The sequence below is a fragment of the Lelliottia sp. genome (assembly GCF_045627565.1).
In the GTDB taxonomy this organism is placed as follows: domain Bacteria; phylum Pseudomonadota; class Gammaproteobacteria; order Enterobacterales; family Enterobacteriaceae; genus Enterobacter.
This window is the reverse complement of sequence record NZ_JAZQNX010000026.1, coordinates 228,401-276,353: the sequence shown is the minus strand read 5'-3', so window position 1 is coordinate 276,353 and position 47,953 is coordinate 228,401. Positions and strand designations below refer to the sequence as shown.

Here is a 47,953-nt window from a genome sequence, read left to right as displayed (position 1 = left end):
GCCCAGCGTCAGTTCGGCCCGGAACTGGGCGCCGACGCACTTGAAGGCAATATGCTGCTGAAAGGCAGGACCAGCACGCTCTATTCCGAAAACGCGCTGATGCAGCTGGCGCTGGCAAAACAGCTGGGTAATGACGGTAACGATCTCAAAAAATGGACGCTGGATGGCCTGAAAGCCTTCGCCACCTACGCCTATGATGAGCCGACCAATAGCTTCCGTCCCATGTTAGCCAATGGAACCGATCTCTCCGGCTACGTCTTAAAACGGGACGGCTACTACGGCAAAAAAAGCACAACACTGAAAGCCTATCCTGCGGGTAATGAGTTCCTGCTTTCCTACGCCCGTGCGTGGACGCTGGAGCCGGATCATGCCATCTGGAAAGTCGCGCGCGGCATCGCCAAAGGCCAGAATCTTGGTGATATCGGCGAACCTGGCGGTGAGAAGCTCAAGCTGAATATGCAGACGGATAACCACGAGCCCTACGCCATTTTTGCGCTGATCGACCTGTGGCAGGCGACGGGGCAAAAGGCGTATCTGACGTTGGCGGATCGCGTGGGGCAAAACATCCTCAGCACTCAGCGCGTGAACGGCTTCTTCGTTGACGATCCGCAGGCTGAGTTTACCAACATCGACCATATTGCGCCGTACGCACTGCTTGCGCTGGAAGCGGCGTTCAACAATAAACCTGACGCGGTGGCACCATTCCTGAACGGCGCGGGATTCACCGAGGGCGCTTATCTGATGTCGGACGGGACGGTTCGTTACTCCACCCGTGACGACGAGCTGTTCAAGCTTAAGCCGGGCGAACTGCTCAAGCCTAACGGCAAGAAGTAAACACTGAATCGCCACAGGTTTAACAGACACCCCAGAGTCATTTAAGATGACTTAAAGAGAGGTGCCCATGAGCGGTAAACGTTATCCCGAAGAGTTTAAAATTGAAGCGGTAAAACAGGTTGTTGAGCGTGGCCATTCTGTTTCCAGCGTCGCAACACGTCTCGATATTACTACCTACAGTCTTTACGCCTGGATAAAGAAGTTCGGGCCGGACTCCTCGACTAACAAAGAGCAGTCAGATACTCAGGCCGAGATCCGCCGACTTCAGAAGGAGTTAAAGCGGGTTACTGACGAACGGGACATATTAAAAAAAGCCGCGGCGTACTTCGCAAAGCTGTCCGACTGAGGTACGCCTTTATCCGTGACAACAATCGTTGCTGGCCTGTCCGCCTGCTCTGCCAGGTGCTGGATGTGCATCCGAGTGGGTTTTACGCCTGGCTTAAGCAGCCACATTCACGACGGTATCATGCTGATCTGAAGCTGACGGGGCATATCAAGCAGTTCTGGCTGGAATCGGGCTGTGTTTATGGATATCGCAAGATCTATCTCGATCTGCGGGATACCGGGCACCAATGCGGTGTAAACAAAGTCTGGCGGTTGATGCAACGAGTGTGGATAAAGGCTCAGGTCGGATACAAGAGGATTACGATATCCTGTTCTGCGAATGCTGCAGACTGAAAATCAGCGTTGTTATTGATGAACTTACAGGAGTAAAAAGCTTTGTTCATACGCCACTGCGTCTGGAGACTGCAAAATTACTTACAACTTGCCTCTACAGCAAATCTGCAAATAATTTAGCCATTGGGAGTAAACCTCCAAAACAGACTCTACGCGTAACGTTCGCTCATCTACGACCTGGAAACTCCCGTCACCTTCCCTGCAAAACGACTAAGCAAAATTGGCGTTGTTGCTGGTGCCATATCTGTTGGAATGGTGAAAAGGTATGCCCGCAATGTGAAGATTGGATCTATGCCGTTAGTGCCTAGTTCTTACCATCTGAGTTTTGGCGCTGCGACTTGCAGATCTATAACCCATTATTTAAATGTGGGATATTTGAACAATCATGGCGAATGCGATAAAACATCAACTGGAAGACAATCACAAAGGTGAAGTCAATGGAAAGGAAGCAACAGCCAAAGGTCTGCGTACATCTTCTTGATAAAGAAAAACCGTATTACTTTTCGCCTGAGCAACAAAAATCCACGCCACCCAACTTTTTCCAGCACTCACTTAAACTCGCCAGGGATAACCGCAATTACATTGCGACCTGCTGCTGTGATCCAGCTCAGGAACTTAAGCTTTATGTCAGAAGCAACAAAGGCTCCGGTCCATTTACTCTCTGTCGTAACCCAAACACCGGTCCTCGGCACAAACCATCCTGCTCATACTTCTCTCGTATAAATACTGATGGTGGTGCAAAAGCATATTCATCAGCGGCTGTCAGGGAAGAGGAGGACGGAACCCTTCGTATCGGATTAGATTTTTCGTTACGCGTATCGACGGCGGACCCTGAACGCGCAGCTCCGCCTGCAATACATCCTCCAAGGGAAAGAAAGCAAGTCGAACGTCTTAGGAAAATGAAGATGTTAGGTCTTCTTCATTTGCTTTGGGAAAACACAGGGCTAAACGAATGGGCTCCATCTCTGGAAGGAAAGAGAAGACTGACAACAGTAATGAGCCGTTTGTTTAAGGAAGCCAGTAGCATTAAACAAAGCCACACAGTTCTGGCCGATGTTCTATTGCGCCAAGGAAACGAGCATGCCAATAAGAAAGCTGTGAATTACGCATGTGCGAAAAGTCGCCGTCTGATCGTTATCTCAGAACTTAAAGCATGGTCTCCAACTCTGAATGTTGGCAATAATCTGCCTTTGGCAGGAACCACAAAGAGCAGTCCCCCTGCAGGGATGCCTTATCTAACAATCGATAAATCCCGTTGGGAAAGTTCCTTAGCCAGATTTCCACGGGATGTAGCATGGTGGCAGCGTGGTGGTAAAATTATTGCTATTGCTGTCACCGACGTGCCAGTCAAAAAAACATCTAAAAAGTCTGGCCAGGAATATTTTTCCGCCTGTGTTCGTCAGGTGGTTTTAATGATGGTGAGTGAACGATGGATCCCACTTGATTCATCTTTCGAAGGGATCATTGAAGAAAAGCTAGCTAAGGAACGACGCCAGTTTATCAAGCCATTGATTTATGATTCTGCGGAAGATCAGTACCATCCCGACTTCATACTTACGGATGTCAATGGTACAGACTTCGTTCCTCTCGAAGTATGGGGACGTGATACTGAGGATTATTTACAGCACAGGGCTGTGAAAGAAAAATGGTATCAGCAAGAGTTTGGTGACACTTGGTGGTCATGGGACGCTGTAAGGGATCCGAGAGGCGATGAAATACCGACCTTCCCACCGCGAAAGGAATATTACCAATTCAGATACCCTATCGAGTAAGAGTCTTTTGGAAGTATGCAAGCCGCTGATGTTGTTCTACCAGCCTCATGGATTTACTTAACGCAATTAGAACGCATCATCTTCGTTAAAAAATAAGCAATGTCGCCGCAGAGGAAAGGTCACGATGACTCTTGTAGATAGTGTCGAGGCAGGCAAGCTGACGCTCAGTGAATTGATTGATACCCTGGCAGAAAATGAAAATTATGAACCTTCCAGGTGGAATCAGCGATACCGTGAATTTACGGGGCTGCTACAGCAAGTCCCAACATTCACGGCACCTGGATCTGAAGATTTGCTCAAACGGCTTTGGTATGAACGTGATAACGGCATTGCTAGCATTCGTCAGGGTGTCCCTTCATTGGCGGAATATCAGCAAAGTCTGCCACTGCTTAGAGAACTAACCGAACGCGTTCGTCAGCAACCAGATGAATCTACCTATCAATACGTAGGCAGTGCTCTGCAGAAGGCCAAAGAAACCGGGCTACTTAAGCGTATGTATTGGAGTTTGAGAAACCGCGTTTTTGCCGCTTTTTTGCCAGAAATCTGCACCAGTGCCGTGGATGAGAATGCGTTTACAAAAGTGGCAGATTTCTTAAATAAGATGTTCAGCCTAGGTTTGGAACTGAATGGAAGTTGGCTGCAGAAAAACCATGAATTGAAGCAAGCCATCCACTCTAAATCCCCGAATGCAGATCCATATTACGTAAATATGGCTATCTGGGATCTCTATGAATTGCTCCGTCAACGCGATAACGAACAAAAGCAGGAGAAAGTGTCCGATACAACATCAACAGCCAGTAGGGAACTCACCGAAATTAATACCCTACAACATTCACCAACTAATGTGATCTTCTTTGGCCCCCCAGGCACTGGCAAGACCTTCACGTTACAGCAAAAAATGAAAGAGTACACCTCTCATGCTGTACCAGCCGATCGAGATGCCTGGCTGGATTCTCGCCTTGAATCGTTGAACTGGATGCAGGTCATAACTCTGGTGTTGCTCGATCTTGGTAAACGAGCAAAAGTTCGCCAAATTATTGAACATAAGTGGTTTCAACGGAAAGCACTATTAAATGGCCGTAGTAGCAACTTTTCACAAACTGCTTGGGCAACGTTGCAATCCTTCACCATACCGGGATCAACTACAGTCGCTTACAAAGGCCGCCGTGAACCAGCGATCTTCGACAAAACTGCCGATAGTGAATGGTTCCTGGTTGAATCCCAGTTAGAGCAAGTTGATGAGCTGCTTTCTCTATATGCTGAGTTAAAACAGGGCCCTAAATCTGCCGAAGCCATCCAGCGTTTTGCAGTGGTTACGTTCCACCAATCTTACGGCTATGAAGAATTTATTGAGGGTATCCGCGCTCGCTCTGACGAAAGTGGCAATATCTCTTATCCCATTGAGCCGGGTATCTTTATGCGGCTGTGTCAGCGTGCTAATGCCGATCCAGCACATCGCTACGCCATTTTCATTGATGAGATCAATCGCGGAAACATATCCAAGATCTTTGGTGAACTAATCTCACTCATTGAAGTAGACAAGCGTGCGGGTATGTCCAATGCAATGAGCTTGCAACTGTCTTATAGCGGTGATCACTTCAGCGTACCCGCCAATGTCGACATTATTGGAGCTATGAATACAGCGGACCGTTCTTTAGCTCTGATGGACACGGCTTTGCGCCGTCGCTTTGACTTTGTCGAAATGATGCCAGATCTCTCTTTACTGAGTGGGGCTAAGGTGAAAGGCATAGAGCTCGAGTCGTTGTTAGAGGAACTCAACAGCCGCATTGAAGCACTTTACGATCGAGAACATACGCTGGGGCATGCGTTCTTTATGCCGGTAAAAAATGCACTCGATGCCGGTGATGAAGAAGTTGCGTTTAAACAATTGAAGATCGCATTCCAGAAAAAGATCATCCCGCTGTTGCAGGAATACTTTTTCGACGACTGGAACAAGATCAGGCTGGTGCTGGCAGACAACCAGAAACAAGACGACAGTATACAATTCGTGACTGAGAAAACCGACGATCTGGATTCTCTTTTTGGTAACAACCATGGTTTAAGACGTCATGATCATCAATCGACAGCCTACGAGCTCGCTGCATTTGATCAAGAGATCTGGAATATGCCACAGGCTTATCGTTCAATTTATCAGCCCCAGCAGACCACTCCTGATGAGCAGGCTTTAAACCATGGGTGAAGTTATCTCAGTTTTTGAATATGACCTGCTGGGGAGTGGAAAAGCGGCATCAGTGGGCGCAAAGCTGGTCCCTCAACAGGTCTTTGATTATTTAGAAGCTCTTAGCCTAACAAGCATTCAAGGAAGCCAGTTTCTCAAACTCACTTCTCGCTCAGGCTTCAAATTGCTTCAGGTGCAAAACTACGCGGGGATGCTTTCAACACCTCACGGTTTCCAGCTTGAGATACTGCCCAAGGTTGGTAAAAACCTCACAACTGCAAGTGCGCGAGAAACATTGTTTACGATGTTAAGCCATCTGCCTGGGTTTCGGCATATTCAAACCCAGCAGGCAACTCTACAGGCTCAGCGCATGCCTTTGCTTGAGATTTTTATCAGTCAGTTTTTGCTTAGCGTCAGCCAATTGCTTAAACAAGGTTTACGCTCCGACTATGTGAGCGAGCAAGGTAATCTGGCTTTTATGAAGGGCAAGCTAATGCTTTCTGCACAGCTGCGACATAACGCGGTGAATCGCCATAAGTTTTGTGTCGATTATGATGACTATATGCCTGATTGTGCAGCCAACCGGCTCTTACACTCCGCACTGAATAAGTTACTTAGTCTGCAGCTGTCATCTGAGAATCAACGCTGGCTTTACGAATTGCGCTTTGCTTTTGACGGTATTCCACTTAGTCGGGATATTGAAAGTGATATAAACAACTTACGCCTCGAGCGTGGTATGGCTCATTACAACGAGCCAATGGCGTGGGCACAATTGATCCTGAGCGGAATGAGCCCGACTGCCTTGCAGGGAAATACCAAAGCGATATCCCTCTTGTTCCCTATGGAAGCAGTGTTTGAATCATTTGTTGCACAAACCCTCCCCTACGAGCTTCCTCCTCACCTTGAAGTTCAGCCACAGATTTCCACTTATTCCCTTGTTAAGCACGGACTTCAAGATTGCTTTAAGCTTCGCCCAGACTTGTTGATTCAGTCACGTCAACCGGTTCAAACCAAAATGGTGATGGATACAAAATGGAAGCTGGTGAACAGCAACGATCAAAAAAAATCACTGTACGGGCTGGCGCAATCTGACTTCTATCAAATGTTTGCCTATGGCCAAAAATACCTTGGTGGAACAGGCGAGATGTATCTGATTTACCCTGCGCATGATGATTTTAGCCAACCGATACAGCAGCATTTTTCTTTCTCGGACAGTTTGAAACTATGGGTTGTGCCATACCAGATAACAGCAAAGCGCGGGGAGAGGATGATGTGGGCGAGTGATGTGGGCGAGTGATGTGTCCAGCTTATAGAACGGTTTAATACATATACTGAAGTAAAAGCTGGCAGAGACCTTTTCTTGGTTGCGTGTAGGTTAAGGCAATCGATGACCATGCTCGCTGATGTGTTTACTGCACACATTTTAATCCTTCAATGAATGTTTTGACACTTTTCAACCTTCATAAATTGACCATTTCAGGTCAAAAAATCAGCTTCTCAGCCTGAATTTAGTAACAATTCTTTGCGTAGCATCGTTTGCCAATCCTCTCGTTACAGGTATCATTTTGCACAGTTCATCACAAATACAATTTCATAGCAGTGCAAGATGTAGGGCAACTGTTATCTAACTTAAGGATTTACATGAATAACGCCGAGCAGCTATTTCTTAATGAGCTGGATAACAAATTCTGGAAGGCCGCCGACAAGCTTCGTGCCAATATGGACGCAGCCAACTACAAGCATGTGGTTTTAGGGTTAATCTTTCTTAAGTATGTCTCCGATGCCTTCGAAGCCCGCCAGCAGGAGCTGATCACTTTATTTCGCAGTGTCGGAAATCCCGACAATATCTATGCAATCTCACGCGAAGATTACGACACAGAAGAAGAGTACTCGCTAGCAATCCAAGACGAGCTCGAAGTGGAAGATTATTACACTGAGAAAAACGTATTTTGGGTACCTAAAGCCGCTCGCTGGGAAACGCTGAAAAATAAAGCTATGCTACCGACCGGCACTGTGCTGTGGGTAGATGAAACGACCGGCCAAGACGTGAAACTGCGTTCGGTTTCTTGGCTGGTGGACAATGCGTTCGATGAAATCGAAAAAACCAACTCAAAGCTGAAAGGTATTCTGAACCGCATCAGTCAGTACCAGCTGAGCAATGACGTATTGACCGGCCTAATTAACACCTTTTCCGACGCCAACTTCAGCAATCCGGAATATAACGGCGAGAAACTGAGTTTAAAAAGCAAAGATATTCTCGGTCACGTTTATGAATATTTCCTTGGGCAATTCGCGCTGGCTGAAGGGAAACAGGGTGGCCAGTACTACACGCCGAAAAGTATCGTTACCCTGATTGTCGAAATGCTGCAACCCTACAACGGCCGAGTGTATGATCCAGCAATGGGTTCAGGCGGATTTTTTGTCTCCAGTGACCGTTTTATAGAAGAGCATGCAGGAGAGAAGCATTACAACGCCGCTGAGCAGAAGCGTAATATCTCAGTGTATGGTCAGGAATCGAACCCGACAACATGGAAGCTTGCGGCGATGAACATGGCGATCCGAGGGATCGACTTTAATTTCGGCAATAAAAACGCCGATACTCTACTGGACGATCAGCATCCTGACCTCCGCGCCGACTTTGTGATGGCAAACCCCCCATTCAATATGAAAGAATGGTGGAGTGCAAAACTGGAAAACGATGTGCGCTGGAAATACGGCACACCTCCTCAGGGAAACGCTAACTTTGCATGGATGCAGCATATGATTCACCATTTGGCTTCAAAAGGCTCGATGGCGCTCCTTCTGGCGAATGGCTCGATGAGCTCAAATACTAACAACGAAGGTGAAATCCGCCGCAATCTGCTTGAAGCCGATTTAGTTGAGTGTATGGTAGCCCTTCCTGGGCAACTATTTACCAACACCCAAATTCCGGCCTGTATATGGTTCCTCACCAAAGATAAATCCGGGGGTAACGGTAAAGCACACCGTAAAGGCGAGGTTTTGTTTATTGATGCCCGTCAGATTGGCTTCATGAAAGATCGGGTACTGCGTGATTTTACCCGGGAAGATATAGCCAAAATTGCAGATACCTTCCACGCTTGGCAAGCTGATAAAGATTACGAAGATATTGCCGGGTTCTGTTTCTCTGCCTCCTTTGAAGATATTCAGAAAAACGACTTCGTACTGACTCCGGGCCGCTATGTGGGTGCTGCCGAACAAGATGAAGATGATGAGCCGTTTGCGGAGAAAATGGCTAGAATGACTGCACAGCTTAAAGAACAACTGGAAGAAAGTGCTCGTCTTGAAGTAGAGATTAAAACAAAGCTGGGAGGGCTTGGCTATGAGTTTTGAGATGATTCAAGCCAATCTTAGTGATTTTATTAATTTCAGAAATGGTAAATCATCGCCAGATAGGGATCCTAAAGGCGAGTTTGATGTATACGGTTCAAATGGAGTAATAGGCCAGTGTGCTGAAAAAAATGCTCCTGAATTTAGCTTGATCATTGGGCGAGTTGGCTCATATTGTGGAAGCGTTTATCAATCAAAGAAAGCTTGCTGGGTTACAGATAATGCGATCATTGGTGCTCTAAAAAATAAAAATGAATCGGATTTTTGGTATTTTCTATTAACAAAGCTAAATATTAATTCAATGAGCTCAGGCTCTGGTCAGCCTTTAATTAACCAGAAAATTCTCAATAGCATCCAAGTTACAGTTCCTAAATCATCTAAAGTTAGAGAGGATATTGGGGCCTTTCTCAGCCTGTTTAATGAAAAAATAAAGATTAATGAGGATGTTAACCAAACTCTCGAACTCATGGCTCAAGCCTTGTTCAAAAGCTGGTTTATCGATTTTGAACCAGTTAAAGCCAAAATTAGGGTACTTGAAGCAGGTGGTTCTCATGAGGATGCAACACTTGCTGCCATAGCTGCGATCTCAGGAAAAGATGCTGATGAACTGGTAGTTTTTGAGCATGAACATCCTATGCAGAATTCGGAACTTCATGCCACAGCAAATCTATTTCCATCAGCATTGCAAGAAAGTAAGTTTGGAAAGATTCCTGAAAAATGGACTATCTCTGAAATTGGGAAAGAAATAGATATTGTTGGTGGAGGAACACCTTCTACTAAAATATCTGAATTTTGGGATAATGGTGACATACACTGGACTACCCCGAAAGACTTATCAGGTCTGCAAGATAAAATTTTGATCCACACAGAGAGAAGAATAACTCAATCTGGATTAAGTAAAATATCTTCCGGATTGCTTCCAGTTGATACTGTTTTAATGTCATCCCGTGCCCCAGTTGGCTATCTAGCTATTTCAAAAATACCTATTGCAATTAACCAAGGATATATTGCAATGAAATGTAGCTATGAGCTCTCCCCTGAGTTCGTGTTACAATGGTGTGCGGCAAACATGCCAGAAATATTGGCTAGAGCGAGCGGCACAACGTTTGCTGAAATAAGTAAGAAAAATTTCAACCCGATACCATTGGTAAAGCCTCCGGCTCATCTTGTTAACGTTTATACTCAAAAAGTAAAGTTGTTATATTTATTCATTGAAAACAACTGTAAGCAGACAAGGGAATTAATAAATATTCGGGAGGCAATAACACCTAAACTCCTTTCAGGAGAAATTTCTATTGAGGAGATTTCCAATGGAGTATTATGATAAATTATTTCGCGATTATCTTAACGAAGAAGGAGGTGTTAGTATCGCAGGAAGTAATTTTTTAAGGGATATTATACTGCAAACTCTTGATGAATCTCTTTATAATGAGGCATATTTAGAATGGTTAGACCAAAGAAAAGTAACTTTTATTGAAAAGGCTGATGAAATATTAGAGCAATTTGATCAAGAGGACAGATTTAATAACATTAAAGGTATTTATACCAGAGGTATGCTTATTCCTTTTATCGGAGCTGGTTTATCTATCCCCAGCAACTATCCAGGGTGGACAGACTTTCTTTATAAATTACATAAACAATCAGAAATAGAAGAAGAAAAATTCGATCATGTTATCAAATCAGGTGATTACGAAGAAGCAGCTCAATTATTATTAGAAAACTTAACTCCCGGAAGTTTTTTTGAACAGATAGAAAATATTTTTTCTGCCACCAGGATAATTAATGGTGTCATCCAAAGAATTCCTTCAGTTTTTAAAAAAAGTGTTATAACTACAAATTTTGACAATGTAATAGACCGATGCTACTCGGCTGAGAATATCAATTTTGATGAAATTCTAATAGGCAAAGACGCCCTTCTTCTCCCAAAAATTTTGGCAGAAGGAAAAACTGTCCTATTGAAATTACACGGTGTAGCAACTAACACCCGAGGACGAATTTTAACAAAAGAAGAATACATTAGTCACTATCAAGAATCACGTGGTCTTATCGATGTTATTGAAGTGCTTTCACATAATTCATTATTATTCTTAGGGTGCAGTTTGACAGTAGATAGAACTATTCTTTGCCTTAGAGAACTAATGCATCAAAAAGGTCATTCAAATATGCCGAGACATTATGCCTTTCTGAAATTAGAGAATGAAGCTGAGCGCATTAGCAGACAAAAGGAACTTGCTAAAGCTAATATTTTCCCCATTTGGTATACAGATGATCACAATGAGTGCCTAGAAGCATTGCTTGAAAAATTAATTGAGGGGAACACTGATGAATGAAACCACATTAGAAGTTTCCTGTTTACAATGGTTTGCACAAGAAGGATGGGAAATTTTACACGGGCCAGTTATTGCTCATGATGGCAAAGATCCACTCAGGACTTCGTTCCATGATGTTTTTTTGCGTCCTGTATTATTAACTCAATTACAAAAGATCAACCCGCATCTTCCTACTTTTGTGTTGGAGGAGGTGATAATTCGTATCACTCATGCAGATAGCCCAGACCTAGTTGCTAATAACAAAGCCTTCCATCATTTGCTACTCGAAGGCGTGCCAGTGCAGTACAAGCAAGACGATAAAGTCATTCATGATAAAGCGCTACTAATAGATTTTAATAAGCCACATCATAACCGCTTTACAGTAGTCAATCAGTTATTCATCCAAGGAACGAAGCAGATGCGTCGTCCTGATGTGATCGGCTATATCAACGGCCTGCCCATGATAGTCATCGAATTGAAAAGCCCAATCGATGCTCAAGCTGATATCTGGTCAGCGTTTAATCAATTACAGACTTATAAAAGCGAACTCAGTGATTTGTTTATTTGCAATGAGGTGCTTGTAGTTAGTGATGGCTATAATGCTCGAATTGGTTCTCTTACAGCTAACAAAGAACGCTTTCTCCCTTGGAAAACATTAACCAATGAAGAGGATAAACCACAATTTGATTGGCAACTGGAAACAGTAGTTAAAGGATTTTTTAACCGGAAACTACTGCTTGACTACATTCGCTACTTCGTACTGTTTGAAAGTGATGGCAAAAGAATTATTAAAAAAATTGCCGCCTACCATCAGTTCCATGCAGTGCGTGAAGCGGTTGCGGCAACGATCGTTGCATCCACCGGTAAGCGTTTACCTTTACGCAGCAACATTATTCCTGGTAGTAAAAAAGCTGGGGTGGTATGGCACACTCAAGGCTCAGGAAAAAGTATTTCCATGTGTTGTTATGCAGGGAAACTACTACAACAGGTGGAGATGAATAATCCAACGATCGTGGTGGTAACTGACCGTAACGATCTTGACGGGCAACTGTATGCCACGTTTTGTCAGGCGCAGGATTTACTTAAGCAAGAGCCATTACAAGCAACTGACCGTGATCAGCTTCGCGAGTTAATCAATATGCGCGAATCAGGAGGTATTATTTTTACCACTGTGCAGAAATTTGCACCACTGGACAATGAACAAACACATCCGGTGCTAAATCAGCGCAGCAATATCGTAGTGATCTCTGATGAAGCTCACCGTAGTCAATATGGCCTGAGTGCCACTCTGGACCATGGCACTGGAAGTTACAAGTATGGTTACGCGAAACACATGCGTGATGCGCTGCCGAATGCATCGTTTATCGGCTTCACCGGAACACCTGTTTCATTTGAAGACAAAGATACCCGCGCAGTATTTGGTGATTATGTGTCAATCTACGATATTCAGGATGCAGTAGAAGACGGCGCGACAGTCCCGATATACTACGAATCGAGATTGGCGAAACTCGATCTCAATTATGAAGAACTGGAAGCGCTGTCCGAGCAAGTCGATGAGCTTGTTGAAGACGAAGAGACGGATCAAAGAGAGAAAACCAAGGGAGATTGGAGTCGCCTGGAAAAACTGGTTGGTTCTGAAACTCGGATCAGTCTAGTTGCCGCCGATCTAGTCCAGCATTTTGAGGCGCGTAATGCCATGCTGTACGGTAAGGCGATGATTGTTGCCATGAGCCGTGAAATATGTGTGAAGCTGTATGATGCTATTGTTTCATTGCGTCCACAATGGCATAGCGAGGATGTCGATAAGGGTGAAATAAAAATCATCATGACAGGCTCGGCTTCGGATTTAAGTCACCTCCAGCCGCACATCTACAATAAGCAGACCAAAAAACGGCTGGAATCACGGTTTAAAGATCTTAACGATCCGCTAAAGCTGGTCATAGTGCGTGATATGTGGCTTACCGGGTTTGACGCGCCATGCTGTCATACCATGTATATAGATAAACCAATGCGTGGTCATAATCTGATGCAGGCTATCGCTCGCGTAAACCGAGTTTTTAAAGATAAACCGGGGGGGCTGGTTGTAGATTACATTGGTATTGCCAATGAGTTAAAACAAGCTCTGAAAATATATACTGACTCCAAAGGTAAAGGTCGAACAACGATTGATGCCAGTGACGTTTTTTCAGTTATGATGGAAAAGCTCGATGTTATTCACAGTATGTTCGCTAAAACTACTACCGATGCTGGCTTAGATTATTCAGTATTTGAGAATAACCCGCAATATGTTCTTCTTGATGCAGCAAATTATATTCTGGGACTTAAGGACGGAAAAAAACGTTATTTTGACGTTGTACTTGCGCTGAACAAAGCATGGTCACTGTGTAGTACTCTAGATGAAGCAAAACCGATGCAGAAAGAGCTGGCTTTCCTTTCAGCAGTGAAAGTAGCAATTATTAAACTCACCTCCACTGATAAAAAACTCAGCCAGTCTGAGAAAAACTCTTTGCTGGGTCGTATTCTAGACAATGCCATTATCGCCACCGGTGTAGATGATGTGTTTGCACTTGCTGGGCTAGATAAGCCTAATATCGGCTTACTTTCTGACGAATTTTTACAGGAAGTACACGATATGCCACAACGAAACCTAGCCGTAGAACTTCTCCAAAAACTTCTGAATGATGGAATTCATGCTCGCACTAATAATAATGTCGTTCAAGAAAAGAAATACTCCGATCGACTTAAAGCTGTGCTGCTCAAATACAATAACCGTGCTATTGAAACTGCTCAAGTTATAGAAGAATTGATCCAGATGGCAAAAGAGTTTCAAGCAGCCATGGCTCGTGACGATGCACTTGGTCTGGATCCAGACGAAATTGCCTTCTACGATGCACTGGCTGAAAATGAAAGTGCCGTTAGGGAATTGGGCGATGATATACTAAAAAAACTAGCAATTGAGGTCACTTTAAAGCTACGCCAATCCACCACTGTAGACTGGCAGATACGTGAAAGTGTACGAGCAAGATTACGGATTCTGGTGCGTCAGACACTACGCAAATATAAATATCCACCAGACAAAACAGCGGATGCAGTTGAGTTAATACTGAAACAAGCTGAGCTTGCTTCTAATCGCTGGACAGCTTGATATTTTGTAAAAAATAAAGGGAAGCTAGCTGCTTCCCTTTATTACATGAAGCGGCAGTGTTAATAGATCAGACCAATTCTTCTGTGGCTAAGCCATAAACCGCTTCTAACCCGGAACTCCTAGGTACATTGCTAAAATAGCGTCGTTCAAAGGAAGACTTCGGTGAACATGAATTAACAAGAAGTTACGCACTCCATTGAATCATAAATGATTTAGTTTATTGACTCTCCCAAAATCAAACGGACTAACCCCCTTCTCCCGATTCGCATCCAGATAATCCGCCCACCACTGCAGCATTAGCCTGCGTTCCCCCAGATGCTCGGCCTTATGAATATAAGCCGCACGCACAGAGTTACGTTCCTGGTGACTCATCTGCCGTTCTACTGCATCCTTCGACCACATTCCCGACTCAATCAATGAACTACAAGCCATCGTCCTAAAACCATGCCCACAAACTTCGACCTTCGTGTCATACCCCATTACGCGCAGCGCCTTGTTCACCGTATTCTCGCTCATGGGTTTACGTGGATCATGATCGCCAACGAAGATCAGCTCTCGATTTCCACTCATTCTTTTGATCTGTTCCAGAATGGTCAGAGCCTGGCGGGATAAAGGAACAAGATGAGGAGTACGCATCTTTGATCCTCGATGTGAATGCTTCACACCTTCCAGTGGCTCACGCTCTCCCGGAATCGTCCACATAGCTGTTTCAAAATCCACTTCTGACCAACGTGCAAAACGCAATTCACTAGATCGAATGAAAACCAACAACGTTAGCTCCACAGCTAAGCGTGTTAATGGTCTGCCGGTATATGTGTCGATACGATGAAGTAGTTCAGGAATACGATTAAGTTCTAGCGCAGCACGATGCTGTCGTTTAGCGGTAGCGACCGCGCCAGCGATCTCTTGTGCGGGGTTGTAGTCAATTAAGCCACTCTGCACGGCAAAGCGCATTATTGCTGTTGTTCGTTGCTGTACACGAGCCGCCACCTCAAGACGCCCAGACATCTCTACGGCTTTAATGGGAATAAGTAAATCTCTGGTTTTTAACTCAGCGATATTTCGCTTACCAATCGCATCGAACAGATTATCTTCCAGACTTTTAAGAACACGGCCACTATGCGACTCAGACCACTTTTGATTGCTAGCGTGCCAGTCTCTGGCAACAGATTCAAATGTGATGACATCTTTAGCCTGTTCTTCTTTTACTGCACGCTTATGCTCACGAGGATCGACGCCGGCAGCAACAAGCCTCCTGGCCTCTTCCCTCTTTTGACGAGCATCAGCCAGTGACGTTTCGGGGTAAACACCAAATGCCATCAGGTGCTGCTTACCAGCAAAGCGGAAACGGAAGCGCCAATATTTGGAGCCGTTAGGATGTATCAACAAAAACATGCCGTCGCCATCGACGAGCGAGTATTCCTTTGCTTCAGGTTTTGCCGAACGCACCTTGGTATCAGTCAGGGCCATGATGGTATTCCTTCCATATGTTGCCGTGAGTATATAAGCTTTATCGAACCAGCATATATACTCGGTTATATACTCACAAGCATGTTGATGTGGGGTAACTCAGATTGACGTCGGTTGACTGAAAAGCGGGGCAAAACCTTGCGGGGGCTGGATTCTAGACATAAAAAAAGACCTCAGTTGAGGTCCATTTACATACTTTTGGTGCCGAAGGCCGGACTCGAACCGGCACGTATTTCTACGGTTGATTTTGAATCAACTGCGTCTACCGATTTCGCCACTTCGGCACTGAAGGGGATGATGCGGAAACGTTGTGGATTATACCTGTCACGCGCTGCCTTGCAAGCGGCAGAGCGCTATTCCGGTGCTAAGTGTCGAAAAAACCAGCGTAACGCCTATTCCAGTTCTGAAACCGCGAGCCGAATCACGCCTGCGGCGTGGTTTTCAGGCAGTTTCAGCACCTTTGCCCACATCTCCTGCACCATATCGCACGACACCTTCTCTTTTCCCGTCGCTTGATCAGGGGTTTGCAACAGCTGAATATCCTCGCCGTATTTCTCGGCCAGCTCTTTCATGATCGGTCGCACATCCGCAACGGCCGTTTCGCGTTCCTGCGGCGTCACGGTATGTTTGTTCTGACCATACGCGGCACGCATCATGTCGGCGTCGGCCTGCATACGGCGCTCCATCATCGGTTTATCCAGCACCCGCAGCGGATTGATACCGCCTTTCACATCGGGATACAGAAAGCGGAAACAGGCGTCGTCACTCACTTTCTGAATGGCAGCGGTCTGCTCCATGTTCGCTCGCATGTAATCCACCACGTTGGCGTCGGGCGCATTTTGCAGCCGCGACATCTGCAGGCGCAGAATTTGCGGCTGGATCACGTCGATGATGTGCTGCTCGGAATCACCCTCTTTCTGCATCGCCAGGATCTGAGCGCGAATACGTTCCTGGAACGCAGGATCCTGCTCCTTGAGCACTTGCCACGCGGGCATACTGTTGAGCGTGGTATCAAGGCGATATTCAGGGGTGTGCTGCAGACGTTGTTTGTCGTAATAGACCCAGAAGGCCACTGCGGCGGCCAGTACGGCAACGGCGACAATAGGTTTCCACGTTCTTCTCATCTCGCATCCTTTTTGCAGTGACGGGTTACACTGGCAGGCCGCTATGAAAGCGAAACTCCTCGTCCGGTGTCGAGATAAGTGTGGCTTCTATTTCGCCAAAAATCTGTATCCGTAAAGAGATATCGTTGTCGCTCACCTGTTGGGCAAGTGTCAGATAGTCCTGGTAATGACGCGCTTCCGAGCGCAGTAGCGACAAATAGAACTTTTGAAGGTCGTCATCCAGGTACGGCGCCAGCGCGGCGAAGCGTTCACAAGAGCGCGCTTCTATATATGCCCCGCAGATCAGTTTATCGATCAGCGTCAGCGGTTCGTGAGTACGGACTTCTTTCAGCATGCCTTTGGCGTAGCGGCTGGCGGTGATTTTGACGTACGGAATGTTGCGCGTCAGCATCGCCTCACGCACCTGCCAGAAGTGGTGCAACTCTTCTTTTATCAGCAGAACCATACTGTCGATAAGCGCCTGCCCCCACGGGTCGTCGGTTTTCGGCATCACGCTTTTGCTAATCTGCTTATGCAGGGCAACAAAATCAGGTTCCGGCCCTTCGCGGAAGGTGAATGCTTCGTACGGCTTGAGCCAGTCGAGTAACGCATCCGCACCGCGTTTATCGGCGACGTATTTACGCACCAGCAGGAGCGCAGTCTGCGCGGCCTTAAGCTCGCACACCATGTGGTCAGTGAGCAGCAGCGGTAAATTCGCGGGATCGCGGGCTTTATCGATCCACGCTTGCGGAGTCGGGCACTGGAGGAAGTTCAGAACAGGGGAGAGAATCTGCGGGTAATCCATGGGGGTTCCTGATGCGGCAGCCGAAGCTGCCGCGAATAACACTTAGTGACGTACGCCGTCGTCGTCTTCGTCGATGCTGTCTTCATCATCTTCGTCGTCGCCGTCTTCACCATTCGGATCTTCGTAGTAAGTCCCCCAGCCGTCGTATTCCACTTCGAATTTATCGGCCAGATCCATCAGCTGTTCTACCTGCGCGTCGATAAGTTCCGCTTTCAGCGCGCCTTCGCTCAGGATATCGCAGCAGATGACGGTTTCGCCCTCTTCCACTTCCAGCTCTTCTGGCTCGGTCACTTCGTAACCCATTTTGAACGCTTCTACCGCCAGCTTCTCCAGCGATTCAAAGTCATCTGCAGAGAAATGGTGCTCGATGGTATACAGCGCGTCCGGATCGCTGCCGTCTTCCAGCAGCTCTTCAATGATCAGGCGCGTCTCTTCGCGTTGCTCTTCCAGCAGTTCTGGGTTTGCCATGGCTCGTTCCTCTTTAAAGTTCGGCAGATACTTCTATTTTCACACACGGATGTGTTTGCCTCCACCTAATGTAAGAAAGATTTGTGAAACAGGGTTGCAAATGAATATTCATACATATAAAGTGAATTTTAATTCAATAAGTGGCGTTTGCCATGTGAGGATAAAATGTCTGAACTGTATAAAAAACACTTCCTGAAACTGCTCGACTTTACCCCTGCACAAGTCAATTCCCTGTTGTCGCTTGCCGCTCAACTCAAAGCTGATAAGAAAAATGGCAAGGAAGTACAGAAGCTTACTGGCAAAAATATCGCGCTCATCTTCGAAAAAGACTCAACTCGCACACGATGCTCTTTCGAAGTTGCCGCATTTGACCAGGGCGCTCGCGTCACTTATCTCGGCCCGAGCGGCAGCCAGATTGGGCATAAAGAATCAATTAAAGATACTGCGCGCGTGCTTGGCCGCATGTATGACGGCATTCAGTATCGCGGTCACGGCCAGGACGTTGTCGAAACGCTGGCGCAGTACGCTGGTGTGCCGGTGTGGAATGGCCTGACCAACGAGTTCCATCCCACGCAGCTGCTGGCAGATTTGCTGACCATGCAGGAACACCTGCCGGGCAAATCCTTTAACGAGATGGCGCTGGTGTATGCGGGCGATGCGCGCAACAACATGGGCAACTCGATGCTGGAGGCGGCGGCGCTGGTGGGGTTGGACCTGCGTCTGGTTGCGCCAAAAGCCTGCTGGCCGGAAGAGCGTCTGGTCGCAGAGTGCAGCGCGCTGGCGTTGCAGAACGGCGGGAAAATCACGCTGACAGAAGATGTCGCGGCGGGCGTGAAAGGCGCTGATTTTATCTATACCGACGTGTGGGTGTCGATGGGCGAGCCAAAAGAGAAATGGGCGGAGCGTATCGCGCTGCTGCGGGGCTATCAGGTGAATAGCGAAATGATGGCGCTGACGGGCAATCCGAACGTGAAATTCCTGCACTGCCTGCCTGCGTTCCACGACGATCACACTGCGCTCGGCAAGCAGATGGCAAAAGAGTTCGATCTGCATGGCGGAATGGAAGTGACGGACGAGGTGTTCGAATCCGCAGCCAGTATCGTTTTCGATCAGGCAGAAAACCGTATGCATACCATCAAAGCCGTCATGGTCGCGACGCTCGGCAAATAAGTTTTCGGCAGTCTGAAAATCCTCATCCTGGCCCTTTCCGATGCGGAGAGGGTCAGCAGTCGATTGATTTTTCAGCGTAAAAAGGGTACGTTTTCGCCTTAACTTCAGCGTGGACAAACCGCCATTATGCCTATCATTCAGTCTGTTGAACGTGCATTGCAGATCCTGGACCTGTTTAACGAGCAGGCCACGGAGCTAAAGATCACCGACATCAGCAAACTGATGGGGCTGAGCAAAAGTACCCTCCATTCGCTCCTCAAAACGCTGCAACTTTATGGCTATATCGATCAGAATCCCGAAAACGGCAAATATCGCCTCGGCATGAAGCTGGTCGAGCGCGGCCATTTTGTGGTGGGCTCGATGGATATCCGTCAGAAGGCCAAAAGCTGGCTGACCGCGCTGTCCCGTGATACGGGGCAAACGACTCATCTGGGTATTCTTGATGGACGGGAAGGGGTGTACATCGAGAAGATCGAAGGGAAGCTCGCCGCGATTGCCTATTCGCGCATTGGCCGCCGCCTGCCGGTGCATGCCACCGCCATCGGAAAGGTGCTGATCGCCTGGCTGGATGAGGCAGAATTAAATCCGCTGCTGGAGGGATATCATTACACCACGTTTACTCCTGCGACCATTACCTGCCGCGAGGATCTGCTGGCCGCGCTGGCGCAAACGCGTGCGCAAGGTTACGCCCTCGACAGCGAAGAGAACGAGCAAGGCGTGCGCTGCGTGTCGGTGCCGGTGTGGAATCATGAATCGCGCGTGATTGCCGCGCTGAGCCTGTCAACGCTCACCTCCCGCGTGGACGATAACGAACTGACGCGTTTTCGTCTTCAACTGGAGGAGGCCGGGCTACAGCTCTCACGCGCGCTGGGCTACCCGGCCTGAGGGATGACTACTCAGCTACCGGTGCGTAGCTGAAGTAATCGAAATCGGCGTAACAGCCATCGCCGCTGATATCCTCGCAGTGCAGGCCCACAAACGCCCCCGTAAAGAACCCGCGTCCGCCAATATAATCATCCGACAATTTCCACGCCTCATACGCGATCGGCACAGTCTGCCACGCCTCACCGTCAAACGAATAGCTGTAGCGATACACCAGCCGATCGACGTCCACGCGAAGCCATACGCTCTGCGCATTCTCCGGAACAAGAATTGGCTGCTCATGGAGTGGCCACGACGGCACGTTATGGTCAAGCTGGATCACCTTCAGCGTTCGCCCCAGCCCTTCCTCATAATCAACAAAGCAGTAGCTCCAGTTTTTGGTGTTGTAATAGCAAGTTATTCCCGCGCTCTGCTGGAAGTGCTGCGGAGCAAACTCCATACGGGTTTCCGCGCGGAAGGCAAAGTGTTGCCAGCGTCGCGCCACGGTAGACTGCGTAAACGTCGAGTTGAGTGAATCATTACCGTGCAGGCGCAAAAAACCAGGGCGTGCGCTTAGTGAACCGAGGGTGCTGTCGAAAGGAATGCGCAACGTCTGAAGTTCAGGGTCGAGCGTGTCGGCGTCAAAATCGTCACGCCAGGTGGGCTGCATGATGGCATGACCCTCGGTCATTTGCGGCCCCTGGACGATCAATTGCGCATGCTTGCCGCCTTCAACATACGGCCATCCGTCGCGCCACGTGATACGCGCAATCCCCGTTTCACGCCCTAACACGCAGTAGCCGCGCCCGCCGGAGGCGAGCAGGGGAATGCCCGGCAAACGCTGCGGACGGCTGGTGAGATACGCCATGTACCACTCGCCGGTGTGCGTCTCCAGCAATGACCCGTGCCCACTTTTTTGCAGTGGGTTTTCAGGCAGATGCCAGCTGGTCATCATCGTCACATCCGGGTGCAGTTCATACGGGCCTTCCAGCGTTTTCGCCCGCAGGACGACCACGGCGTGCTCATAGCTCGTTCCACCCTCCGCCACAAGCAAATAGTACCAGCCGTCTTTGCGATAAATATGCGCCCCTTCGGTGTAGCTCAGCGGCGTACCGGTAAAGAGCGTTTTACGTTCCGGCGAGAGTCGCTGCGTCTGCGGGAAGTACTCCTGCATAACGATGGTATTGTGCGGATTGCTGTGGTGGCGCGCTCCCCAGGGACGATAAATATAGAATTTACGGCCATCGTCTTCGTGGTACAGCGACGGATCGAACCCGCCATTGCCCATCGGGATCGGCTCGCTCCACGGCCCTTCGATGGACGGCGCAGTCACTAAAAAGTTGCGGCCGTTTTTCCACGGCGAATCGACAATTTTGACGTCGGTGTAGAGCAGCCAGAACTGCCCGTCGGCATAGCTCAGACACGGTGCCCAGATTCCGCCGGAGTCCGGGTTGCCTTTCATATCGAGCATCGACACGCGATCCAGCGGTGTACTGACCAGCGACCAGTTTTTCAAATCGCGGGAGTGATAAATGCGTACGCCAGGAAACCACTCAAACGTGGATGTGGCGATGTAGTAATCCTCTCCCTGGCGGCACATCGAGGGGTCCGGGTTAAAGCCGGTCAGAATCGGGTTATTCAGAGTGTACATTTTGCCTCCTTCTTAATGAGATGCCGCCGTCGCCGCCGCAGGAATATCCTCACCCCGCGCCGCGCGATGCTTCAGCAACTGCTGGCTGATCGCTTCCACGCGCGCATCGGACAGCTTATAGAGTGAAAGCATGATGAACATGCCGACGTAGAGCACCACCGGCACCACGCAGAACAGAATTTTGATGGTGCTTAAGACTTCAACCGGCTGCACGCTGCTGCTGGCGGAGTAGTTCACCCAGGCCAGGATCCAGCCCACCACCGCCCCGCCAATCGCCAGGCCAATTTTCAGGCTGAAGAGATAAGTTGAGAACACAAGCCCGTCCAGGCGGCGTCCGCTGCGACTCTCTTCGTAATCGACCACGTCCGAAGCCATCAGCCATTGCAGCGGCGTGGTGGTGTTAAAGACGAACAGGAACACAATGTTGAGGGCAAAAATCAGCGCCATATTCTCGGCTGGAGTGAAGAAAATCAGCAGGCTAATCAGGGAATAAACCACGATAATCCACTTGAACGCTTTCACGCGGTCGAACCGACCCAACAGTCGGGAAGAACAGAGCGACCCAAACATGGTGGCGATACTGCCGTAAAGCAGGAATTGCGTCGCCATTTCAGGATGATCCATCACGTATTTGACGAAATAGAGCGTAGCCCCGCCGCGCACCACGTTGGAACAGGTGGCCATCATTTTGAATGCGCACATGATGCGCCACTGGGTGTTTCCGAACAGCAGTTTGAGGTCTTTCGAGACCGATGAACCCGGCTGCACCTCAAAGGTATAGCGCTCTTTCGTGGTAAAGAAGCAGACATACAACAGCACTACGCCGCTCAGCCCCAGCACGCACATCGCGCCAAAATAGCCCAGCTGTTCATTGCCTTTACCGATGATCCCCACCAGCGGGAGGGCGACGCCGCTGATAGCCAGCGATCCCGCCGCCGCCAGGAAGAAGCGCCAGGACTGGAGGGCATGGCGCTCTTTCGGATCGGCAGTGATCACCCCAGGCATCGCGCAGTACGGCACGTTAACGAAGGTGTAGACCAGCGTCAGCAGGATGTAGGTCACGCAGGCGTAGATGATTTTGCCGTTGGCCGAGAAATCCGGCGTGTAAAACGTCAGCATGCAGACGATGCCAAACGGGATCGCGCCCCATAGCAGGAACGGGCGGAACTGCCCGTGCCGCGTCCGGGTACGGTCGACCAGCAGCCCCATCAGCGGATCGGTCACGGCATCCAGCACGCGCGACACTAAAAACAGCGTGCCCATGATGCCTGCGGATAAGCCAAAGACATCAGTATAGAAATAGGCGAGCAGGAACATCGTCGCCTGCCAGACGAAGCCGCAGGCGGTATCACCCAACCCGTAGCCAATCTTGTCTTTCATGGTTAATTGCATATGGACCCCCAACGCAGAGAGTGGAACGGTGCAGACGTCAGGGACCTGTTCCAGGCAAATTCATCGCCTGGTGCATCGTCAGGAATACACCCTTTTTTCGTGTGCTGATTTCACAGTTTCGTGTTAATAAAGTGTAATGAGATGATCGTTTTACCCGCAATGTTCATTTCTTATTTATGAATTATGATATTTTGCTTTTGTGATTAGCGTCGTTATTATTTTGACCATTAAAAATAGTTTTGATCTTTTATTTTAATGGCTTAGAGAATTTTTAATTCCCATCAATCGATATAATTAGAGCATGTAAAAACCGTCCACGAAATACATTTCGCAGACGAGTTAATATTTAAAAATTACAATCCGAGTGCTTTTTTACCGGCGTTAATAACCTCGATAATTTTATCCGTATCATAAATACACCCTTTCCAGGTGCCCCCACTGACGGACTGTAATGCCGCCCACAGACGGGTATCGTCGGGCAGAAAATCATGCGCATGCAGTTCGGGATGTGGCTGACGACGCGCCAGTTCCGCCGCCCCCTCGTCAGGCGTTAGCGGCGCGTGTGGCGTGCCGATAAAGTTCACGCTGCCCGTCAGGGAAAGACGATCAACAACGATCTCGATGATGTCATCATTGCGGAGCTTACCAATCGGCCCGCCGGCCAGCGCTTCGGGGGCCACGTGGCCAAAACACGCGCCGGTGGAGACGCCGGAGAAACGGGCATCGGTGATAAGCGATACCGATTTTCCCCACGACACATGCTTCAAGGCCGACGTTAGCTGATAAGTCTCTTCCATGCCGGTCCCGGACGGCCCGCCGCCAATAACCACCATAATGTCGCCCTGCTCGATCTCACCGTTTTTGATGGCTTTAATCGCCCGCGCTTCTGAGACAAACACCCGAGCCCGCCCAGTATGGCGATAAACACCATCCTCACCGACCACCGACGGATCGATAGCCGTGGCTTTTATGACCGAGCCTTCTGGGGCGATATTGCCCACCGGGAACGCCACCGTCGAGGTTAACCCTCTGGCTTTGGCGCGCTCCGGCGGCAGGATCACATCATCCGGATCGACACCGTCCTGGTCGCGCAGGCACTGGCGGAATCGCGCACGCCGCTCCGATGCCTGCCACCAGTCAAGATTTTCCCCCACCGTCTGGCCGGTGACGGTCATGGCATCTTCATGCAACAGGCCAAGCGCGCGCAGATGGAGCATCACCTCTGGCACACCGCCCGCCAGGAAGGCGCGCACCGTCGGGTGATAATCCGGTCCGTTTGGCAACACGCTCACCAACCGTGGCACCTTGCGATTGATACGCGTCCAGTGCTCTACGTCCGGCAACGTGCAGCCCGCCGCATGTGCGATGGCCGGGATGTGCAGCAATAAATTGGTGGAACCGCCAAACGCCGCGTGGATCACCATCGCGTTTTCAATAGCTTTTTCGGTCAGAATATCGCGCGTGGTAATACCGCGATTATCCAGTTCAATGACCGCCCGGGCAGACTGTCGTGAGATTTCCAGCCACACATCCTGTCCTGATGGCGCCAGCGCGGAATGCGGAAGCGCCAGACCGAGTGCTTCTGCCACTACCTGCGACGTCCCCGCCGTCCCCAAAAACTGACAGCCGCCTCCTGGTGAGGCGCAGGCGCGACAGCCCAACTCGGCGGCCTCCTGCAAAGAAAGTTCATCATTGGCGTAGCGCGCCCCGATGGTTTGCACTTTTCCGGCATCTTCGCCAAACGTCGGCGGCAGCGTGGCACCCCCCGGCACCAGAATGGTCGGCAGATGGTGCATTGAGGCCAGGGCGATCATGGTCGCAGGCAGGCCTTTATCGCAAGTGGCAACGCCAATCACGGCGCGGCGTGTTGGCAGGGAACGAATAAGACGCCGGAACACGATGGCCGCATCGTTACGATAGGGCAAGGAATCAAACATCCCGTGCGTCCCCTGGGAACGCCCGTCACAGGGATCGCTGACAAACGCGGCAAACGGGATCCCGCCGTGGCGAGTAATCTCTTTCGCTGCCGCCTGCATTTGCAGACCGATTTCCCAGTGCCCCGTGTGGTAACCCAACGCGACCGGACGCCCATCCCCTGCGCGGATCCCCCCCTGCGTGCCAATAATCAGCACCTCTTTTCCGGTGAGTTTATTCGCATCCCAACCCATACCCGCATTTTGCGTCATACCAAACAGATTGCCGCTTGGCGATTCCATTAGCATCTGCGGCGTCAAGGGCAGCGCACCTTGCGGGCCAGCCGCGTGCGTGGTGACGGAATAAAAGGCGTCGCTCTGCGGCGTAAAAATCGTTTCTATCGACATCGTATTCTTGCGCCTCAGCAGAGCTTGAGCTGTTGTAACAGCGATTTGAGCTGCGTTTTGCGAGCATCATCCAGCGGTTGGGCTGGCGGTAATACATGCGTGGAAACCGGACGTCCGCACAGCACAATCGCTTCTTTAATGACGTTCACAAACGGTGTGTCCAACTGATAAATCTGCGGAATTTGCAGCAGCGTCTGGTGGTAATGTGCGGCCTGAGCCAGATCGCCATCGCGGAACGCCTGACGCAATTTCACCGAGACCTGCGGGGCAAAATTGCCGCTGGCCGATATCGCGCCATCGCCGCCCAACAGCAGGGTGTTAAACAGATGATCGTCGTAACCGCACAGCACGGAGAAGTGCGGGTGAGCCGGTTTCACCGTCAGGATCATACTGCGCAGATGGGCAACGGAATCAATGGTGTCTTTGATACCCACGATATTGCGGCGAGAATCCGCCAGCGTTTTCACCAGCGTCGGCGACAGATCCTGGCCGGTGAGCGCCGGGAAGTTATACAGGATCACCGGCAGCGTCACGCTGTCCGCCACCTGCTGGAAATAGTGAATCAGATTTTGTTCGGATACTTTCCAGTAGTACGGATTAATGACAACGATTCCGTCTGCCCCCGCTTGCTGAGCATGCTGGCTAAGTTCAATGGTTTCCCGGGCGTTGGTGCCACCAGTGCCGATCAGAACGGGCACACGGCGATTGACGTGATCAATAGTAAAACGGGCGATCGCTTTACGCTCTTCGGCGTTTAGCTGCGAGAATTCTCCCCCGCTGCCTAAAAAGAACAGGCCATCAACACCTGCGCTAATCATGTCATCGATGAGCGCGGCGGTGCCGTGTTTATCAAACTGTCCATCGGCGGAGAAGATGGTGGAGACTGGCGGAATTATCCCCGAAAACTGCACGGTCTGCTGCATGAGATCTCCTTGCTGAATCATTTTGTTCTACATTATAGAACACTGTTCATTAATTTATCTCTCATACTATGACGCGATAAAGGAAGAGGTAAACCGGGAAAGCGCAGAAAGAGGTGAAATTTTAGACTGGATCACGAAATGATGTAACAACGCGGTAACGTTCCAGGCCCGGCTGCCAGGAAGCGCCGGGCCAAAAAAAGTTAGCCCACCAGCATCTTCACGACGACTTTGCGGACCTGAGCAGCGCTCCCCACGGCGCACAGCGGCTTGTGAACTTCGCCCGGATAGAACACCACAAAATCGCCTTCATTTAATACGACGGTTTTTTCCTGCTCGCCTTCTGGCAGGAACGCAATGTCCTTGTCCGCCAGCCAGTCGGTATCCGGCGTGCCGTGTGGCAAGGTGCTGAAGGTCATCCCTTCCTGGCCTTTCAACACAATCTGGATATCCAGATAGCGCGCGTGATACTCCGCACGACGCTCTGCAAACGGCTGGGTCATATCTTCAGAGACCAGATAAAACAGGTTGTTACCGTCGATATCGTGCTTACCGAGCGTTGTCGCGTCGGTGACGTGCGCTTTGACGTGTTCGATAGCCTGACGCAACTCTTCCGGCAGCCAGGACTGTAAGTGGTGAATATTGCCAACGATCATGTTTAAACCCTCAATATAAAACAATGTTTCATTTTAATCTTTTATACGAGAATTCCCACTGCCATACCACTCCTTTTTACGTCATCCTTGCGACAGCGCATGTTTATCGGGAAATGTGTTAAACCGCTGTTAATGCGTTTCCCACTTTTATGCAGGGATTATGCATAACATGAGCGTAGCGTCCTTTCAGCATGCAACTAATCCATTGATTAGAAATATGTAATCTAAAAAACCACTTCTCGTTCACACTTCATTACTTTGAAAATTTGCTCTTAAAATAAATAATTATTTACTGATTCTCTTTAAGTCCGTAATAGTTAATGAGACTTTTTGCATAGCTATTCCACACCCGTAAATTAATTCACTTAAATCAATAAGATAGAAAATATCAAATATCGCCAATAACCAACAAAATAATAACAACCACACATAACGAGTGTTAATAACGCGTAGCCATTCATATTAAGATAATGACTAACTAATCATTATCTGATGCGAATCATGCAATAGAAAACAAACCTCTTATTACCCGATCCGACGTGAGCAATATCACATTCTGTAATTTCAAGCCGCCTACTATAAGCCGTGAAAACAATTGAGCTTAAAGGGCTATGAAATAAACACAGATTCATAGCACAGCCCTTTTTATTCTGAAAAAAAGTTAAAGGAATAATTATGGAAAAGCATTACGTCGGTTCTGAAATTGGTCAATTGCGTAGCGTTATGCTGCACCGCCCAAATTTAAGTCTGAAACGCTTAACTCCGTCGAATTGTCAGGAGCTCTTATTCGATGACGTATTATCCGTTGAGCGGGCGGGTGAAGAGCATGACATTTTCGCAAATACGCTGCGCGATCAGGGTGTGGAAGTTCTGTTGTTAACCGATCTTCTCACCCAAACACTTGATATCGCAGACGCCAAAGCCTGGCTGCTGGATACCCAAATCTCAGATTATCGCCTCGGCCCCACCTTTGCTAATGACGTTCGCGGCTGGCTGGCAGATATGCCGCATCGCGAACTGGCGCGTCGTTTAAGCGGTGGCTTAACCTACGGCGAAATTCCGGCCTTTATTAAAAATATGGTGGTCGATACGCACACAGCAAATGATTTTATTATGAAGCCATTGCCCAACCATTTATTTACTCGTGATACGTCGTGCTGGATTTATAACGGCGTTTCTATTAACCCCATGGCAAAACCGGCGCGTCAGCGTGAAACCAATAATCTTCGCGCAATATATCGCTGGCATCCTGATTTTGCCGATGGCGATTTTATTAAGTATTTCGGCGATGAAAATATTAATTACGATCACGCCACCCTGGAAGGCGGCGACGTATTAGTGATTGGTCGCGGCGCGGTATTAATTGGCCTGTCGGAACGCACTACGCCGCAGGGCGTTGAATTCCTCGCGCAAAGCCTGTTTACGCATCGCCAGGCAGAACGCGTTATCGCCGTTGAGCTGCCAAAACACCGCTCATGTATGCATCTCGACACCGTCATGACCCACATCGACGTCGACACTTTCTCCGTTTATCCGGAAGTGGTGCGTAAAGACGCCCAGTGCTGGACGCTCACGCCTGACGGACGCGGCGGCCTGCTGCGTACGCAGGAAACCGATCTGCTGCACGCCATCGAAAAAGCACTGGGTATCAATCAGGTACGCTTGATCACCACCGGCGGCGACGCGTTTGAAGCCGAACGTGAACAGTGGAACGACGCCAACAACGTGCTGACCCTCCGCCCCGGCGTGGTGATTGGCTACGAGCGCAACATCTGGACCAACGAAAAATACGATAAAGCAGGCATTACCGTGCTGCCAATTCCCGGCGACGAACTGGGACGCGGTCGCGGCGGCGCACGCTGCATGAGCTGTCCACTGGAACGAGACGGAATTTAAAGGAGCCATCATGGAACGAAAACCCACTCTGGTCGTGGCGCTCGGCGGCAATGCACTGTTGAAACGCGGCGAGCCGCTGGAAGCCGATATCCAGCGCCAAAATATTGAGCTGGCCGCCCGCACCATTGCCGGGCTGACGGCGCAGTGGCGCGTGGTGCTGGTCCACGGCAACGGGCCGCAGGTCGGGCTGCTGGCATTACAGAACAGCGCCTACACCAACGTCACCCCCTATCCGCTCGACATTCTCGGGGCCGAAAGCCAGGGGATGATCGGCTACATGCTCCAGCAAGCGCTCAAAAATAATCTGCCGCAGCGTGAAGTGAGCGTCCTGCTCACCCAGGTAGAAGTCGACCCCGCGGATCCCGCATTCCGCAATCCGACGAAATACATTGGCCCGGTGTATAGCGAGGAACAGGCCAGCGCGCTAGGAGCAGAAAAAGGCTGGAAATTTAAGGCCGATGGACCGTACTTCCGCCGCGTAGTGCCTTCTCCACAGCCCAAACGCATCGTCGAAAAAGACGCCATTACGGCGCTGATTGAGCGCGATCACCTGGTGATTTGTAACGGCGGTGGCGGCGTGCCGGTGGTGGAAAACGCCAACGGCTACCACGGCATCGAGGCGGTGATCGACAAAGATCTCTCCGCCGCACTGCTCGCTCGCCAGATTGAGGCCGACGCGCTGCTGATCCTGACGGACGCCGATGCGGTGTATCTCGACTGGGGCAAACCGACACAGCGTCCGCTGGCACAGGTGACGCCGGAGGTGCTCAGAAATATGCATTTCGACGCCGGTTCGATGGGGCCAAAAGTCGCCGCCTGCCGTGAGTTTGTCGAGACGTGCAGAGGCATCGCCGGGATTGGCGCGCTGGCCGACGGTGCGGCGATTCTGGCCGGGGACAAAGGCACGTTGATTTGCCACTGAGGCACATTTTTCCCTCAACCTACCCCTCTCCCAAAGGGAGGGGGAATTAAACCCCTAACCCTGCGCGACAGGTCGGTTTTCCCCCTCCACCCAAGATGAGAGGCGATGTTTTCTCCCTCTCCCGGTGGGAGAGGGTGAGGGCATCAGACAGCACACTTTTAAAAAGGATCCACCCATGACCATTAACCTGAAAAACCGTAATTTCCTCAAGCTGCTGGACTACACCCCGGCAGAAATTCAGTACCTGATCGATCTCGCCATCGAACTGAAAGCCGCCAAAAAAGCGGGCCGCGAAAAGCAAACGCTCGTCGGTAAAAACATTGCGCTGATTTTTGAAAAAACCTCCACCCGCACCCGCTGCGCGTTTGAAGTCGGGGCATTCGACCAGGGCGCGCAGGTGACCTATCTCGGCCCAACGGGCTCGCAGATTGGGCATAAAGAGTCGATGAAAGACACCGCCCGCGTACTGGGGCGGATGTATGACGGCATCGAATATCGCGGCTACGGCCAGCAGATCGTCGAAGAACTGGGTGAATTCGCGGGCGTGCCGGTCTGGAACGGATTAACCGACGAATTCCACCCGACGCAAATCCTCGCCGATCTGATGACCATGCTGGAGCACGCGCCAGGCAAAACGCTGCCGGGGCTGAGCTTCGCGTACCTCGGTGATGCCCGCAACAACATGGGCAACTCACTGATGGTAGGCGCGGCAAAAATGGGCATGGATATCCGCCTGGTCGCGCCGAAATCGTTCTGGCCGGAAGCCGGGCTGATTGAGCAATGCCGCGCGATCGCCAAACAAACCGGTGCGCGCATCACCTTAACCGACGACGTCAACGAAGGCGTGCACGGCGCAGATTTCCTCTACACCGACGTGTGGGTATCGATGGGCGAGCCGAAAGAGGCCTGGGCCGAGCGCGTCAGCCTGATGAAGCCGTATCAGATCAATTCGCAGGTAATGAAAGCCACCGGCAATCCGAACGTGAAGTTCATGCACTGCCTGCCGGCGTTCCATAACGAGCACACCAAAATGGGCCGCGAAATCGAAATCGCCTACGGCCTGAAAGGGCTGGAAGTGACGGAAGAGGTCTTCGAATCCGCGAACTCTATCGTCTTCGACGAAGCTGAAAACCGCATGCACACCATTAAAGCGGTCATGGTGGCGACACTCGGCGACTAATCACCGCCCGGCGCGGCCTGAGACTGCGCCGGGGTAAGGAGAACATCATGGGCAAGTTCAAATTTCCTTCCGCTTACACCATTCTCTTTTTTCTCATTGCCGTCGTGGCCGCGCTGAGCTGGGTTATTCCGGCCGGTCACTACCAGATGGCGATGAACGCCGCGCTCGGTAAAGAAGTCCCTGTTGCCGGAACGTACGCGCACGTCGCAGCGCATCCACAGGGGATCGTTTCAGTGCTAATGGCCCCGATCGCCGGGCTGTACGATCCGGTCAGCGGCCAGGCGGGCGCAATCGACGTGGCGCTGTTTATCCTGATCATCGGCGGGTTCCTGGGGATCGTCACCAAAACCGGGGCGATTGACGCGGGGATCGAGCGCGTCACCACGCGTTTGCGCGGGCACGAAGAGTGGATGATCCCGATCCTGATGGCGCTGTTTGCCGCGGGTGGCACGATCTACGGCATGGCCGAAGAGTCGCTGCCGTTCTACACGCTGTTAGTGCCGGTAATGCTGGCCGCCCGTTTCGATCCGGTTGTCGCCGCCTCCACCATTTTGCTCGGCGCAGGCATCGGCACGCTCGGTTCGACCATCAACCCCTTCGCCACGGTGATCGCTGCCAACGCGGCGGGCATTCCTTTCACCAACGGGATCGTTTTGCGCGTCGCGCTACTGGTGATCGGCTGGCTCATCTGCGTGGCGTGGGTGATGCGCTACGCTCGTAGAGTGCGCCAGGATCCGTCCCTGTCGATCGTCGCCGACAAACTGGAAGAGAACCGCAGCCATTTCCTGGGCAACAAAGGCGAGCAGTCGCTGGAATTCACCCCGGTGCGCAAAGTGATTCTGGTGATTTTCGCCCTCGCCTTCGCGGTGATGATTTACGGCGTGGCGGTGCTGGGGTGGTGGATGGCGGAGATTTCCGCCGTGTTCCTCGCCAGTGCGATTATCGTCGGCCTGATTGCCCGTATGAGTGAGGAAGAGTTGACCTCAACATTTATCAACGGGGCGCGGGATTTGCTGGGCGTCGCGCTGATTATCGGCATCGCACGCGGTATCGTAGTCGTCATGGATAAGGGCATGATTACGCACACGATTTTGCACAGTGCTGAAGGGTTGGTTACCGGATTGTCATCGGTGGCGTTCATCAACGTGATGTACTGGCTGGAAGTTGTGCTGTCGTTTCTTGTGCCTTCTTCCTCCGGCCTGGCCGTTCTGACGATGCCGATCATGGCGCCGCTCGCCGATTTCGCTAACGTCAACCGCGACCTGGTCGTGACCGCGTACCAGTCCGCATCTGGCATCGTCAATCTGATCACGCCGACGTCTGCCGTTGTGATGGGTGGCCTTGCCATCGCCCGCGTACCTTACGTGCGCTACCTGAAATGGGTTGCGCCGCTGCTCGGCATTCTGACGGTAGTGATCATGGCGGCGTTAAGCCTGGGTGCGTTGTTGTAATTTGCCGGATGGCGCTGTGCTTATCCGGACCCCGGTTCGGTGCGGCGCCACCGGACATTTTTGGCCATCAAATGGGATTAGATATGACGGAATACGGAGATTACTCCCCAAAAGAACAGCTTCAGCTCAGGGTTTGCCAGAGCCTGATCAGCGAAAAAAGTTACCTTTCCCAGGAAGAAATACGCCGCGATTTGCAAGAGCGCGGGTTTGACAGTATCAGCCAGTCGAGCGTTTCCCGACTGCTGAAGTTGCTTGGCGTTATAAAAATTCGCAATGCGAAAGGCCAAAAGATTTATTCCATGAATCCGCAGCTGCGCCCCGCCCCCGATGCGGCGCGTTCGATCTCTGAAATGGTGGTCAGCGTTGAGCACAATAGCGAGTTTATCCTTATCCACACGGTAGCGGGATATGGCCGCGCCGTAGCGCGAATTCTGGATTATCACCAGTTACCGGAAATTTTAGGCGTGGTGGCCGGGAGCAGTATTGTCTGGGTTGCGCCCCGCGTGGTGAAGCGCACGCCGCTGGTGCACAAGCAAATTAATTATTTACTCAGAACGCATTAATATTCAGAGAGAACCGTTTGCGATGAGTAAAGTGTGCATTAATCGCTTGATCAGAAAATCGAGCTGAGTATAATCGCCGACAATTTGCCGGGAGGAAGCCATGCTCAAGCGTGTTCGACATCATGTCTTACCGCGTCTGAAAACAGACGCTGGCCTGCCGTTTTTCTTCCCGTTGCTCACCCTATTCCCAGAGCCCCTCATTTGAGGGGCTTTTTTTTGCCCGGCGTCAGGAGATAAACATGAATCCGCTTTATCAAAAACACATCATTTCCATCAATGACCTCAGCCGCGAAGAGCTGGAATTGGTTCTCGATACCGCGGCAAAACTGAAGGCCAACCCACAGCCCGAGCTGCTGAAGCATAAAGTGATTGCCAGCTGTTTCTTCGAAGCGTCGACGCGCACCCGCCTGTCATTTGAAACCTCCATGCACCGCCTGGGCGCGAGCGTCGTGGGCTTCTCTGACAGCAGCAACACGTCGCTGGGCAAAAAAGGTGAAACGCTGGCGGACACCATTTCAGTGATCAGCACTTACGTGGACGCGATTGTGATGCGCCATCCGCAGGAAGGCGCGGCGCGTCTGGCGACAGAGTTTTCCGGCGGCATCCCGATTCTGAATGCCGGTGACGGCGCGAATCAGCATCCGACGCAAACCCTGCTGGATTTGTTCACCATTCAGGAAACGCAGGGACAGCTTGAGAACCTGAATATCGCGATGGTCGGCGACCTGAAATATGGCCGCACCGTCCACTCGCTGGCGCAGGCGCTGGCGAAATTTAACGGTAACCGTTTCTACTTTATCGCCCCGGCCGCGCTGGCGATGCCGCAGTACATTCTCGATATGCTCGATGAAAAAAGCATCACCTGGAGCCAGCACGCCAGCATAGAAGAGGTGATGGGCGACGTGGACATTCTGTATATGACGCGCGTGCAGAAAGAGCGTCTGGACCCGTCCGAATACGCCAACGTGAAGGCGCAATTCGTCCTGCGCGCCAGCGACCTCGAAGGCGCACGCAGCAACATGAAAGTGCTGCATCCACTGCCGCGCATCGACGAGATCGCCACCGACGTGGACAAGACGCCGCATGCCTGGTATTTCCAGCAGGCTGGCAACGGCATTTTTGCTCGCCAGGCGCTGCTGGCACTGGTTCTGAATCGCGAATTAGCACTGTAAGGGGACATGAACATGACACACGATAACAAACTCCAGGTAGAAGCCATCAAGCGTGGCACGGTGATTGACCATATCCCTGCGCAAATCGGCTTTAAGCTGCTGACGCTGTTCAAGCTGACCGAAACCGATCAGCGCATCACTATCGGTCTGAATCTGCCATCCGGCGAAATGGGCCGCAAAGATTTGATCAAAATCGAGAACACGTTCCTGACCGACGAGCAGGTGAACCAGTTGTCCCTGTATGCGCCGGATGCGACCGTTAACCGCATCGACGATTACGAAGTGGTGGGGAAATCTCGCCCGAACTTACCGGAACGTATCGACACTGTTCTGGTCTGCCCGAACAGCAACTGCATCAGCCACGCTGAGCCGGTTTCATCCAGCTTTGCAGTCAAAAAGCGCGAGAAAGACATCGCACTCAAATGCAAATACTGCGAAAAAGAGTTTTCTCATTATGTGGTGCTGGCTAACTAATTGAGGCCTTCTGTTTCACGAAATCATTCGCGCGGCATTGAGGCGGCGAGTCCGAATATCCCCGGGAGCAGAGAAAACTCTGTGATCGGGGTAGGAGGACGCGGCCAACGATGAGGCAGCGCGAAGGATGAAGTGTATAATGCCTAAGAATTTTTTAACGCTGTTATCCTGGAGAAATCATGACAAAAGTACTTGCGACGGAAAATGCACCCGCGGCTATCGGCCCATACGTTCAGGGCGTTGATCTGGGCAGCATGATCATCACTTCCGGTCAGATCCCGGTGAACCCAAAAACCGGTGAAGTACCGGATGACGTTTCTGCTCAGGCGCGTCAGTCGCTGGAAAACGTGAAGGCCATCGTGGAATCCGCGGGCCTGAAAGTGGGCGATATCGTGAAAACCACGGTGTTTGTGAAAGATCTGAACGATTTCGCGACCGTTAACGCCACTTACGAAGCGTTCTTCACTGAGCATAATGCAACTTTCCCGGCGCGTTCTTGCGTTGAAGTGGCGCGTCTGCCGAAAGATGTGAAGATTGAGATTGAGGCGATTGCAGTTCGTCGCTGATCGATTTCTTTTGTCAGGCATCAGAGGTTATTCCGTTCACCTTATGTTCAGCAGAACATAATGGCTTCATAAGCTGTGAACGTGACAAGGGGCTGCGCGGCCCCCTTTTCGATCCGGTCTCAAATTCGCCGGTTTTAGCAGGGACTCAATACCGGTGCCCAATGTAAATGACGAAATTCCTGTTGCAACGTTTTATTCCAGTTCAATTTCCTCTGAAGCGCCCTCGCATTTCCCGTATTTGCCCTGATTTGTGAGCACTGTTTTTTTATCCAGAGGAGTATTATTGGTTTTACGCGACGAAGGGTTTATTCAGAGCGGGAATTGAGAGGTTTTAAAAGCGAGTATTAATTAGCGCGATGCAAAGGTGTCCAACCACCCTTACACCGCTAACCACAAACAACTAATTTAATTACAGAGGAGTTGATTATGGCTGCGAACGAGTTTATGCCAGATCCCACTATTGCCCAAACAGATCCTGAGAGATCGGAGGGTAATGATCGTTTTCCCGAGGTGACTCGCAAAAAAGATGCGCGTCGTCTTCACGGCAAAGCCACGGTCGAGGCAGCGGTACACGCCCGTGCCGACACGCCGGTATCCAGCGCCGCCTGCTGCGAGCTGTATTCCAGAATCCGCAATCGCTTTATTCCGCTTTCCGGCGAGTGGCTGCCAAAAGCCGGTTTTCTCGACGGTATGCCAGTAAAAATCCGCGTGATGCCTGACTGCATCATCATTAGACGGCGAGAAGCAAAAGTGTAGTTGTTTATTAAATTTGGCCACCTGAATAGATATATGAGACGTCTGCTTTTGGCGGTGAGTTCAACCGATGGATGCAACACATTGGTTAAACTCCCTTTATAGGATATAACCATGATAACCGTAGAGAAATCAGATCCATTTTCTTCAGAATCTCATCGCTTAATCGAAATGCTGTCCGCTGAACTTGCCGCTATTACTGGCGATAATGGCAAAACCAACTTCACCGTTGAAGCAATGAATGATGACAAAGCATTATGGGTATTGGCAAAGAATGCACATGGGGATGCAATAGGATGCGGCGCAATCCGGCCATTAACTCAAAATACAGCCGAGATTAAAAGAATGTTTTCAGACCAAAGCTTGCCAGGCGTGGGTAGTGCTTTACTTACTTTTCTGGAAACCTCCGCAAAACAAATGGGATATCGCGAGTTGAAACTGGAAACCCGGCATATCAACCGTCGGGCCGTCAATTTTTACGAGAAAAATGGATATGTCCGTATTGAGAATTATGGCCCATATATAGGTAGAGAAGAAGCTGTCTGTTTCGCAAAGGCATTGTGATGATTGTATTTGTCGGCCCTGACTTCCGCTCCTGCCACAGGGCTGCTGTTGCAGCCCTGACAACCTTAGACTTCAATCGATTCAGAGATCTCTAACGCATCATCGACTTCAATGCCCAGATAACGGACTGTGCTTTCCAGTTTCTTATGGCCTAATAGAAGTTGAATCACCCGGAGATTCTTGGTTTTCTTGTAGATCAGGTAAGGTTTTGTTCTTCTCATGGAATGTGTGCTGTAAAGCGAATCTTCGAGACCAAGCTTTTCTATCCACCCATGAAAGATTCGGTTGTATTGCCGGGTTGATATGTGCTGGTTAGTTCCGACTCGAGACTGGAACAAGAAGTCTTTGCTCTGCAAATTGCCAAGCTTTATCAATGCAGCAACAGCTTCTCTTGTTCCTTTGGTTATCTCAAATTGCACAGCGCTACCGGTTTTCTGTTGCAACCCCGTTGCTCTGCTTGAAACCAAGCTACCATATGCCACATCAGATACTTTGAGTTTGACCAGATCACAGCCTCGAAGCTTATGTCCAGGGCCATATTGAACAGAGCTAAATCGCGCGTTTTACCTTCCAGTTCAAGCCGGATTCGGATCCCCCAGATATGAGATATCTGAAGTGGTCTTTTTTGGCCGATGATACGGTCTTTGTTTCACGGTGACGTGTTCATACTCAAATCTCCTGCAATGTGGGAGATTTGAGTATGGTTGTCCTTCATTAGCGAGAAACAGACGTAATGTCATCGTTCGGCATTAAAGCTGATGGGCATATTCATTTCAGCAAGCAACCAGCGTTCAAAACTTTCCAGCGCAGCCTCATTGATTCCCGTTTCCGTCGGTTTTACTAAACAGAATTTTTTACTCAGGCAGTCTGAGGCGGGCCATGGCGAAACAAGCATACCGCAACTTAATTCGTTCTCGACATACATACGCGGAACCAATGCTACGCCGTGTCCTGCGATGACGGCAGCGATAGCCATTTCATGAAGATCGTACCGCACACCCTGAGCCGGATTATCGAGGTGTATTCCACTTTCCCGGGCATAGTGATGCCATGCATCAGGATTCTGTCGACGGTGAATGCGCGGAAGTTCGTTTAACTGTCTATTGACATCAATATTAGTTAACAGTGCGGGATTGCAAACAGGAAGCAGATTTTCCTGAAACAGAAACTGCATACGCATGCCTGCCCATGCGGAATGTTCAAAATGAATGACCGCGTCAAAGCCACTGCCTGGCAATATGAACGGATCCGTTCTCGCCGCAATATTTAACGTTATGTCCGGGAACAAAGAGTTAAACCCGCTCAGGCGGGGAATGAGCCAACGGCAGGAGAAGGTCGGCAGGACGGCAATATCCAGACTTTTACTGCCCTCAGGCATTCCCATTATGTACTGCGTATCTCTTTCGAGCCGATCGATCGTTTCACGCACGTGATGCGCATAGCGCGCGCCGACAGGGTTAAGCTTTACCCGGCTTCCCATACGGTCAAACAATTTACAGTTCAGCAACGTTTCAAGACGCGCAATCTGACGGCTAATCGCCCCTTCCGTTAAGGATAACTCCTCTGCGGCACGGGCAAAATTGCCGTGCCTTGCGGCGGCATCAAAAGCCTGCAGGGACGCACTACTGGGTATTTTTCTGCGCATAAAACCTGTTCCTTGCTCAATGCCTGCAATGTGTTCTCATTGATTTAATGTCACTAACCAGTGACATATTATCGTTTTTAAGCGGCACATACAGTCTGTAGCATGACATAAAATCATTGAGCAAATCTGTTTGCTTGCGTTTATGACTCATATAGAGATGGGCTTATGTTCTATACCGTGGAATGCTCGTATAACGATCCTGAAAGCGAGGCAGAATGGAATGCCTTTTACAGCCAGCAAAAACTGCCCGCATTGATATCTGTTGCTGGCTTCACGACTTCTCAACGCTTTCGCGCCTTAACATCCGGCTGTCCTGTTTACCTGGCCATTCATACGATTAATGATGCGGAGATTCTCAGCAGTGAGGATTATCGTTTAAAAGGGGGCGGTAATTTCTCTCATTGGCAGGTCTGCATTACGGACTGGCATCGTAACCTCTATCAAGGCCAGGGCCTTGCTACACCCATCTCTTTCGATAACATTCTGCTATTGAGCGCAAAGCCAATAGACTTTTTAGAGACAGAACAGGGATATCAGGGTCTGGAAATGCATGCAGTGGGGCTGGATAAATCCCCTGACTATCGCGTTGCATATGTCTTGCCTGTTGAGATGGTCCCGCTGTTTACAGAGGTGTCTGGAGTGTATCTCTACGAACCTCTGACACCTCAGTTGCAGAGCCCTGATAAAGGGAAGCCATAACATCATGCCTAATCTGACTTTTTATATTTCTGAAAATCACTCTGACAAGTTTAAAAATCTTGGTGATTTTACCTATAAATGCAGCGCCCTCTGCTGTGACATCCTTGATGCAGAGCCCAAAAACGTTCATATCGTTTTTGTCGATGTTAAGCCGGGATGCGGGCACCCGGTCTATGCCGAGCTCTTTTATCGTCTGACAACATTGCGAACCCATGAAGTCATGGAAAACTTTATGCGTGAACTGGACGTTGTCACTCATCAGGCCTCTGGTCTGACGACCCGTATTCGCTGTTTTGGCTCCCCAGCAGAACACCTGTTCGCCCACAACTAACCTCGAGGAAATGATGAGCCATCCCTTTCCGTTCTGCCAGATTGGCGATTTTCAAATAACTGCGCTGAGTGACGGCAATATGACGGCGAGTCTGGATTTGCTGTCAGGCATTGAAAAAGCTGATGCGGACGTTATTCAATGCCGTGCCGGAGTCAGTGAGCCCGGCGATATCCATATAAACTGTTATCTTATCCGCGGTCTGGGTCGGATCATTTTGGTTGACGCTGGCACAGGCCCGTTGAACAACATGGCAGGACAACTCAACGCGAACCTTGCTGCTGCGGGTGTAAGCCCTGACGACGTCGATACTGTTTTATTGACGCACTGCCATCCGGATCATATTGGAGGCCTGCTGGATTCTGAGAAACAGCCGGTTTTCAAACATGCTGAAATTTTTCTTCATCCTCTCGAAGCGAGACACTGGCAGGATGATAAAAAACTCAGCATCGCAAATGAGCGCGGACAATGTAATTTTTGGCTGGTCCGCCAAACCTTAGACGCTTATGCCCGTAAGGTGCGTTTTTTTAACGGCGACAAAATAGCAGAAGGTATTATGCCGGTATGGCTACCGGGTCATACGCCTGGGCATACCGGTTTTCGCATCGATGCGGATGATAAATGCTTATTAATATGGGGAGACATTGTCCATTATCCGCATATTCAGTCAGCGCAACCGGCTGTTTCTATTTTATTCGACACTGATGCCGCTCAGGCTGAGGAAACAAGAAAGAAAATTATGAGAAAAGCCGCCAGCGAAAAAATGATCATTGCCGGCATGCATTTAAGTCAGGCTGGGTTCGCCAGTGTTCTCAGGGAAGGCAGTGGCTACCGCATTTCATACTCTGAAAAATGATTGGGTAGGCCCGGCCGGGTTGTTATTCATTTTCATTGTTCAAGATCAATAGTGTCCGTTTATGGCACGGAGCGGACAAGTGTGTGGCGCTGATGGTCCGCTATGAGCGAGAAGCGGACGTCGTAGAGACATGAGAATAAGAGCGGCTAGGTTGTGGATTTTGTGCTTTTTACTCCCATCCCATTTCTTTGTAGGTCTTACTATCCTGTTCAGGGAAATCAGTTTGATATTCACCCCAATTACGGAACGTATAATATTTTTTCATTGCTTCAAGGTGCGAATCTGCATCACATGACCACACTAATCTGTAGTCCAGATCCAGCAATTTCCGAGCAGAGTCTCCCAGTGGACCGGCAAGACAAAACAAATCTAAACCAGCTTCATTTGTCCACAGCTCGTGCTTCATAATTTTACCCCCATGGACTGCCATCCATGAATTAAGATATCGCGATGTTAGCAAAGTCCGCTACTGGCACAAAGCCGACCTAACTTTAATTGCAGTCATTTAAAAATCTTTATTGCCCAACAGATATCATTCGTTAAATTCACAGCCGTCAAAATAGGGCCACGGTGTTGAGTCCCCGATGAAATCGGCGAACCGAAAGCCAAATGACTAGAGGGCCGCGCGGCCCCCTTGTCACGTTCACGGCTTATGAAGCCATTATGTTCTACTGAACATAAAGTGAACGGAACACCCTGCAATACTTAACAGATTTCCATAAAGCCGAAACCTCATTGATTCCTTGTCGCCCTTAACAACGTCTCAATCGGATACACCGCCGCAATCACCACTTCATCCTGAATCTCCGCAGCCTTATCCAGCTCTTTCTGAATAGAAGCGATCTCCTTATCATCCAGCGTGCCCTGCCGCGCCACCAGGTCGGTCAATCGCAGGCCAATCGACGCCAGTTTATCTACCTCCTGAATAATTGGCGTGATGGCTTTGAGCTGATAATTATTGTCGCTCAGCGCCTGCGCATCGCTGGTATTGCTTTGCCAGCGGGTAAACACGTGGCGCAGCGCCTCGGCGCTTTCGGTATCTTCCGCATCGCTGACCAGGCGTTCGGCCCATTTGTTCATCTGGCGCACGGTGTTGCTCTCCGCGCCCAGCGCATCGGCGTAACGGTTTAGCGGCTCAAACTGATGATAATTTCCGGCCTGGAATTTGAGATGCTGACGGGTGTAATACTGCGCCGGTTCCAGCGCCTGCGCGAGAATCTGCAGCGGCAGCGTCTCGGTCGTATTCGCCAGACGTATGAAATACGCCTGCTGCTGGCTGTGCTGCTGAAGGCCGACCGATACCGTCGTCCAGGTGTCCATCGCCTGCAAACGGGTGTACATGTTGTCGACATCCTTCACGTCCTGCGCGGACCACAGACGCTCCGCCACCGCAAACGCGCGCGGCCACAGCTTGATATCGAGCACTGGCGCGACCACGTTTTCCGCCCACAGCGCCGCTTCGCCGCCCATCAGATTCGCCTGCTGATCGGCATCCGGCACCACCGGTTGCGTGCCATTTGGTACGTCATCCAGACGCGCGCCGGAAATCGGATAGCGCGCGTTACCCACCAGGAAATAGCCCGTCAGCTTGTCGTCCGCGACGTTCACCACCGGGCGCGTTTCGCCCATCCAGGTATCAACGGTGAACGTCACCTGATTGTCATCACGCCACTCAATATTATTCACCGCACGCCGGGATTTACCGTTGAAATCAATAAATCCGCGCCAGCCAGAAACCGCTTTCACCAGCGTAAAGCTGCCCTCAACCGGCTTGCCTTTTAGTCGTGGCATAGTGAATGTCCAGCTTTGTGCGCTGTCGTTATCGGCGATAATATCCACGCCGTTTATGCCCTGCGGCACGATTTCATTGCGATAGTGATAGGCCGTGCTTTGCGGCTGGTCGAGATAAAAACCGGTGGAGAGAATGCCTTTGTAACCCTGCTTCGCCACTTCGCCCAGCGCGTCCTGCCCCTGCCAGGACTGGATCAGAATACTTTTTGGCAGATCCGGATGGTAAATCTCATCCCAGCCGACCATCTGGCGGTGATGTTTTTCAAGGATCGTTTCCAGCTTGCGGTTGAAATACGCCTGCAAAGCGTGGCTGTCAGCAAGTTTGTTGTCGCGCATAAATTGCTGAATGGCTTTGTTTTCTTTCCACTGCGTGTCGTCAACTTCATCGCCGCCAATGTGCAGATACGGATCGGGGAAGATCGCCGCCAGTTCGCTCACCATCGCCTCAGCAAAGGCATACGTCGCCTCTTTTGTCGGATCAAGAACCGGCTTCAACACGCCCCAGTGGCGTTCCATCTCATACGGTCCTGGTGCGCTCATGAGCTCCGGATAGGCCACGGCAATCGCCGACGCGTGGCCCGGCATGTCGATTTCTGGCACCACGCGCACGCCGCGCGCGGTGGCGTAGCGCACGATGTCACGCATCTGATCAGAGGTGTAAAACTGTCCATCGCTCGCCAGTTGCGTCAGTTTTGGATAGCGTTTCGAGGCAAATCGCCAGCCCTGATCGTCGGTTAAATGCCAGTGCAACACGTTCAGTTTGGCGGCCGCCATACCGTCGATCTGCCGTTTGATATCTTCAAGCGGGATGAAATGACGCGCGGAGTCGAGCAGCAGACCGCGCCACGGGAAGCGCGGGGCATCTTCAATTTTCACCCACGGCAGCGAGGTGTTTTCCGCGCCATTTTGAATGAGCTGGAGCAGCGTTTCTATCGCCCGCAGCGCACCAAATCGGGTGTTGGCGGCAATATTGACGCCGTTGGCGTCGACGGTGAGCGTGTAACGTTCATCGCTGTCGGGCAGGGGTAGCGGGTTAACTTTTTTGGCGATAGCGATGCGAATGGTGGGTTTATCCGGATTCGCGGCCTGCGGCTGAAGCGTCCAGCCGGTTTGCAGCGCGATGCGCTGGCGCAGACGGTCCACGGCATCACCGAGATCGTCGCCGCTCACGCTGACAGAAAGTTTATCGTTCAGAACCAGCGCGCCTTGCTTCGTTGGGCGCTCAACGCTGGCAGGCCACGGCATGAGGGGCAAATCGCCCGCCGGTGCCGCAAGGGCAGAAGAGCCGAGCAAAAGCCCGGCGGTCAGGAGGCTGTAATGCAACATAATGTTCCTTATCAAATTTGACGGGCCAAATAAGAGCAAAACATTTTGTTAACATGTGGGTAAATTGTCGTCAAGGAGGTAGGGCGACGGGGATCACAGGTTGTTGAATTTGGGAGCAACCGTACCCCCTCACCCCTTCCCTCTCCCAAAGGGAGAGGGACTAAAGCGAGCCGCCTGTTCCCCTCACCCAGTCTTCTTATAATGTAAGAGGAGGTGAAATCACTGCCAACCGTAGCGACGGGCATAGAACCCTTTCACCATCTGCGTCAGCACCATATACCCCGCCAGAATCGCCACCAGCCACGGGAAGTAGCTCAGCGGCAGCGCTTGCAGGCTCAGGTAACTCGCCAGCGGTGAGAACGGCAGCGCGATGCCCATCGCCATCACCAGCAGGGTCATGATGATCAGCGGCCAGGCAGCGCGGCTCTGGATGAACGGGATACGGCGCGTGCGGATCATATGCACAATCAGCGTTTGCGACAGCAGCCCGACCACGAACCAGCCGGACTGGAACAGCGTCTGGTGTTCCGGCGTATTGGCGTGGAACACAAACCACATCAGGCAGAAGGTCAAAATATCAAAGATCGAGCTGATCGGGCCAAAAAACAGCATGAAGCGACCCAGATCGGACGGATTCCAGCGCTGCGGTTTTTGGATCTGCTCTTCGTCCACATTATCAAACGGGATAGCCACCTGGGAGACGTCATACATCAGATTCTGGATCAGCAGATGCAGCGGAAGCATCGGCAGGAACGGCAGAAATGCGCTCGCCACCAGGACGCTGAAGACGTTACCGAAGTTAGAGCTGGCGGTCATTTTGATGTATTTCAGCATATTGGCGAAGGTACGACGCCCTTCAATCACACCCTGCTCCAGCACCATCAGGCTCTTTTCCAGCAGGATGATATCGGCCGCTTCCCGCGCGATATCCACCGCGCCGTCCACGGAAATGCCGATATCGGCCGCCCGCAGCGCAGGCGCATCGTTGATGCCGTCGCCCATAAAGCCCACCACGTGCCCTTCGCGACGCAGCAGCGTGACAATGCGCTCTTTGTGCATCGGCGTCAGGCGCGCAAACAGCGTGGTCTGTTTTGCCAGTGCCGCCAGCTCGTCATCGGAAAGCGTTTCGATATCGCTACCCGTCACCACCTCACCCGCATCCAGCCCAACTTCACGGCACACTTTTGCCGCCACCAGCTCGCTGTCTCCGGTCAGGATTTTGACGGTAATGCCGGAGGCGCTAAGCGCTTTCAGCGCCGGTGCGGTGGTCTCTTTCGGCGGATCGAGGAATGCGATGTAACCTTCGAGGATCAAATCGGATTCGTCGATACGCTGATAGTCGCCAACGCGTGCAGGCAGGATTTTACTGGCAACCGCCACCACACGCAGCCCCTGACGATTGAGATTGTCCGTCACGCGTTTGATGCGGCGCAGCATGGTGTCGTCCAGCGGCACGATTTCGCCGTTATGACGCACCTGAGCCGACACGTTCAGGATCTCCTGGAGCGCCCCTTTGCAAATCAGCTGATGTACATCCGCCTGTTCGCTCACCACCACCGACATGCGGCGGCGCTCAAAGTCGAACGGGATTTCATCCACTTTTTGCCAGCGCGTCGACAGCGCGTGGGCCGAATCTTCATCCACCCCTTCCAGCACCGCGACATCCAGCAGATTTTTGAGGCCAGTTTGATAATGGCTGTTCAGCCAGGCAGTGTGCAATACGCGCTCGCTGGTTTTGCCAGAGATGTCGGTGTGGTTTTCCAGCACGATTTTATCCTGCGTCAGCGTGCCGGTTTTATCGGTACACAGGATGTCCATCGCGCCAAAGTTCTGAATGGCGTCCAGGTGTTTGACGATCACTTTCTGTTTAGAGAGTTTGACCGCCCCGCGCGCCAGCGTGGAGGTAACGATCATCGGCAGCATTTCCGGCGTTAAGCCAACCGCGACGGAGAGCGCAAACAGCGCGGCTTCCCACCAGTCACCTTTGGTGTAGCCGTTGATCAACAGCACAATCGGCGTCATCACCATCATAAAGCGGATCAGCAGCATGCTGACGCGACCAATGCCTTTCTGAAACGCGTTTGGCTCGCTCTCCTGCTGGCTGACGCGCCCCGCCAGTTGGCCAAACCAGGTGTTGCCGCCGGTGGCGATCACAATGGCCTGCGCCGTGCCGCTCACCACGGTGGTCCCCATAAAGCAAAGGGTATCGCTTTCGAGCGGATTGGTTTGCTCTGGGTCACGGCTGCGCGCCACTTTCTCGACCGGCAGCGATTCGCCGGTTAGCGAAGCCTGCGCGACAAACAGATCGCGCGCCTTGATGATGCGCAGATCGGCCGGGATCATGTCGCCCGCGGCGAGTTTAATGACGTCGCCCACCACCAGCTGATCGATAGACAACTCAAGCCAGGCGTTTTCGCCTTTCTCGTTGGTAACACGCTGCACAGTGGCGGTGTTGCTGACCATCGCTTTCAGAGCGTCAGCCGCACGGGTTGACCGCGCTTCCTGAATAAAATTCAGTAGCGTAGAGATGGCGACCATCAGCGCAATCACGCCAGCGGCGAACAGATCTTCCGTGGCATACGAAACGATACCCAGCGCAGTCAGCAGCAGGTTGAACGGGTTGCGATAGCACAGCCACAAGTGGACGAACCACGGTGACGGCTTTTGCGCCGGGATCTGGTTGTCGCCATGTTCGGCGCGTGTTTTTTCGACTTCTGCAGCGTTCAGCCCTTCCGGGTGACCGCCAAACGCCCGCCAGACGTCATTCTCATCCATCGCGGCGGCTTTCAGGCAGTGTTCCGTCAGCGTCGGTGGAATAACAGTGCCGGCCACGTTTTTGGCATCAGGCAGAAGATCGCGCTGAATGAGACGGCGCGGCAGGTGGCGGCCAAACAGTGCGTGTAGCTGCCGGGTGATATTTTTCAGCATAACAATTCCCCCGCATCCGCAGAGGCGGACGCAGTATTTCCCTCAGGCGTGGCAGTGCCGTACCTGAAGGGCATTCACATTATTACAGCAGGAACGTTTATGGCGTTGCTGCCTCACATTACCGGTGAGACAGCGAGGGCTGGCTTACCGGAAAGAGATTCTCCATCGCGGGAGAGGGGTGGGATCAGGGTCCATACAGCCTCCGGTAAGTGAAAAAGAGTAAGTCGACGCGCAGTATCGTGTTTTATCCATACCGTTTGTGACGATTCGAGCGGTATGATAAGCCTGCGTAACTAAACCGAACGTATACACGGCACTATTCACGCGGCATTAAGCGTAGGCCCTGGATAGGTGAACCGTCGAAACCAGATTTTGCCCATTGCGAAATCGTGGTGTCGCATTAGGCTCAAATGACGATTTATCGCTGTTACAGGGAATAAAGGATGCAGAACCGCCTGACCATCAAAGACATTGCGCGCTTAAGCGGCGTGGGCAAATCCACCGTGTCGCGCGTGCTGAACAACGAAAGTGGTGTCAGCGAGCGCACGCGTGAGCGCGTCGAGGCGGTCATGAATCAGCACGGTTTTTCCCCTTCCCGTTCCGCGCGCGCCATGCGCGGGCAGAGCGACAAAGTGGTCGCGATTATCGTTTCGCGTCTGGATTCCCTCTCAGAAAACCTCGCCGTGCAGACCATGCTCCCGGCCTTTTACGAGCAGGGTTATGACCCGATCATGATGGAAAGCCAGTTCTCGCCGCAACTGGTGGAGGAGCATCTGGGTATGCTCCAGCGCCGCAACATCGACGGTGTGGTGCTGTTTGGTTTTACCGGTATTAAAGAAGAGAAGCTCAAACCCTGGCAGCCATCACTGGTGCTGCTGGCGCGTGATGCCAGCGGGTTTGCCTCCGTCTGCTATGACGATGAAGGGGCGATTATTATCCTCATGCAGCGCCTGTACGATGAAGGCCATCGCCATATCAGTTACCTTGGCGTGCCGCACGCGGACGTCACCACCGGCAAGCGACGCCATGAAGCGTATCTGGCGTTCTGTAAAAAGCATAACCTCCCCGCCGTGGCCTCTCTGCCGGGGCTGGGCATGAAGCAGGGCTACGAGCAAGTTTCAAGCGTACTGACGCCACACACTACCGCGCTGGTGTGCGCCACCGATACGCTGGCGCTGGGCGTAAGTAAATATCTTCAGGAGCAGCGCATCGATAACCTGCAGGTCGCGAGCGTGGGCAGTACGCCGCTGATGAAGTTTCTGCACCCGGAAATTATCACCGTCGATCCCGGCTACGCCGAGTCCGGCAGACAGGCTGCTGCGCAGCTGATCGAGCAGATTAACGGGCGCGCTGAGCCGCGTCAGATTGTTATTCCGGCTCACCTTTCATAACCCTCACTAACCGGATTATTGTGATCGTCGCCTGATTTCGGGAACGTTCCCATTTTCGCCGTCACGCTGAAGGAGTAGGCTTGCGCTCAGGTCATTACCCTCCACATCTGTCATGAGGCTTCATGATGAGCAAAGTAAAACAAACCGATATCGACCAGCTGATTGTGCTGGTTGGGGGACGCGAGAACATCGCCACCGTCAGCCATTGCATTACCCGCCTGCGCTTCGTGCTAAACGATCCGGCCAAAGCCAACCCGAAAGCCATCGAAGAACTGAAAATGGTAAAAGGCTGCTTCACCAACGCCGGGCAGTTCCAGGTGGTGATTGGCACCGAAGTGGGCGATTACTACCAGGCGCTACTGGCGA

The 47,953-nt window shown here is 51.0% G+C and carries 41 protein-coding genes, 1 tRNA gene and 3 pseudogenes (1 of these 45 only partly in view); 28 read left to right on the top strand and 17 right to left on the bottom strand.

What is annotated here, in order from left to right; translation table 11 throughout:
• From ACKI5T_RS15370 to ACKI5T_RS15330, 9 genes and pseudogenes are all read left to right on the top strand, one after another.
• Positions 1-834 (top strand): annotated as a pseudogene (locus ACKI5T_RS15370) (pectate lyase); the annotation flags it as partial.
• Positions 835-901: 67 nt separating this feature from the next.
• Positions 902-1,476 (top strand): annotated as a pseudogene (locus ACKI5T_RS15365) (transposase); the annotation flags it as partial.
• Between the two features lie 473 nt (positions 1,477-1,949).
• Entirely contained in the window at positions 1,950-3,284 is a 1,335-nt protein-coding gene (locus ACKI5T_RS15360; RefSeq protein ID WP_407438527.1) for a DUF1173 family protein, read from the top strand.
• Positions 3,285-3,408: 124 nt separating this feature from the next.
• A complete protein-coding gene (locus ACKI5T_RS15355) occupies positions 3,409-5,484 on the top strand; it encodes an AAA family ATPase (protein ID WP_407438525.1) in 2,076 nt (691 codons plus the stop codon).
• Positions 5,477-6,760 carry an McrC family protein gene (locus ACKI5T_RS15350; protein WP_407438523.1) on the top strand — a complete coding sequence of 428 codons (1,284 nt, stop codon included), beginning with the start codon at positions 5,477-5,479 and terminating at the stop codon, positions 6,758-6,760. Before ACKI5T_RS15355 ends, ACKI5T_RS15350 begins: the two co-directional genes overlap by 8 nt.
• Before the next feature lie 344 nt (positions 6,761-7,104).
• Positions 7,105-8,814, top strand: coding sequence for a type I restriction-modification system subunit M (locus tag ACKI5T_RS15345; RefSeq protein WP_407438521.1), 1,710 nt, complete (start codon positions 7,105-7,107; stop codon positions 8,812-8,814).
• Positions 8,804-10,135: a restriction endonuclease subunit S gene (locus ACKI5T_RS15340; protein ID WP_407438519.1), complete on the top strand. Its 1,332-nt coding sequence runs from the start codon at positions 8,804-8,806 to the stop codon at positions 10,133-10,135. The genes ACKI5T_RS15345 and ACKI5T_RS15340 overlap by 11 nt, the downstream gene beginning before the upstream one ends.
• Complete coding sequence (locus ACKI5T_RS15335; protein WP_407438517.1) at positions 10,122-11,141, top strand: SIR2 family protein; 1,020 nt, start codon at positions 10,122-10,124, stop codon at positions 11,139-11,141. The genes ACKI5T_RS15340 and ACKI5T_RS15335 overlap by 14 nt, the downstream gene beginning before the upstream one ends.
• Positions 11,134-14,265 (top strand): type I restriction endonuclease subunit R, encoded by a 3,132-nt coding sequence (locus ACKI5T_RS15330; RefSeq protein ID WP_407438516.1) that lies wholly within the window; start codon positions 11,134-11,136, stop codon positions 14,263-14,265. The genes ACKI5T_RS15335 and ACKI5T_RS15330 overlap by 8 nt, the downstream gene beginning before the upstream one ends.
• A gap of 201 nt (positions 14,266-14,466) precedes the next feature.
• Here the strand turns inward: ACKI5T_RS15330 and ACKI5T_RS15325 are convergent, their stop codons facing one another.
• From ACKI5T_RS15325 to rraB, 5 genes are all read right to left on the bottom strand, one after another.
• Positions 14,467-15,735 carry a tyrosine-type recombinase/integrase gene (locus ACKI5T_RS15325; RefSeq protein ID WP_407438515.1) on the bottom strand — a complete coding sequence of 423 codons (1,269 nt, stop codon included), beginning with the start codon at positions 15,733-15,735 and terminating at the stop codon, positions 14,467-14,469.
• 199 nt (positions 15,736-15,934) lie between these two features.
• A tRNA-Leu gene (locus ACKI5T_RS15320) sits at positions 15,935-16,019 on the bottom strand.
• A 108-nt stretch (positions 16,020-16,127) separates the two neighbouring features.
• On the bottom strand, positions 16,128-16,859 hold the full coding sequence (locus ACKI5T_RS15315; protein WP_407438513.1) for a topoisomerase II: 732 nt from the start codon (positions 16,857-16,859) through the stop codon (positions 16,128-16,130).
• Positions 16,860-16,884: 25 nt separating this feature from the next.
• A complete protein-coding gene (miaE, locus tag ACKI5T_RS15310) occupies positions 16,885-17,643 on the bottom strand; it encodes a tRNA isopentenyl-2-thiomethyl-A-37 hydroxylase MiaE (RefSeq protein WP_407438511.1) in 759 nt (252 codons plus the stop codon).
• Between the two features lie 42 nt (positions 17,644-17,685).
• Positions 17,686-18,111 carry a ribonuclease E inhibitor RraB gene (gene rraB, locus ACKI5T_RS15305; protein ID WP_012015873.1) on the bottom strand — a complete coding sequence of 142 codons (426 nt, stop codon included), beginning with the start codon at positions 18,109-18,111 and terminating at the stop codon, positions 17,686-17,688.
• On the opposite strand from rraB, the gene argL reads away from it, so the two are divergent.
• From argL to ACKI5T_RS15290, 3 genes are all read left to right on the top strand, one after another.
• Positions 18,011-18,307 (top strand): putative translational regulatory protein ArgL, encoded by a 297-nt coding sequence (gene argL / locus ACKI5T_RS15300; RefSeq protein WP_407438509.1) that lies wholly within the window; start codon positions 18,011-18,013, stop codon positions 18,305-18,307. The two genes, rraB and argL, sit on opposite strands and share 101 nt — an antisense overlap.
• Entirely contained in the window at positions 18,277-19,281 is a 1,005-nt protein-coding gene (gene argF, locus ACKI5T_RS15295) for an ornithine carbamoyltransferase (protein WP_407438507.1), read from the top strand. Before argL ends, argF (ACKI5T_RS15295) begins: the two co-directional genes overlap by 31 nt.
• A 126-nt stretch (positions 19,282-19,407) precedes the next feature.
• The gene (locus ACKI5T_RS15290; protein ID WP_407438505.1) at positions 19,408-20,166 is read left to right on the top strand and encodes an IclR family transcriptional regulator; all 759 of its coding nucleotides are present in this window, start codon (positions 19,408-19,410) and stop codon (positions 20,164-20,166) included.
• Positions 20,167-20,173: 7 nt separating this feature from the next.
• Here ACKI5T_RS15290 and ACKI5T_RS15285 read toward each other — a convergent pair whose 3' ends face one another.
• The 5 genes from ACKI5T_RS15285 to ACKI5T_RS15265 all read right to left on the bottom strand — a co-directional run bounded on the left by ACKI5T_RS15285 (position 20,174) and on the right by ACKI5T_RS15265 (position 27,082).
• A complete protein-coding gene (locus ACKI5T_RS15285; protein WP_407438504.1) occupies positions 20,174-21,793 on the bottom strand; it encodes a glycoside hydrolase family 43 protein in 1,620 nt (539 codons plus the stop codon).
• A gap of 12 nt (positions 21,794-21,805) precedes the next feature.
• Positions 21,806-23,185, bottom strand: a complete 1,380-nt coding sequence (locus ACKI5T_RS15280) for an MFS transporter (RefSeq protein ID WP_012015869.1) — start codon at positions 23,183-23,185, stop codon at positions 21,806-21,808.
• Between the two features lie 353 nt (positions 23,186-23,538).
• Positions 23,539-25,506 carry a YjhG/YagF family D-xylonate dehydratase gene (locus ACKI5T_RS15275; protein ID WP_407438503.1) on the bottom strand — a complete coding sequence of 656 codons (1,968 nt, stop codon included), beginning with the start codon at positions 25,504-25,506 and terminating at the stop codon, positions 23,539-23,541.
• Positions 25,507-25,520: 14 nt separating this feature from the next.
• A complete protein-coding gene (locus tag ACKI5T_RS15270; RefSeq protein ID WP_407438502.1) occupies positions 25,521-26,429 on the bottom strand; it encodes a dihydrodipicolinate synthase family protein in 909 nt (302 codons plus the stop codon).
• 200 nt (positions 26,430-26,629) lie between these two features.
• Positions 26,630-27,082 carry a YhcH/YjgK/YiaL family protein gene (locus tag ACKI5T_RS15265; protein ID WP_407438500.1) on the bottom strand — a complete coding sequence of 151 codons (453 nt, stop codon included), beginning with the start codon at positions 27,080-27,082 and terminating at the stop codon, positions 26,630-26,632.
• Positions 27,083-27,757: 675 nt separating this feature from the next.
• Between ACKI5T_RS15265 and arcA the strand changes: the two genes are divergently transcribed.
• From arcA to ACKI5T_RS15240, 5 genes are all read left to right on the top strand, one after another.
• Positions 27,758-28,978, top strand: coding sequence for an arginine deiminase (gene arcA / locus ACKI5T_RS15260; RefSeq protein ID WP_407438498.1), 1,221 nt, complete (start codon positions 27,758-27,760; stop codon positions 28,976-28,978).
• 10 nt (positions 28,979-28,988) lie between these two features.
• Positions 28,989-29,900 (top strand): carbamate kinase, encoded by a 912-nt coding sequence (gene arcC, locus ACKI5T_RS15255; protein ID WP_407438496.1) that lies wholly within the window; start codon positions 28,989-28,991, stop codon positions 29,898-29,900.
• 175 nt (positions 29,901-30,075) lie between these two features.
• Positions 30,076-31,080, top strand: a complete 1,005-nt coding sequence (argF, locus tag ACKI5T_RS15250) for an ornithine carbamoyltransferase (protein ID WP_407438494.1) — start codon at positions 30,076-30,078, stop codon at positions 31,078-31,080.
• A gap of 47 nt (positions 31,081-31,127) precedes the next feature.
• Positions 31,128-32,531 (top strand): YfcC family protein, encoded by a 1,404-nt coding sequence (locus tag ACKI5T_RS15245; RefSeq protein ID WP_407438493.1) that lies wholly within the window; start codon positions 31,128-31,130, stop codon positions 32,529-32,531.
• Positions 32,532-32,614: 83 nt separating this feature from the next.
• Complete coding sequence (locus tag ACKI5T_RS15240) at positions 32,615-33,094, top strand: arginine repressor (RefSeq protein WP_407438491.1); 480 nt, start codon at positions 32,615-32,617, stop codon at positions 33,092-33,094.
• Positions 33,095-33,097: 3 nt separating this feature from the next.
• Here the strand turns inward: ACKI5T_RS15240 and ACKI5T_RS15235 are convergent, their stop codons facing one another.
• The gene (locus ACKI5T_RS15235) at positions 33,098-33,196 is read right to left on the bottom strand and encodes a hypothetical protein (RefSeq protein ID WP_407438489.1); all 99 of its coding nucleotides are present in this window, start codon (positions 33,194-33,196) and stop codon (positions 33,098-33,100) included.
• On the opposite strand from ACKI5T_RS15235, the gene ACKI5T_RS15230 reads away from it, so the two are divergent.
• The 6 genes from ACKI5T_RS15230 (at position 33,195) to ACKI5T_RS15205 (ending at position 36,623) form a co-directional block, all read left to right on the top strand.
• Complete coding sequence (locus ACKI5T_RS15230; protein ID WP_133631840.1) at positions 33,195-33,299, top strand: pyrBI operon leader peptide; 105 nt, start codon at positions 33,195-33,197, stop codon at positions 33,297-33,299. The genes ACKI5T_RS15235 and ACKI5T_RS15230 overlap by 2 nt on opposite strands.
• A gap of 34 nt (positions 33,300-33,333) precedes the next feature.
• Positions 33,334-34,266 (top strand): aspartate carbamoyltransferase, encoded by a 933-nt coding sequence (gene pyrB / locus ACKI5T_RS15225; protein WP_407438487.1) that lies wholly within the window; start codon positions 33,334-33,336, stop codon positions 34,264-34,266.
• Positions 34,267-34,278: 12 nt separating this feature from the next.
• Complete coding sequence (pyrI, locus tag ACKI5T_RS15220) at positions 34,279-34,740, top strand: aspartate carbamoyltransferase regulatory subunit (RefSeq protein WP_012015859.1); 462 nt, start codon at positions 34,279-34,281, stop codon at positions 34,738-34,740.
• A gap of 179 nt (positions 34,741-34,919) precedes the next feature.
• A complete protein-coding gene (gene ridA, locus ACKI5T_RS15215; protein WP_059179999.1) occupies positions 34,920-35,306 on the top strand; it encodes a 2-iminobutanoate/2-iminopropanoate deaminase in 387 nt (128 codons plus the stop codon).
• Positions 35,307-35,732: 426 nt separating this feature from the next.
• On the top strand, positions 35,733-36,062 hold the full coding sequence (locus ACKI5T_RS15210) for a SymE family type I addiction module toxin (RefSeq protein WP_407438485.1): 330 nt from the start codon (positions 35,733-35,735) through the stop codon (positions 36,060-36,062).
• A 111-nt stretch (positions 36,063-36,173) separates the two neighbouring features.
• Positions 36,174-36,623 carry a GNAT family N-acetyltransferase gene (locus ACKI5T_RS15205; protein ID WP_115183781.1) on the top strand — a complete coding sequence of 150 codons (450 nt, stop codon included), beginning with the start codon at positions 36,174-36,176 and terminating at the stop codon, positions 36,621-36,623.
• A 65-nt stretch (positions 36,624-36,688) separates the two neighbouring features.
• Here ACKI5T_RS15205 and ACKI5T_RS15200 read toward each other — a convergent pair.
• Both ACKI5T_RS15200 and ACKI5T_RS15195 read right to left on the bottom strand, forming a co-directional pair.
• Positions 36,689-37,260: pseudogene (locus ACKI5T_RS15200) on the bottom strand (tyrosine-type recombinase/integrase).
• A gap of 99 nt (positions 37,261-37,359) precedes the next feature.
• Entirely contained in the window at positions 37,360-38,268 is a 909-nt protein-coding gene (locus ACKI5T_RS15195; protein ID WP_407438483.1) for a LysR substrate-binding domain-containing protein, read from the bottom strand.
• Between the two features lie 165 nt (positions 38,269-38,433).
• On the opposite strand from ACKI5T_RS15195, the gene ACKI5T_RS15190 reads away from it, so the two are divergent.
• Genes ACKI5T_RS15190 through ACKI5T_RS15180 form a run of 3 tightly spaced genes read left to right on the top strand, consistent with a single transcriptional unit; the run spans position 38,434 to position 40,151 of the window.
• Positions 38,434-38,967 carry a sugar ABC transporter gene (locus ACKI5T_RS15190; protein WP_407438482.1) on the top strand — a complete coding sequence of 178 codons (534 nt, stop codon included), beginning with the start codon at positions 38,434-38,436 and terminating at the stop codon, positions 38,965-38,967.
• Between the two features lie 4 nt (positions 38,968-38,971).
• Positions 38,972-39,298 (top strand): hypothetical protein, encoded by a 327-nt coding sequence (locus ACKI5T_RS15185; RefSeq protein ID WP_407438480.1) that lies wholly within the window; start codon positions 38,972-38,974, stop codon positions 39,296-39,298.
• 13 nt (positions 39,299-39,311) lie between these two features.
• The gene (locus tag ACKI5T_RS15180) at positions 39,312-40,151 is read left to right on the top strand and encodes an MBL fold metallo-hydrolase (RefSeq protein ID WP_407438541.1); all 840 of its coding nucleotides are present in this window, start codon (positions 39,312-39,314) and stop codon (positions 40,149-40,151) included.
• Between the two features lie 169 nt (positions 40,152-40,320).
• On the opposite strand, the gene ACKI5T_RS15175 is transcribed toward ACKI5T_RS15180, so the two are convergent.
• From ACKI5T_RS15175 to mgtL, 4 genes are all read right to left on the bottom strand, one after another.
• On the bottom strand, positions 40,321-40,557 hold the full coding sequence (locus tag ACKI5T_RS15175; RefSeq protein ID WP_407438478.1) for a hypothetical protein: 237 nt from the start codon (positions 40,555-40,557) through the stop codon (positions 40,321-40,323).
• A 326-nt stretch (positions 40,558-40,883) separates the two neighbouring features.
• A complete protein-coding gene (locus tag ACKI5T_RS15170) occupies positions 40,884-43,268 on the bottom strand; it encodes a beta-N-acetylhexosaminidase (RefSeq protein WP_407438476.1) in 2,385 nt (794 codons plus the stop codon).
• A gap of 219 nt (positions 43,269-43,487) precedes the next feature.
• The gene (gene mgtA, locus ACKI5T_RS15165; RefSeq protein WP_407438475.1) at positions 43,488-46,196 is read right to left on the bottom strand and encodes a magnesium-translocating P-type ATPase; all 2,709 of its coding nucleotides are present in this window, start codon (positions 46,194-46,196) and stop codon (positions 43,488-43,490) included.
• A gap of 144 nt (positions 46,197-46,340) precedes the next feature.
• Positions 46,341-46,391, bottom strand: a complete 51-nt coding sequence (gene mgtL / locus ACKI5T_RS15160; RefSeq protein WP_150099603.1) for a mgtA regulatory leader peptide MgtL — start codon at positions 46,389-46,391, stop codon at positions 46,341-46,343.
• A 248-nt stretch (positions 46,392-46,639) separates the two neighbouring features.
• On the opposite strand from mgtL, the gene treR reads away from it, so the two are divergent.
• Both treR and treB read left to right on the top strand, forming a co-directional pair.
• Entirely contained in the window at positions 46,640-47,587 is a 948-nt protein-coding gene (gene treR, locus ACKI5T_RS15155; protein WP_407438473.1) for a trehalose operon repressor TreR, read from the top strand.
• Between the two features lie 125 nt (positions 47,588-47,712).
• A protein-coding gene (treB, locus tag ACKI5T_RS15150) for a PTS trehalose transporter subunit IIBC (RefSeq protein ID WP_407438539.1) crosses the window boundary here: on the top strand, positions 47,713-47,953 show its 5' end (the start). It continues 1,178 nt past the right edge of the window; only the first 241 of its 1,419 coding nucleotides appear in the window; it begins with the start codon at positions 47,713-47,715; its stop codon lies off the right edge, out of view.

Bases quoted from the DNA above. Each gene is read 5' to 3' on its own strand.
- ACKI5T_RS15345 (WP_407438521.1), top strand. From the start codon at position 7,105: ATGAATAACGCCGAGCAGCTATTTCTTAATGAGCTGGATAACAAATTC.
- ACKI5T_RS15235 (WP_407438489.1), bottom strand. From the start codon at position 33,196: ATGGCTTCCTCCCGGCAAATTGTCGGCGATTATACTCAGCTCGATTTT.
- ACKI5T_RS15290 (WP_407438505.1), top strand. From the start codon at position 19,408: ATGCCTATCATTCAGTCTGTTGAACGTGCATTGCAGATCCTGGACCTG.
- ACKI5T_RS15285 (WP_407438504.1), bottom strand. From the start codon at position 21,793: ATGTACACTCTGAATAACCCGATTCTGACCGGCTTTAACCCGGACCCC.
- ACKI5T_RS15205 (WP_115183781.1), top strand. From the start codon at position 36,174: ATGATAACCGTAGAGAAATCAGATCCATTTTCTTCAGAATCTCATCGC.
- arcA (WP_407438498.1), top strand. From the start codon at position 27,758: ATGGAAAAGCATTACGTCGGTTCTGAAATTGGTCAATTGCGTAGCGTT.
- ACKI5T_RS15190 (WP_407438482.1), top strand. From the start codon at position 38,434: ATGTTCTATACCGTGGAATGCTCGTATAACGATCCTGAAAGCGAGGCA.
- ACKI5T_RS15210 (WP_407438485.1), top strand. From the start codon at position 35,733: ATGGCTGCGAACGAGTTTATGCCAGATCCCACTATTGCCCAAACAGAT.
- miaE (WP_407438511.1), bottom strand. From the start codon at position 17,643: ATGGATTACCCGCAGATTCTCTCCCCTGTTCTGAACTTCCTCCAGTGC.
- ACKI5T_RS15280 (WP_012015869.1), bottom strand. From the start codon at position 23,185: ATGCAATTAACCATGAAAGACAAGATTGGCTACGGGTTGGGTGATACC.
- ACKI5T_RS15350 (WP_407438523.1), top strand. From the start codon at position 5,477: ATGGGTGAAGTTATCTCAGTTTTTGAATATGACCTGCTGGGGAGTGGA.
- ACKI5T_RS15325 (WP_407438515.1), bottom strand. From the start codon at position 15,735: ATGGCCCTGACTGATACCAAGGTGCGTTCGGCAAAACCTGAAGCAAAG.
- ACKI5T_RS15245 (WP_407438493.1), top strand. From the start codon at position 31,128: ATGGGCAAGTTCAAATTTCCTTCCGCTTACACCATTCTCTTTTTTCTC.
- mgtA (WP_407438475.1), bottom strand. From the start codon at position 46,196: ATGCTGAAAAATATCACCCGGCAGCTACACGCACTGTTTGGCCGCCAC.
- ACKI5T_RS15330 (WP_407438516.1), top strand. From the start codon at position 11,134: ATGAATGAAACCACATTAGAAGTTTCCTGTTTACAATGGTTTGCACAA.
- pyrB (WP_407438487.1), top strand. From the start codon at position 33,334: ATGAATCCGCTTTATCAAAAACACATCATTTCCATCAATGACCTCAGC.
- ACKI5T_RS15185 (WP_407438480.1), top strand. From the start codon at position 38,972: ATGCCTAATCTGACTTTTTATATTTCTGAAAATCACTCTGACAAGTTT.
- ACKI5T_RS15180 (WP_407438541.1), top strand. From the start codon at position 39,312: ATGAGCCATCCCTTTCCGTTCTGCCAGATTGGCGATTTTCAAATAACT.
- ridA (WP_059179999.1), top strand. From the start codon at position 34,920: ATGACAAAAGTACTTGCGACGGAAAATGCACCCGCGGCTATCGGCCCA.
- pyrI (WP_012015859.1), top strand. From the start codon at position 34,279: ATGACACACGATAACAAACTCCAGGTAGAAGCCATCAAGCGTGGCACG.
- ACKI5T_RS15335 (WP_407438517.1), top strand. From the start codon at position 10,122: ATGGAGTATTATGATAAATTATTTCGCGATTATCTTAACGAAGAAGGA.
- rraB (WP_012015873.1), bottom strand. From the start codon at position 18,111: ATGGCAAACCCAGAACTGCTGGAAGAGCAACGCGAAGAGACGCGCCTG.
- treR (WP_407438473.1), top strand. From the start codon at position 46,640: ATGCAGAACCGCCTGACCATCAAAGACATTGCGCGCTTAAGCGGCGTG.
- ACKI5T_RS15360 (WP_407438527.1), top strand. From the start codon at position 1,950: ATGGAAAGGAAGCAACAGCCAAAGGTCTGCGTACATCTTCTTGATAAA.
- ACKI5T_RS15195 (WP_407438483.1), bottom strand. From the start codon at position 38,268: ATGCGCAGAAAAATACCCAGTAGTGCGTCCCTGCAGGCTTTTGATGCC.
- ACKI5T_RS15315 (WP_407438513.1), bottom strand. From the start codon at position 16,859: ATGAGAAGAACGTGGAAACCTATTGTCGCCGTTGCCGTACTGGCCGCC.
- arcC (WP_407438496.1), top strand. From the start codon at position 28,989: ATGGAACGAAAACCCACTCTGGTCGTGGCGCTCGGCGGCAATGCACTG.
- ACKI5T_RS15340 (WP_407438519.1), top strand. From the start codon at position 8,804: ATGAGTTTTGAGATGATTCAAGCCAATCTTAGTGATTTTATTAATTTC.
- argL (WP_407438509.1), top strand. From the start codon at position 18,011: ATGGTATACAGCGCGTCCGGATCGCTGCCGTCTTCCAGCAGCTCTTCA.
- argF (WP_407438507.1), top strand. From the start codon at position 18,277: ATGTCTGAACTGTATAAAAAACACTTCCTGAAACTGCTCGACTTTACC.
- ACKI5T_RS15270 (WP_407438502.1), bottom strand. From the start codon at position 26,429: ATGCAGCAGACCGTGCAGTTTTCGGGGATAATTCCGCCAGTCTCCACC.
- ACKI5T_RS15355 (WP_407438525.1), top strand. From the start codon at position 3,409: ATGACTCTTGTAGATAGTGTCGAGGCAGGCAAGCTGACGCTCAGTGAA.
- ACKI5T_RS15240 (WP_407438491.1), top strand. From the start codon at position 32,615: ATGACGGAATACGGAGATTACTCCCCAAAAGAACAGCTTCAGCTCAGG.
- ACKI5T_RS15175 (WP_407438478.1), bottom strand. From the start codon at position 40,557: ATGAAGCACGAGCTGTGGACAAATGAAGCTGGTTTAGATTTGTTTTGT.
- ACKI5T_RS15170 (WP_407438476.1), bottom strand. From the start codon at position 43,268: ATGTTGCATTACAGCCTCCTGACCGCCGGGCTTTTGCTCGGCTCTTCT.
- ACKI5T_RS15265 (WP_407438500.1), bottom strand. From the start codon at position 27,082: ATGATCGTTGGCAATATTCACCACTTACAGTCCTGGCTGCCGGAAGAG.
- argF (WP_407438494.1), top strand. From the start codon at position 30,076: ATGACCATTAACCTGAAAAACCGTAATTTCCTCAAGCTGCTGGACTAC.
- ACKI5T_RS15275 (WP_407438503.1), bottom strand. From the start codon at position 25,506: ATGTCGATAGAAACGATTTTTACGCCGCAGAGCGACGCCTTTTATTCC.
- ACKI5T_RS15230 (WP_133631840.1), top strand. From the start codon at position 33,195: ATGCTCAAGCGTGTTCGACATCATGTCTTACCGCGTCTGAAAACAGAC.